This window comes from Rhodococcus aetherivorans (assembly GCF_025722975.1).
Classification (GTDB): Bacteria; Actinomycetota; Actinomycetes; order Mycobacteriales; family Mycobacteriaceae; genus Rhodococcus; species Rhodococcus aetherivorans.
Window position 1 is genome coordinate 5,495,285 of sequence record NZ_CP106982.1, and the last position, 56,392, is coordinate 5,551,676.

Genomic DNA, 56,392 nt, shown 5'->3' on the forward strand with positions numbered 1-56,392 from the left:
TCGGGCCCGCCTGCAACAGGCCCGGCTCCTGTCGTTGCTCGGTCCGGGCGGGGTCGGCAAGACTCGGCTGGCGGAGGAGATCGCCCTCCGCTCCGCCCGCGCCTTCCGCGACGCCTTCTGCTGGATCGACCTCGCCGTGGTCCGCGATCCCGAGGCGCTCCCGTCGGCTGCGGCCGCGGCGCTCGGCGTCACCGACCAGTCCACCCGTCCCGTGCGGGACAAGATCCTCGATCACCTGCGGGACCGCCACATGCTGATCGTGGTCGACAACTGTGAGCACCTGCTCGACGCGGCGGCCGCGTTCGTCACCACGGTCCTCACCGGCGCACCCGAGGTGCGCGTTCTGGCGACGAGCCGGGAGCCGCTCGGCGTCGGCGGCGAATTCACCTACGTGCTGCCGCCGCTGAGCACCCCGACGGAATCGACCGGCAACCGCGCCGCCGACCTGGCCCTGTTCGAATCGGTCACGCTTCTCGTCGAGCGCACCCAGAGTGTGGTCGCCGAATTCCGGATGACCGACGCCAACGCCGACGCCGTCGCCCAGCTGTGCATCCAGCTCGACGGCATCCCCCTGGCCATCGAACTCGCCGCAACCCGGTTGCGGACCCTGTCCCCCGCCCAGCTCGTCGAACGGCTCGACCGGCGCTTCGCCCTGCTCACCGGCGGCAACCGCGCGGCCGTGCCCCGGCAGCAGACGCTCCGGGCGCTGATCGACTGGAGCTACGAACTGTGCTCCGCGCCGGAGCGCACGCTGTGGGCGCGGCTGTCGGTCTTTCCCGGCAGCTTCGATCTCGAAGCCGCCGAGTCGATCTGCGGGGACGAAGACCTTCCCCCGGAACAGGTGATGGATCTGCTCGACGGTTTGGTGTCGAAATCGCTTGTCACGGTCGATCGTTCCGCAGAGGCCTTCCGCTACTCGCAGCTGATGACCGTGCGCGAGTACGGGCACGAGCTGCTCGACGCCGGTGGACGAATGAACGATCTGTACCGGCGGCACCGAGACCACTACCTCGAGCGGGCGCAACGTCACGCGGCGGACTGGTACGGGCCGAGACAATCGGAACTGTTGTCGCGGTGGCGGATCGACCATCCGAACTTCATGGCCGCGCTCGACTGGTCGCTACGGGACGACAGCGACCTGTCGGCCGCGGCCGCCCTCGCCGTGGCGCTGCGGTATCACTGGATCGCGGGAGGCAACCTCTCCCACGGCCGCACCCGGCTCGAGCGGCTTCTGCAACGGCTGCCCCGGTCCACTCGCGACCGGGGCCACGTCCTGTGGGTGACCGCGTGGACGGCCCTGATCCAGGGGGACCGGGAGGGAGCCGCACTTCATCTTGCCGAATGCGGATCCATCGCAGCCGAACTGGAAGATGCCGAGTTGCAGGCGCACCACGACCACTGGGCCGCCCTGCACGCCTTGTTCTGCGGACGAACCACCGACGCGATCGATCTCTACGACGCGGCGATCGCCGTTCATCGCACCCGAGGCGATCGCGCAGCAACCCTCACCGCCTTGTTCCAGCTGGCCATGGCCCAGACCTACGACGGCCGGCTCGACGACGCACTCGCCACGTGTGCACACGTGATCCACGTGGCGGACGAACACGGCGAGCAGTGGAACAAGGCGTACGCCCTGTGGGTTTCGAGCCTGGCCTACTTCCACCTCGGCCGGATCGACGACGCCGTCGACGCCGCGGAACAGGCCCTGCACATCCAGCGCGACTTCAAGGACAAGATCTGCACCGCCCTGTCGATCGAACTTCTCGCCTGGGCGGCGGAAGCCGTCGGTCACACCGAGCGGTCTGCCGCGCTCTTCGGCGCGGCCAAGGCCGTGTGGCAGCGACTCGGCACTTCCGTCGCCGCCTTCGGTCCCCATATCACGGGCGATTCGGCGCACTGGGAACAGCGGGTCCGACAGTCGCTCGGAACGAAGAAGTACGCGCGCCTGTCGACACCGCCGGCACACCTGACCATCGAGCAGGCTGTCGACACGGCTCTCGGGACGCCTGCGGGCGGATCGGCGACCGCGTCACCCACCGCTTCCCCGTTGACCCGCAGGGAAGAGGAGGTGGCCGAACTCGTCGCCCGGGGCCTCAGCAACCGGGAGATCGCGGATCAGCTCGTGATCTCGCACCGGACGGTCGACGGGCACGTCGAACACATCCTGGACAAACTGGGCGTCGGATCCCGCACCCAGGTGGTCGCCTGGGTGCACGCCCGCGCCGCGGGAACGGCACACGGGCCCGGCTGACAGCCGCCGCGGGATTCGGGGTGCGACGTCGTTCAGCCGCGCGCCGCGATCCGTGCCTGCACCTCCGGCCGGCGCAGCGGCGGCACCGTCGGCGGCGGCTGCCGGCGCGGCGGGAGCCGGTCGAGCAGTCGCATGGTGACGGCAGTGACCTCGGCGACGGCCTCCTCGAACGGTTCGCGGGTGGCGTCGGACAGTTTGTGGACGCCGCTGACCTTGCGCACGTACTGGCGGGCGGCGGCCTCGATCTCCTCGGCGGTCGCTGCCGGCTCGAGCCCGCGCAGCTCCGTGATGTTCCGGCACATGGACCGAGGGTAACCCGGGTCCTCAGCCGAGGCGACCGCCGAGCATGCCGCGCAGCGCATTCAGGCAGAGCTCCCGCAGCTGCGTCCCGGTGACCGTGGGGTGATCGTGCCAGTCGACGCACACGCTGCGCACGAGGGCGATCCATCCCTGCACGGCCACCGCGACGAGTTCGCGTTCGTCGTCGGGCGGGGCGAGCGCGTCGAGGATGCGTTCCTGCTGAACGCCGAGTTCGGCGTCGACGATCGCGCGGATACCGGCGTCGGCGGAGTCCGCGGCCCGGTTGACCGCCGCGACGCCCTGCCGGTGCGACGCGACGTAGTCGAGGTAGGCGTCGAGGCCCGCGATGATCCGCTCGGCGACGGTGAGCTGCGGATCCGGTTCGGTGACGGCGAGCAGCCGGTCGGACTCGCGCTGGACGACCGCCGCCATGAAGTCTCGTTTGGTCGGAAAGTAGTGGTACATCAGGCCGCGCGAGACCCCGGCGAGTTCGGCGACCTCCTCGATCCACACGTCCTCGTAGGCGCGCTCGGCGAACAGGCGCGCGCCGATGTCGAGCAGCTGCGCGCGGCGCTGCTCGGGATCGAGTCGTCGGCGGGATCGGGCCACGGACTCAATCTAGTTCTTGACACCCGTCCGTCCCGGCGTAGCGTGATTACTGTACACGGATTCAATAACTGGGGGTCGGAGCATGGCCATGGCCACGTCACGGGTGTTCGACACGGAAATTCCGCGCCCGCCGAAACGTCTCCCCCTCGTCGGCGACGTCCTGGGCATGTCGCTCGAGACCCCGGTGCAGAACTCGATGGCAATCCACAAGGCCCTCGGCCCGGTGTTCGAGCGCACGGCCTTCGGCCGCCGCTTCGTGTTCGTCTGCTCCGGCGAGCTCACGGCCGAGCTGTCCGACGAGAAACGCTTCGCCAAGCACCTCGCGCCGGGTGTGGAGGCCCTGCGCGCGATCGGCGGCGACGGGCTGTTCACCGCCTTCAACGAGGAACCGAACTGGCGCCGCGCGCACGAGCTGCTGATGCCCGCGTTCACCCAGCAGGCGATGCGCCGGTACCACGCCACGATGCTCGACGTCACCGCCCAGCTCGTCGCACACTGGGACCGTACGGCGCGCAGCGGCGGCGACGTGGACATCGCCGCGGACATGACGAAGCTGACGCTGGAGACCATCGGCCGCAGCGGCTTCAGCTACTCGTTCGAGCCGTTCGAGCGTGCGGCGCGGCACCCGTTCGTCGAGGCGATGGTCGGCGGACTCTCGTTCTCGCAGCGCAGCATGCTGCGCACGGTGCCGGTCGTCGGGCGCTTCCTCTTCCCCGCCGCCAAGCGGCAGTACGACCTCGACCGGGCGCACATGCGCGACGTCGTCGACGCGGTGATCCACAGCAGGCGCGACGCCCCCGGCCCCGCCCCCGACGACCTGCTCGAGCTGATGCTGCGGGCGGCACGGGAGGACGATCCCAACAAGCTCGACGAGATCAACATCCGCAACCAGGTGCTCACCTTCCTCGTCGCCGGTCACGAAACAACTTCGGGCGCATTGTCGTTCGCTCTCTACTACCTGATGCGCGACCCACAGGCCTACGCGCGGGCGCGGGCGGAGGTCGAGGAGATCTGGGGCGACGGCGAGCCCGCATTCGAGCAGATCGCCAAGCTGCGCTACGTCCGCCGGGTGCTCGACGAGGCGCTGCGCCTGTGGCCGACCGCGCCCGCGTACGCGCGGGAGGCGAGGGTGGACACCACCCTCGCCGGCCGATACCGGATGCGTGCCGGCGACTGGGTGCTCGTGCTGCTGCCCGCGGTGCACCGCGACCCGGCGGTCTGGGGCGACGACGCCGACGAGTTCGACCCCGACCGCTTCCTGCCCGAACGGGTCCGGGCCCGGCCCGCGCACGTGTACAAACCGTTCGGCACCGGCGAACGCGCTTGCATAGGAAGACAGTTCGCGCTGCACGAGGCCACGCTCGTGCTGGGAACCCTGTTGCGCCGCTACGACCTGGCGATGGACCCCGCCTATCGGCTGAAGGTGGCCGAACGGCTCACCCTCATGCCGGAGGGACTACACGCCCGGGTGTCCTTGCGGTCCTGAGCCGGCGCCCACCCGTGTCGTAGGCTGAGCCGGGCGGGTGGGAGAGGCCCGCACGGGAGGGAGAAACCATGAGATTCGGTTCCGCAGGCGTCACGGCGGCGGCGCTGTCCACGATCGTTGCGGCCCTGGCCGTCCCGGCGACGGCGCAGGCGGGGCCCACCGCCGACGTCGTCGCGGGCCGGGAGCGGGTGAAGGTGACGGTGCACGGTGTGCCCGTCCATCCGGAGAGCTGCCGTGTCGATCCCGATGCGGACGGCCACACCCGCAGCCTGCCCGTCGAACCGTCCGGTTCGATGGTCGCCCACGGCGTCGCACCCGGACCGCGGCGCGTGCTCGTCTGGTGCCCGGACGGGGGCATCGTCCACGAGCAGATCGTCCACGTCCTGCCCGCCGATCCGCTCGCCGACCTCGCCGACCACGCGTTCCGCACCGCCGGCAGCAGCGACCGGGTCACCGATCCGACCCTGCGCTGACGCGCCGGTGTGTCTCTTGGGCTGCCCTGACAGCCCAAGGGACACACCGGCGGCGCAGCCGCCTGTCTACACCCGCTCGATGATCGTCACGTTGGCGGTGCCGCCGCCCTCGCAGATCGTCAGCAGGCCGTAGCGACCCTCGCGGCGCTCGAGCTCGTTCAGCAGAGTCGCCATCAGCTTGGTGCCGGTGGCGCCGAGCGGGTGGCCCAGCGCGATGGCGCCGCCGTTGACGTTGACCTTGGCCGGGTCGGCGCCGATCTCCTTGATCCAGGCCAGCACGACGGGGGCGAAGGCCTCGTTGATCTCGATCAGGTCGATGTCGTCGATGCTCAGGCCGGTCTTCTCCAACGCATGCTGCGTCGCCGGGATGGGCGCGCTGAGCATGAAGATCGGGTCGTCGCCGCGGGCACTGAGGTGGTGGATCCGGGCGCGGGGCTTCAGGCCGTACTTGCGCACGGCCTCGTCGGAGGCGAGCAGCACCGCCGAGGCACCGTCGGAGATCTGGCTGGCGACGGCGGCGGTGAGCCGGCCGCCCTCGACGAGCGTCGCGAGTGACGCCATCTTCTCGAGGCTCGTCTCGCGGGGTCCCTCGTCGACGGTGGCGTCGCCGAGCGGGACGATCTCGCCCTCGAACCGGCCCTCGGCGATGGCCGCCTTGGCCCGCTCATGGCTCTGCAACGCCCAGCGCTCGAGGTCCTCGCGGCTGAGATCCCACTTGTCTGCGATCATCTCGGCGCCGCGGAACTGCGAGACCTCCTGGTCGCCGTAGCGCTCGGTCCAGCCGGTCGAACCGCCGAACGGGGTGTCGAAGCCGTACTGCTGCCCGACGATCATGGCCGCGGAGATCGGGATCTGCGACATGTTCTGCACGCCGCCGGCGACGATGAGGTCGGCGGTGCCGGACAGGATGGCCTGCGCACCGAAGTGCAGGGCCTGCTGGCTCGACCCGCACTGCCGGTCGACGGTGACGCCGGGAACGTGCTGCGGGTAGCCGGCGGCGAGCCACGCGGTGCGGGCGATGTTGCCGGCCTGGCCACCGATGGCGTCGACGCAGCCGAAGACGACGTCGTCGACGTCGCTCGGGTCGATGCCGGTGCGGTCGACGATCGCCTTGATCACGTGCGCGCCCAGGTCGGCCGGGTGGACGGCGGACAGGCCGCCGTTCTTCTTGCCGATCGGGGTGCGTACCGCGTCGACGATGTATGCCTCGGTCATGAGGGACTCCTAGTCGGTTCCGGGGAAGGTCGGTTCAGGGGTTGGCAAGTCCGTCGAGCACGATGGACAGGTACTGCTGCGCCACCTTGTCGGCGGTGAGGGTGCCGCCGGGCCGGTACCAGCGCACGGCCACCCACACGGTGTCGCGCAGGAACCGGAAGACGAGTTCGACGTCGACGTCCGGCCGGAACGTGCCGTCGGCGATGCCGCGCTCGATCACCCCCACCCACAGGTCGCGGAATTCGGTGTTGAGGTCGGAGATGTAGGAGAACCGCTCGTTCTCCACGAGCCGCTTGGCCTCGTCCTGGTAGATCGCGACCGCGGCGTGCGACTTGTCGATCGATTCGTACGACGCGGTGATGAGCGCCTCGAGGGTGGCGCGGGAGTCCGCCCCCGAGGCGACGATCTCGCGGTAGCGGCCGAACAGGTCGTCGAGGAATCCCCGCAGGATCTCGTCGACCATCGACTCCTTGGAGTCGAAGTGATGATAGAGACTGCCCGACAGGATGCCCGCAGCGTCGGCGATGTCGCGCACGGTGGTGGCACGCACCCCGCGCGAGGCGAACAGCTGAGCGGCGATATCGAGCAACTCGGCGCGACGCCCGGACTTGGCAGCATCGTCTCTGGGAGGAGTCATGGAGGCATCCTTTCAGGCTGCCGTGCGCGGTTCCGGTGGCGGCGGCTACCGGAACCGCGCACGGGTCAGGCCCTCTGCGAGGAGATCGAGACGACCTCGCCGGTCAGGTACGTGGTGTAGTCGCTGGCGAGCATGGCGATGGTCGCGGCGATCTCCCAGACCTCCGCGGCCCGCCCGTACGCCTCGTCGGCGGCGAGCCGGTCGAGCAGGTCCTCGCTGGTGACCTTCGCGAGGAAGGCGTGCCGCGCGATCGACGGGGCGACGGCGTTGATCCGGACCCCGTACTCGGCGGCCTCGATCGCCGAGCAGCGGGTCAGCGCCATCACGCCGGCCTTGGCGGCCGCGTAGTGCGCCTGCGAGTGCTGCGCGCGCCAGCCGAGCACCGAGGCGTTGTTGACGAGAACGCCGCCGTGGCCGGCCGACCGGAAGTAGCGCAGCGCGGCGCGGGTGGCGCGGAAGGTGCTGGTGAGGGTGATGTCGAGGACACGGTCCCACTGTTCGTCGGTCATGTCGACCACCGGGGTCTCACCGCCGAGGCCGGCGTTGTTGACCAGCACGTCGATGCGCCCGAGCCGGTCGGCGGCGCCGGTGATCAGCGCGTCGACCTGCTCGGTGGAGGAGACGTCGCACACGAGAGCGTCGACCTGCTGCGACGGGAACTCGGCGGCGAGCTTGTCGACCGTCTCCCCGAGCCGACGCTCGTGGAAGTCCGAGACGAGCACGTCGCCGCCCTCGAGCAGGGCGCGACGGGCGGTCGCGAAACCGATGCCGGTGCCGGCGGCGGCGGTGACGACGACCTTCTTGCCGGCGAGCAGGCCGTGGCCCGGGGTCTCGACGGGCGGCGTGGCGAGGGGGGAAGTGGTCACGGACGGGCCTCTCGGGGAAGGCCGAGCACGCGCTCGGCGATGATGTTGCGCTGGACCTCGTTGGATCCGCCGTAGATGGTGTCGGCGCGGGTGAACAGGAACAGCCGTTGCCACTCGGCGAGCTCGAGATGCTCGGGATCCGAGAGCACCGACGGGTTGCCGGCATGGTCGTGCTCCGGCCCGACGAGCGAGGCCGGGCCCTGCACGTCCATCGCGAGCTTGCCGAGGTCGCGGTGCCAGTTGGCCCACAGCAGCTTTGCCACCGACGCCTGGCCGGGGTCGGCCTCGCCGAGGGTGCGCACGGCGTGGGCGCGCATCACGCGCAGGCCGATGCGGGCGCGCGCGATCCGCTCGCGAATGTGCGGATCCTCGGCGGCACCGTTGGATGCGGCGAGGTCGGCGACGCCCTGCAGCTCACGGGCGAAGCCGATCTGCTGGCCCAGGGTGGAGACGCCGCGCTCGAAGGTGAGCAGTCCCATCGCGACCTTCCACCCGTCGCCGGGGGCGCCGACGACGAGGTCGGCGTCGGTGACGGCGTCGTCGAAGAAGACCTCGTTGAACTCGGAGGTGCCGGTGAGCTGCTGGATGGGCCGGACCGTGACGCCCGGTTGATCGAGCGGCACGAGCAGGAAACTCAGGCCATGGTGCCGGGAAGAGCCGGGTTCGGTGCGGCAGACCACGAACGCCCACTGTGCGACGTGCGCGAGGGACGTCCACACCTTCTGGCCGTTGATGATCCACTTGCCGTCCTCGAGCCGGGCGGTGGTGGCGACGTTGGCCAGGTCGGAACCGGCGCCGGGCTCGGAGTAGCCCTGGGCCCACAGTTCGGTGACGTTCCGGATGCCGGGCAGGAAGCGGCGCTTCTGGTCCTCGGTACCGAAGGCGACGAGGGTGGGCCCGAGCAGTTCCTCGCCGAGGTGATTCACGCGGGCCGGCGCGTTCGCCTTCGCGTACTCCTCGTGGAAGATCACCTGCTGTTCGAGGGTGGCGCCGCGTCCGCCGTACTCGGCCGGCCAGCCGATGCAGGTCCATCCGGCGGCGGCGAGATGCCGGTCCCAGGCCAGGCGCTGCTCGAAGTACTCGTGCTCGCTGCCCGGGCCACCCTTGCCCTTCAGCTCGGCGAATTCGCCGGTCAGATTGTCCTCCAGCCACTGCCGGACGGTGGCGGCGAACGCGGCGTTGTCGAAACCCGTGTCGTCCAGTCTCTCGCTCTGATGCACGTCTGTACGATAACCTACCAAGCACTTGCTAGGTAGGGAGCTCCGTGACCGCACAACCGAGAACCACACCGGCGGCCCTCGAACGCGCCGCATCGGCGCACGCCGACCGGACCGCGATCGTCGACGGCGACGTGCAACCGACGTTCGCACAACTGCGCGACCACGTCCGCGAATTCGCCGCCGCCCTCGTCGCCCACGGCGTCGGGCCCGGCGCACGCGTCGCGATCTGGTCGCCCAACACGCACCACTGGATCGTCGCCGCGCTCGGGATCCACTGGGCCGGCGGCATCGTCGTCCCCGTCAACACCCGATACACCGGCGACGAGGCGCACGACATCCTCGACCGGATCGACGCCGGCGCCCTCGTCGTTGCCGGGGACTTCCTCGGCACCGACCGGTACGCGGCCCTGCGCGCCGCGGCGCCGGAACTGCACCTTCCCACCGTCGTGCGGGTCCCGCTGGGTGGGACCGATGCCCCCGCCGACGGCGTGGTGGACTGGGACGAGTTCCTGGCCTCGGCGACGGAGGACGCGCGCGCCGAAGCCGACGCCCGCGCGCGGGCCGTCTCCCCCGACGACGTCTCCGACATCCTGTTCACCTCCGGCACCACCGGGCGCAGCAAGGGTGTGCTCAGCGCCCACCGGCAGCTGATCGGGGTCGCCCGGGCGTGGGCGGACTGCGCCGAACTCACGCCGGACGACAACTATCTCGTCATCAACCCGTTCTTCCACAGCTTCGGATACAAGGCCGGTTTCGTCGCGGCGCTGCTCGCGGGCAGCACCGTCGTGCCGATGGCGGTGTTCGACGTCGAGAAGGTGATGGCCACCGTCGCCGACCGGCGGATCAGCGTGCTGCCCGGGGCGCCGACGATCTACCAGAGCATCCTCGACCACCCCCGCCGCGACGAATTCGACATGTCGTCCCTGCGGATCGCGGTCACCGGGGCCGCACCCGTGCCCGTCGCGCTCGTCGAACGCATGCAGAACGAACTGAGCTTCGACGCGGTGCTCACCGCGTACGGGCAGACCGAGGCCGTGGTCGCGACGATGTGCCGCACCGACGACGATCCCGTCACCGTCTCCACCTCCTCCGGCCGCGCCACCGCCGGCTTCGAGGTCCGCATCGGCGACAAGGGCGAGATCCTGCTGCGGGGCCCCAACGTGATGCTCGGCTACCTCGACGACCCGGAGGCCACCGCCAAGACGATCGACGCCGACGGCTGGCTGCACACCGGCGACGTGGGCACCCTCGACGAACGCGGCTACCTCGACATCACCGACCGGCTCAAGGACATGTACATCAGCGGCGGGTTCAACGTCTATCCCGCCGAGATCGAGGCGGCGCTGATGCGCCTGCCCGGCGTGCACGAGGTCGCGGTCATCGGTGTGCCCGACGAGCGCATGGGCGAGGTCGGCCGCGCGTACGTCGTCGCCCTCGAGGGCAGCGGCCTGACCGAGGAGGCCGTGATCGCGTTCTGCAAGGAGAAGCTGGCCAACTTCAAGGTGCCCCGCTCGGTCCGCTTCACCGGGCACCTGCCCCGCAACCCGTCCGGCAAGGTTCTGAAAAACATTCTGCGTGAGGAGAAGTCATGACCGTCCCCTACGAACCCGACGTCGTCACCTACGAGGTGCGCGACGGCGTCGCGATCGTCACCCTCAACCGGCCGGACTACCGCAACGCGCAGAACTCGGTGATGACCTACGCCCTCGACGCCGCGTTCGAACGGGCCGTCGAGGACGACGAGGTGAAGGTGATCGTGCTCGCCGGCAACGGCAAGCACTTCTCCGCCGGCCACGACCTGGGGACCCCCGGGCGTGATCACCACGTGCACTACGACAACAAGGCCGTCATGTGGTGGGACCACGTCGACAAGCCCGGCGGCGACCAGCGCTACGCCCGCGAGATGGAGGTGTACCTGAGCATGTGCCGCCGCTGGCGGGAGATCCCCAAGCCGACGATCGCGATGGTGCAGGGCGCGTGCATCGCCGGCGGCCTCATGCTCGCCTGGGTGTGCGACCTGATCGTCGCGTCGGAGGATGCGTTCTTCTCCGATCCCGTGGTGCGCATGGGCATTCCCGGAGTGGAGTACTTCGCCCACCCGTGGGTCCTCGGCACCCGCTTCGCCAAGGAGATCCTCTACACCGGCGACCGCTTCGGCGCCCAGCGCGCATACGAGGTCGGCATGGTCAACCGCGTCGTGCCGCGCGAGAAGCTCGAGGAGGAGACCCTCGCCCTGGCCGCGCGTATCGCCGAAATGCCGCGGTTCGGCCTGGCCCTGACCAAGCGCGCCGTCAACCAGTGCGAGGACCAGATGGGCATGCGGAACGGCATGGACTCGGTGTTCGGCCTGCACCACTTCGCCCACGCCCACAACGCCGAGGTCGGCACCGACTCCCTCGGCGGCATGAACGCCAAGTCGATGGCGGCGAGCGCCCGCCCCTCCCCCGCGAGCAACGCGGGCCCCACGGCCCAGGACGGAGCGAAGTAGTGGATCTCGAGTTCGACGACGCAACCCTCGCCTTCCGCGACGAGGTCCGCGCGTTCCTCGCCGAGCACGTCCCGCAGACCCCACTGAAGTCGATGGACACCGCGGAGGGCTTCGAAGAGCACCGGCGGTGGGAACGCACCCTCGCCGACGCCCGGCTGTCCGTGGTGTCCTGGCCCGAGGAACTCGGCGGCCGCGACGCCTCGCTGCTGCAGTGGGTGGTGTTCGAGGAGGAGTACTACCGCGCCGGGGCACCCGGACGCGTCAGCCAGAACGGCATCTTCCTGCTCGCCCCCACCCTGTTCGAGCACGCCCACCCCGACCAGCTCGCCCGCATCATGCCCCGCATGGCGCGCGCCGACGACATCTGGGCACAGGCCTGGTCCGAACCCGAGTCCGGCAGCGACCTCGCGTCGCTGCGCTCGACGGCCACCCGCGTCGACGGCGGCTGGCTGCTCAACGGGCAGAAGACGTGGAGCTCCCGGGCGTCCTTCGCGGACATGGGCTTCGGCCTGTTCCGCTCCGACCCGGAAGCGCAGCGGCACAAGGGCATCACGTACTTCATGTTCGACCTGCGCGCGGAGGGCGTCACCGTCCGGCCCATCGACCAGCTCGACGGCGAGCCCGGCTTCGCCGAGATCTTCCTCGAGGACGTGTTCGTGCCCGACGACCCCGCCGACCCCGGCGCGTCCGGGGTCATCGGCGGCGTGAACGAGGGCTGGCGGGTCGCGATGAGCACCGCCTCCAACGAGCGCGGCCTGTCGCTGCGCTCCCCCGGGCGGTTCCTCGCCACCGCCGACCGGCTGCTGCAGCTGTACAAGTCGTCGGATCTGCACGGCGACGCGGCCCTGCGCAACCGCGTCGCCGACACCTGGATCGGCGCGCGCGCCTACGAGTTGTCCACCTGGGGCACGGTCACGCGATTGCAGGACAGCGGGCAGCTCGGCGCGGAGTCGTCCATCAACAAGGTGTTCTGGTCGGAGTGGGACATCGCCGCCCACGAGACGGCGCTCGATCTGCAGGGCGCCGCCGCCGAGCTGGTCGACGGCTGGACGGACGGCTACCTGTTCTCGCTGTCCGGCCCGATCTACGCCGGCACCAACGAAATCCAGAAGAACGTCATCGCCGAGCGCCTGCTCGGCCTCCCGAAGGGCGACCGATGAGATTCGCGCTCGACTCCTCCCACGAGGACTTCGCGTCCAGTATCGATGCGCTGCTCGCCAAGTCCGACATGCCGGCCGTGATCCGCGCGTGGAGCGCCGGCGACACCGGCCCCGGTCTGAAGGTGTGGCAGCGTCTCGCCGAGATCGGGCTCGGCGGCCTGCTCGTCGGCGAGGACCACGACGGCGTGGGTGCCGACGCGGTCGACCTCGTCGTCGCCGTCGAACAACTCGGCCGCCACGCCGTGCCGGGCCCGGTCGTCGACACCGTCGCCGTCGCCCCGGTGCTGCTCGCGGCCGCGGCGCCGGACCGGTTGCCGGCCCTGACCTCCGGCGCGCTCGCGACAGTCGCCGCCGCTCCGGACGTGCCGTTCGCGGTCGACGCCGACATCGCCGACCTGGTGCTGCACGTCGACGGCTCAGCCGTGTCCGTCGGCACCCCCGGGCAGCCGCGCGAGTCCGTCGACCCGGCCCGCCGGCTGTTCCCCGTCTCGGCGGGAGAGTCGTTGGGTGAAGCCGACTTCGGCGCCGCGTTCGACCTCGGCGCGCTCGCCACCGCGGCGCAGCTGCAGGGGCTCGGCCGGACGCTGCTCGAGCGCACCACCGAGTACGCGCAGCAGCGCCGGCAGTTCGGCCGGGCCATCGGCTCCTTCCAGGCCGTCAAGCACCACCTCGCCGAGGTGGCCGTCGCGCTGGAGATGGCCCGGCCGCTGCTGCACGGCGCGGCGCTGTCGGTGCGCGACGGGCTGCCGCAGGCGTCGCGGGACGTCTCTGCCGCCAAGGTCGCATGCGGCGACGCCGCCTACCGTGCGGCCCGGACCGCGCTGCAGGTGCACGGCGCCATCGGCTACACCCGGGAACACGATCTGTCGCTGTGGCTGACGAAGGTCCGCGCCCTCGTCACCGCATGGGGCACGCCCGACGTGCACCGGGCGCGGATCGTCGACGCGCTGGAGGCGTCGTGACGTTCGAAACCGAGGACCGCGCCGCGCTGCGCGAGTCGGTGCGCAACCTGCTCGCCAAGCACTCCGACTCGTCGGCGGTGCGCAAGGCGATCACCGCGCCCGAGGGCTACGACGCCGGCCTGTGGGAGCGGATGGTCGAGCAGATCGGGGTGGCGGCGCTCGCCGTGCCCGAGGACTACGACGGCGTGGGCGCCTCGCTCGCCGAGACCCACGTCGTGCTCGAGGAACTCGGCCGGACACTGACGCCGTCACCGATGCTCGGCTCGGCGGTGCTCGCGGCGCAGGCGCTGCTGCTGTCCGGCGACACCGAAGCATGCGCGCGGCTGCTGCCGGGCATCGCCGCCGGGGAGATCGCGGCCGTGTGCTGGGCCTCGGCGGCGGGCTGGTCGTCGCCGGGGGTGACCGCGACCGGCGACCGGCTCGACGGCACCGCGCACTACGTGCTCGGCGGAGACGTCGCGAGCACCCTGCTGGTGCTCGCGCGCGACGGGGACGCCGTCGCCCTGTTCGAGGTGGATCCGCACGCGACCGGCGTGACCCGGCGCCGGGTGCCGACGATGGACCCGACCCGCAGCCTCGCGCAGGTGCGGTTCGACGGGGTGACCGGACGGCCGCTCGCGAGCCCGGCGGATCTCGTGGACCGGTTGCGCACCGTCGCGCTGATCGCGCTGTCGGCCGAGCAGGTCGGTGCGGCACAGGCCGCGCTGGATCTGACCGTGGAGTACACAAAGAACCGCAAGCAGTTCGGCCGCGTCATCGGGTCCTTCCAGGCGCTCAAGCACCGCATGGCCGACATGTACGCGCTGGTGGAGACCGCGCGCTCGATGTCGTACGCGGCGGCGCTGTCGCAGGATACGCAGGACGCGTATGCGGCGAAGGTGTACTGCTCGGAGGCGTTCGAGCAGGTGGCCGCGGAGACGATCCAGTTGCACGGGGGCATCGCCATCACGTGGGAACACGACGCGCAGCTGTACTTCAAGCGCGCCCACGGCACCGCCCAGCTGTTCGGGCAGCCGCGCGAGTTCCTGGCCGCGATCGGAATGTGACGCCCGCGTGCCCGAGCGAATGAACCATCGCGTCGGCCTGATCGAGTGAGGGGTACATTCGCTCGGGCCGCGGGGCGATCCGGCAGTCGTTAGCCTGGGACGATGAGCACTCCCGTGATCACGCTGAATTCCGGAACCACCATCCCGCAGCTCGGCCTGGGAGTCTGGCAGGCCACCAACGAGCAGACCGAACACGCCGTGCGCTTCGCCCTCGACGAGGCCGGCTACCGGCACATCGACACCGCCGCCGCGTACGGGAACGAGGAGGGCGTCGGGCGCGGTATCGCGGCCTCCGCGGTCCCGCGGGAGGACGTCTTCCTCACCACGAAGCTGTGGAATGCCGACCAGGGCTACGACCGGGCACTGCAGGCGTTCGACGAGAGCCTCCGCCGCCTGGGCACGGACTACGTCGACCTGTACCTGATCCACTGGCCGTTGCAGGACAACGACCGGTTGCTGCGCACCTGGGACGCACTCGAGAAGATCGCCGGGTCCGGCCGGGCAAAGGCGATCGGCGTGTGCAACTTCGAGCCGCACCACCTGCAGCTGCTCGTCGATCGCGGCGGCATGCTGCCCGCCGTGGACCAGGTGGAGCTGCACCCGCACCTGCCCCAGCAGGAGATCCGCGCCTTCGCGGCCGACCACGGTATCGCCGTCGAATCGTGGAGCCCGCTGGGCGGTACCAGCAATTCCGGGTGGGGGCGCGATTCCAAGCCGAACACGCTGCTGATCGATCCGATCATCACGCGCATCGCGGACCGGCACAGCAAGTCCGCGGCCCAGGTGCTGATCCGCTGGCACCTGCAGAACGGCCTGATCGTGATTCCGAAGTCGGTCCACGACGCGCGGATCGCGCAGAACTTCGACGTGTTCGACTTCGAACTCGACGACCTCGACCTGAGCGAGATCGCGACCCTCGACGACGGCACGCGCGTCGGCATGCACCCGGACGAGATGAACATCGGCGCGCCGGACTGACGGACGATCCCCGCACGGGCAGCCGCGCCCCTCGGCACGCGGCTGCCCGTTTCCGGGCGTATTCGCCGATCACCTTGCGCTTCCAGGACGCAGCACGAATAGTAGAACACGTTCTCATTCAGGACCCGGCCGGTCGCGGGTTCGCGATCGGTTCGCGCAGAGGGGCAGGACGTGACGACACACATGATCTCGGGCACCCCGATCGAGATGCCGGTGCGGATTCGGACCGCGACGGCATTCATGGCGATGTACTCGGTGCCCGCCGCCCCGGCTCGGGCCCTGATCGATCACACGGGACTCGAACTGCTGCACCACCGCCCGGGGCGCGGTATCTGCATCCTGGTGTTCGTGGACTACGTCGACGGAGATCTCGGACCCTACAACGAGTTCGGCGTGTGCTTCCTCGTTCGTGACCATCGCCGGCGCGGCGGTACCATGCTGCAGGATCTGCGGGAACTCGCCCGCGGCGGCGCCGGTGCCCTGATCCATCAACTGCCCGTCGACGGCGAGTTCACCCTGGCGGCAGGACGGGGAATCTGGGGGTTCCCCAAGATCCTCGCCGACTTCGACGCCGACCACGCCGGCGCCGTCAAGCGCGCGTCGGTGAGCCGGGACGGGCAGCTGATCGCGGAACTGTCGGTGCGCCCGGGCCTCGCGGTTCCCGGGCGTGGTGCCGCCGCCTCCGTCACGGCCTACTCCCATCTGGACGGGATCACCCGGCGCACCGGATGGGCGATGAATCCCGCCGGCGTGCGCAGCCGCGTCGGCGGTGCCACCCTGCGCCTCGGAACCCACCCCATCGCCGGCGAACTGCGCGCGCTGGGGCTGCCCCGGCGCGCGCTGCTCACCTCGTCGATCCCCCGCCTGCAGATGACCTTCGGAGACGCCGAACCGATCTGATCCGGCCTTCGGGTTTCGGCGCCCGTCGCAGCGGGCACCCACCGACTCGAAGACACAATCGATCGGTGAGGTCACCATGATCAACAACAGCGACATCGATGCACTTGTCGGCGCCACCGTCTACGGACCCGGCGGCGACAAGCTCGGCAAGGTCGGCGAGGTCTACCTCGACAACCGCACCGGGAACCCTGCTTGGATCACCGTCGTCACCGGCCTGTTCGGCACCCGTCGGCATTTCGTGCCGATCGACGTCGCCGAGCTGGACGGCAAGGACGTCCGTCTGCCGTTCGACAAGGACACGGTGACCGGCGCCCCGAACATCGACGAGGACGGCCGTCTCACCCCCGAGGAGGAGACGCAGCTCTACCGCTACTACGACAGGGCGGATACCGACACCGACACCGGTCGTGCACCGGACGTCGACCGGACGCCCGACGCCGATCGGCTGCGCGACACCGACCGGACGCCGGACACCGACCGGACATCCGACGCCGATCGGCTGCGGGACACCGACCGGACGCCGGAGTCCCATCGGACGCCGCAGGGAGGCGCGCCGGGTGTGTCCACCTCGGCTCCGCCGTCGGCCACACCGTCGCATCCCGGTGGCACCGGTGACACAACGCAACACGGCGCCCCCTCGCCCGGCCCGCGACTCCACAAGCGGGTCGTGACCACCGAGTACTACGTCGACGAGGGCGCCCCCGGCCAGCACCCCGACCAGGAGGACCGACGATGATCGAACGTGAGCCCGCCGGTGCCAGTGCCGCCGGCCGAGACCCCGTTCCCGGCCGCGACCCCGTTCCCGGCCGCGAGCGCGTGGTCACGGACGACCGGGTGACGGACCGCACCACCACCGCCGCCGCTCCCTTCGAGGAGCGGGTGACGACGAAGCCGGCCAAGACGAGTGTGGCCGCCGCCCTCGCACTCGCTGTCGGCACCGCCGCCCTGGTGTGCGTGCTCTCGCTCGTCCTCTCCCCCGTGGGCCTGGTGCTGTCCCTCGTCGGGCTCGTGCTCGGCATCGTGGGCCTTCGCGCGGCACGTCGCCTCGGCGTGACCGGGCGCGGCGTCGCCATCGCGGGCATCGTGCTCAGCATCGTCTCGCTCGTGCTGTCGATCGCCTACGTGGCGGGTGTGGTGACGGTGCTCAACAACGACCGCATGGTGGAGCAGCTCGAACAGCAACTCGACCGGGTCCGCGACCAGCTGCCCGACAGCATCCAGGTGCCCCAGCCCGGCGAGTAACCGTCCGGCCGGCCGTGCCGGCCCCCTAGAGCCAGGTGTCCTCCGAGGTACTGGTGAGAAACGCCTCGAGGTCGTCGCGCCAGGGGGCCGGCACGGTCTTGTCCGGCTCGATGCCGGTGTACTGGCCGCGATAGAACAACAGCGGCCGCTCCTTCTCGTCGCGCACCTCGCTGAGCGAGGACACCCGTCCGAACACCACCCAGTGGTCGCCGCCGTCGTGCACGGTCTCGACGGTGCAGTCGATGTGCGCCAGGGATCCGGTCAGGACGGGCGAGCCGAGCGGTGACGGGCTCCACTCGACGCCGGCGAACTTGTCCGGCTCCCGGGACCCGAACCGGGCGCACGTGTCCTGCTGCTCCTCCGCGAGCACGTTGACGCAGAAGCGCCCGGATCGTTCGATCGCGGACCACGACCGCGACGTCCTCGTCGGGCAGAACAAAACCAGCGGCGGCTCCAGCGACAGCGCCGCGAACGACTGGCAGGCGAATCCCACCGGCTCGCCCGCGTCGACGGTGGTGATGATCGTGACCCCCGTGCAGAACTGGCCCAGCACGTTCCGGAAGACCCGGGGGTCGATCCCACCGTCGTCGGGGGTGGTCACGGCTGCATCCCCACGCTGAAGTCGTGACCCCACAGGCTGACCGCTGTGGACTCCCGGGCGATCCACTCCTCGTCCTTGACCTGCCTTCCCTCGCAGCCGAATTCGACGTCGAAGCCACCCGGGGTCTTCATGTAGAACGAGAGCATGAGGTCGTTGACGTGCCGGCCCAGCGTCGCCGACATCTTCACCTTCCGGCGCAGCGCCCGGTCCAGGCACAGCCCGACGTCGTCGGCGTTCTCCACCTCGATCATCAGGTGCACGATGCCACTCGGCGTGGGCATCGGCAGGAACGCCAGGCTGTGGTGCCGTGGGTTGCACCCGAAGAAGCGGAGCCAGGCCGGTTTCCCGTCGGCCGGGCGGCCCACCATCTGTGGCGGCATGCGCATCGAGTCCCGCAGCCGGAAGCCGAGGACGTCGCGGTAGAAGTGCAGGGCCTCCTCGTCGTCGCGGGTGGACAGGACGACGTGCCCGAGTCCCTGCTCGCCGGTGACGAACCGATGCCCGTACGGGCTGACCACGCGGCGGTGCTCGAGCGCCACCCCATGGAACGCCTCGAGGGTGTTGCCGGACGGGTCCTGGAACACGATCAGCTCGTCCACACGACGGTCGGCGAGCTGCTCGGCCGTGCCCTCCTTGAACGGGACCCCGGCGGCCGCGAGGTTGTCGCGCACCTCCTGCAGCTCAGCGGCGTTCGCCGTCTCCCAGCCCGCGACCAGCAGCCGGTCGCTCTCGTGCGGCTCGATGATCAGCCGGGCCGGGAAGTCGTCCATCCGCAGGTACAGGGCGTCCGGGTGGACACCCTTGCCCTCCACCATGCCGAGCACCTTCAGCCCGTACTCGCGCCAGGCGTCCATGTCGGTGGCGCCGATGCGCAGATACGCGAGGGATCGGATACCCATGTCAGACACTCCCGTCGCTTCGCTCGCCCCGACCGCTCCGGTCGGTCAGGAAATCGATTGTCAGGCGGTTGAACTCGTCGAACTTCTCGAGCTGGGCCCAGTGCCCGCAGCCGCCGAAGACGTGCAGCTGGGCGCGGGGGATGAGCTTGAGCGCGACGAGTGCCCCGTCGAGCGGATTGACCCGGTCCTCCCGGCCCCAGATCAACAGCACCCGCTGCCGCAGCTTGTACGCGTCGCGCCAGAGCATCCCCAGCTCGAAGTCCGTTCCGGAGAACGACTTTCCCATCGCGCGCGCAGCGGCGAGCGACTCCGGGGTGCTCGCGGCGGCGAAGCGTTCCTCGACCAGCTCCTCGGTGATCAGCGACTGGTCGTACACCATCACCCGGAGGAACGCCTCGAGCTTCTCCCTGGTCGGGCCCTCCGGCGGCGCCGCGAACCGGCCGAGGTGCTTCACGCCCTCGGTAGGGTCGGGCGCGAAGAGATTGACGCTCAATCCCCCCGGCCCCATCAACACGAGCCGTCCGGCCCGGTCCGGGAAGTCCAGTGCGAACCGCACCGCGGCACCGCCGCCGAGCGAGTTGCCGAGCAGGTGCACGCGCCCGTCGACGCCGAGGTGGTCGAGCAGGTCCTTCAGCGCGGTGGCGCTGTGCACGAAGTACTGCGGATGCTCGGTGGGCTTGTCGGACTTGCCGTAACCGGGCTGGTCGACACAGATGACGTGGAAGCGCTCGGCCAGCACGGGGATGTTGCGGGCGAAGTTGGACCAGCCGGAGGCGCCCGGACCGCCGCCGTGCAGCAACACGATCGTGGTGTCGTGTCCGACCCCCGCCTCGTGGTAGTGCAGCCGCAGGTCGTGGCGCACCTGAGCGAACCGGGACGTCGACTCGTAGGTGATCTCTTCCGTCGCAGTCAATTCGGTCTCCCTACACCATCGTGTCGGTGATCGGCAGACCGAACTCGCCGGCGCCGAACATCACATAGGCGCGCTCGGCGTCGTTGGCGGCATGGACACGCCCGGCGTGGGCGTCGCGCCAGAACCGTTGGATCGGCGTGCCGTTGGCGAGGGCGGTGGCACCGGAGTTCTCGAACAGCAGGTCGATGGACGCGATGGCGCGGCCGGTGGCGCGGACCTGGTCGCGACGGGCGCGCAGCCGCAGTTCCATCGGGACCTCCTCGCCGGCGACGAGGTGCGCGTACTCGTCGGCGACGTTTCCGGACAGCTGGCGCCACGCGGCGTCGATGTCGCTCGAGGCCTCGGCGATCCGCACCTTCGAGAACGGATCGTCCTTGGACTTCTCCCCCGCGTAGGCGGCGCGCACGCGCTTGCCCTGATGCTCGACGTGGGCCCGGTAGGCGCCGTAGGCCATGCCGACGATCGGCGTGGAGATCGTGGTGGGATGGATGGTGCCCCAAGGCATCTTGTAGACCGGCGCGGTGTTGCGCTCGAGGCCGGGGGCGGTGAGGTTGCTCATCGCCTTGAAGCTGAGGAAGCGGTGCCGGGGCACGAACACGTCCTCGACCACGATCGTGTTCGACCCGGTGCCGCGCAGGCCGACCACGTTCCAGACGTCGTCGATCCCGTAGTCCGCGCGCGGGATCAGGAAGCTGCCGAAATCGACGGGGCGGCCGTCCTTGAGGACCGGGCCACCGACGACGACCCACGTGGCATGGTCGCACCCGGAGGACCAGGCCCACGCGCCGTTGACCCGGTAGCCGCCGTCCACGACCTCGCCGGCGCCCATCGGGGCGTAGGAGGAGGAGATGCGCACGTCGGTGTCCTCGGCCCATACGTCCTCCTGGGCCTGCTGCGAGAACAGGGCCAGGTGCCAGTTGTGGACACCGATGATCCCGGACACCCATCCGGTGGAGCCGCACGCGCTCGCGATGTTGCGGACAGCCGTGTAGAACAGCACCGGGTCGGCCTCGTAGCCGCCCCACTGCTTCGGCTGGAGCAGCCGGAAGAACCCCGTCTCCTGCAGCGCCTTGATCGAGTCGTCGGGGATGCGGCGAAGATCCTCGGTCTCCTGTGCACGTTCCCGCAGGGCGGGCAGCAGCGCGTCGATCCGCTGCAGTACCTCGTGGCTCTCGTGGTCGCCCACTGGACGCTCCCGTCTGTTCCGGAAATGATCGCTTGCTTCGAGACTAGAACACGTTCCCATTCATGTCGAGACCGCGGAATCACCGCACGTCGGCGTGTTTTCTGTGGGACGAAAGTCCCGGATCGCTTCCGGATCGCCGCAATATTCTATAACGTGTTCTACTAGATGAACCGAAGGGAAGTGAGGGGACAATGGCACAGATTCGCGAGATCGACGTCGGAGAGGTCCGCACGCGTTTCGCGCGGGGTTGGCACTGCCTCGGGCTCGCCAGGACGTTCAAGGACGGCAAGCCGCACGCCGTCGAGGCCTTCGGCACGAAGCTCGTGGTCTGGGCCGACAGCCAGGGCGACCCGAAGGTCCTCGACGCCTACTGCCGGCACATGGGCGGCGACCTGTCGCAGGGCGAGATCAAGGGCGACTCCGTCGCCTGCCCCTTCCACGACTGGCGGTGGGGCGGCAACGGCAAGTGCACCGGCATTCCCTACGCCCGTCGCGTGCCGCCGCTCGCCCGCACCCGCTCCTGGCTGACGATGGAGAAGAACGGGCAGCTGTTCGTATGGAACGACCCCGAGGGCAACCCCCCGCCGCCGGAGGTCACGATCCCCGACATCGAGCAGTACGGGTCGGGCGAGTGGACCGACTGGACGTGGAACTCGATCCTCATCGAGGGCGCCAACTGCCGGGAGATCATCGACAACGTCGTGGATATGGCGCACTTCTACTACATCCACTACGCGTTCCCGACCTACTTCAAGAACGTCTTCGAAGGGCACGTCGCCGCGCAGTACCTCAACACCCGCGGCCGGCCCGACAAGGGCATGTCCACCCAGTACGGCATGGAGTCGCTGCTGAAGTCGTTCGCGGCGTACTACGGTCCCTCCTACATGATCAATCCGATGACCAACAGCTACGGCGGCTACGAGGTCGAGTCGGTGCTGATCAACTGCCACTACCCCGTGACCCACGACTCGTTCGTGCTGCAATACGGCATCATCGTCAAGAAGCCGACCGGGATGTCCGACGAGATGTCGGCCAAGCTCGCCGCGAAGTTCACCGAGGGCATCGGCGAGGGCTTCCTGCAGGACGTCGAGATCTGGAAGAACAAGACCAAGATCGACAACCCGCTGCTGTGCGAGGAGGACGGCCCGGTCTATCAGCTGCGACGCTGGTACGAGCAGTTCTACGTCGACGTCGCCGACGTCACCGAGAAGATGACGCAGCGCTTCGAATACGAGGTGGACACCACCAAGGCCAACGAGGCGTGGCAGGCGGAGGTCGCCGAGAACCTCGCGCGGCAGAAGGCCGAGCAGGAACAGGGCAAGCAGGAAGCGGAGGTCTGACGATGGATCCCTCGACCCGGGCGCGCCGGTGGGCGAAGGCCCCGGACTTCGCCGGCCAGCCCGCGCGGGTCGAGGCGGTCCGCGCGCAGACCGCCATCGACAAGATCAACTACCTGGATTCGGGCCTGCACGAGGTGCGGTGCCGCGAGTGCGGCACCTGCGTGCTGGTGCGCAAGAACAGCTTCGACCACACGAGCGTGCAGTGGTGCGAGAACCCCGCGTCGGTGTGCCCGAACTTCCGGGACGACGCGACCCCGGGCGCCCTGCGAGACGGCTGCCCGCAACTGCGCGCAAGCATCGAGCAGGCGGTGCTCGACGGCCGGATCACCGTGCCGGACTGACGTCGCCGCGCCGCGGAGCGGCGAGTTGTTCGAGCGAATCGAGCACCGGCGCCGTCGCCGACACCCGATAGACGTGCCGCACCCGGTGCTCCTCGAGCTGACCCACCGTCAGGGATCGTCAGTCCATCCATCCTTGCCGAGCGCGTTGCATGTCAACCCGCTTCCCGGCCACGGGGGTGCCCTCTTCGAGCAGGAGTGCCGGTGCACGACCGCCGTGACACGAGGCGGTTGTTCCGTCGGCGTAGACGACTCGCCACCAGGGAACGTTGTCGTCCAGCAGGCTCATCGCTCGGCCCACCTGCCGTGGACCCGCCCCGATTCTCGTGCCGATATCGCCATAGGAGGCAACCGAGCCCGGAGGGATGGCAGCGACTGCCTCCCGGACCGCGTCGATGATGCTCGTCTCGTCTCGAGTGACCATCGGGATTCCGGCCCCCTAAAGCTTCTTCAGCGCATCGCCTTTGTGCATCGCGATGTGCTCGGTCTTGTCGCTCTTGATCTCGTATTGAGGGTCACTCTCACTGCAACGCCGTGTGCGCCCCTTGAACTCCACGTCCTTCGTGTGCTTCCTGATGATGACGCCCTCGACGTATCCGGCTTCGGAGTTCCACCGGACATGGTCGCCGACGGAGAAGTCAGTCGTCATAGCCCTTCCTCCACTCGATGTTCGTCCTCGTGAGGCTACCCGGCTCACGGCTTCTGTATGCCGGCGGAAGAGGCGACAGCAGATCGCCGGCAGGCGGGGTTGGCTGGCGAGTCGGTCTTCGGGCAACTGGTGCCGATCGATATCGTCGGCTGTGGTCATCGCGTGGTCTCCCTCGAGACCGTTGCCACCTGACGACCGTCTACTCAGCATCGCTCTATGCTGGCGTGGTGTTCCTTCTATTCGGATACGGCACCAAGCGGCAACACCTCGGCTCCGGGCAGACCCGAACGTGCCCGCGCTGCCACAACACCACACAGTGGGCACGGATCCGGGAATTCAGCCAGTTCACGTTGTTCTTCGTTCCGGTCGCGCGATGGAAGCGCCGGCAGCTGGAGGAATGTGGCATCTGCGGCACCGCCGTCGAAGTCTGAGCGCCTTCATCGTCGACGCGCCACCGACGGAGCGTGCGTCGGCGCACTCAGCCGACACAGGGATCGACGAATGGACTCGAGCACCGGAGTTGTTCCAACAGCTACAGCACCATGCGCTGTCACACGAAAATCGTTGCGCAACAGAGCCTTTTACAATCCGGTCGAAACACTTCGTCACGGGCACTGCCTCCCGGGCGCGCGACCGTTTCCACGACCCCACCCCCATCGACCACCAGACCGGCTACCAGGCCCGAGATGATAGAACCGATTCTCTTGGGGCACAGGGTGATCCTGTCGACTGCCATCCATCGGGTGGCGAGCAGCGCAGCGGCACGTTCGCCGAGGCACCGCAGAAGGCGGCCTCTGGTGGGCCGGCCAAGTCCAAGCCTGATCCACGGCATCGGCAGCTGCGAGACAGCGGTCGGGTCGATCCTCACCGAAGCTCACCACATCATCACTCGCACACTGCTCGGTCACGTCAAGAGCTGAAACTGTCCAGCGCCCTTCTCCGACACCACCCGGTCGGGAAACCATACCCCTGGGGCACTGCCCCCAACGGTGCCCGCGCGACGCCGCCGACCGCACCGGCGGCCGTTCTCCGGCACGACCTGCGCGACCCCACCCCGATCGAGGCGAGTGAGGAGATGTGCACCGCCCGCCGAGCCCGGACTGCCGGGTAACGCACGGACGCCCACCGCAGAACCGGTGGCGACCGATGCACCGCGAGGCCGGTCGAGGAGGACGAAGTTCGATGCCGTCACAGCGATGAGTCCGCCGACGCCCGCAGGTCTACCTTTGCAACCGAGACACATCACTTCACCGGGAGCCGAGCCATGGGCCTGATCGACATCGAACTGTTCACCACCCTCGACCTCGTCGGACAGGCACCCGGCGGCCCCGACGAAGACCCGGAAGGGTTCCCGTTCGGCGGCTGGCAGGCACCCCTGCTCGACGAGGTCACCGGCGCGCAGATCGGGGCCGCCTACGAAGGCACCGACGCCCTGCTGCTCGGCCGCCGGACCTACGACATCTTCGCCGCCTACTGGCCGTACCAGGACGGCGGCGAGGACCACGAGATCGCCACGCTCTTCAACAGCGTCCCCAAGTACGTGGCCTCCCGCGGCCGGCCCGACCTCTCCTGGGCCGGATCCACGCAACTCGGCCCGGATCTGGCCGGCGCGGTGCGCGAAATCCGGGACCGGCACGAGCACGTCAAGGTCGTCGGGAGCCTGAACCTGGTCCAGACCCTGCTGCGCGAGAAACTCTTCGACCGGCTCGACCTCTGGGTGCACCCGATCGTGCTCGGCGTCGGGAAGAAGGTGTTCGACGCCGGCGCGGTGCCCACCAACCTCACCCTCCTCGCACCGCCGGTCGCCGGCCCGACGGGCACCGTGTACCTGCGCTACGGGCTCACCCAAGGCATACCCGGCACCGGGGACATGAGCGCCCCCGACCGCGGCGCCGGGCGGGACGGCTGAACCCGCCCCGCACCAGCTGGGTCCGTGTCCTCGGGGGTGCCTCCGCCAGGTCTGCCGACGTCGTTCCCGGCGGCGCAGCACCGGCGAGGGAGTCCCCGACACGAACACAGCAGTGCCCAGCGGCGGGTATTCGGGCGTTATGTGCCGCAGAAGGTTCGGAAGGTTGCACTGAACGACGATGGGGCGGGTGTGGTGTAGTCGGACCACTCGTCACGGCGGTCGAACGGATGCGTGACGACCTCGAGCAGCTTCTCGAAAGCAGCGAGCTCACCGTCGGCCGCGGCACGCAGAGCCGCATCGAGCTGATGATTGCGCGGGATGTACAGCGGGTTCACGCCGTCCATCGCGTCCGCGGTCTGCGCTGTCCCACGCCCCTGTGTGCTCAGGGCGCCGCGCCAGCGATCCACCCACGGCCCGATGTGCTCGCGCGGGACGAGGGCGTGCAGCGGCGCCGAATGCCCACGGAGTTCGTCCGCGAGTGCCCGGAAGCTGCCCGTCCAGTCGGCGCCGTGTTCGGCCATCAACCTCAGCAGGTCGTCGACCAGCGCTCGATCGAGGAGCGGGCCGGCCACCCCGAGCTTGGCCGCCATCCCGGCGGCGTAGTGGCCCTCGTAACGCGCGTCGAAGGTATCGAGGACTGCCGACACCGCGGCAATCGCGTCATCCGGCGTCGAATCGAGCAGCGGCAGCAGCGTTTCCGCCAAGCGCGCCAGATTCCACTTCAGGACAGCGGGCTGATTGCCGAACGCATAACGGCCGCCGTGATCGATCGAACTGAACACCGCCGCCGGATCGAACGCATCGAGGAAGGCGCACGGACCGAAGTCGATGGTCTCCCCCGAAATGGTCGTGTTGTCGGTGTTCATCACCCCGTGCACGAACCCGGTGAGCATCCACTGCGCCACCAGTGCTGCCTGCGCCTCGACCACCGCCTCGAAGAATGCCAGGTAGCGACTGCCCTCACCCGTCGCCGGCAGCTCGGTCAACTCCGGGTAGTGGCGGGTGATCGCGTAGTCGGCGAGCCGCTGCAGGACTCCCTCCTGTCGGGCCGCGAATTCGAAGGTGCCCACCCGCAGGTGACTGGCCGCGACCCGGGCGAGCACGGCACCGGGCTCGGCGCCGCCTCGGCGAACGCGGCGGCCCGTCGCGACCACCGCCAGCGCACGCGTCGTGGGAATACCGAGGGCATACATGGCCTCGCTGACCAGGTATTCGCGCAGCATCGGGCCGAGGACCGCGAAGCCGTCACCGCCCCGAGAAAACGGCGTGGGCCCCGAGCCCTTCAGGTGCAGATCCACTCGCCGACCGTCACTGCCCACCACTTCGCCGAGCAGCAACGCCCGGCCGTCCCCGAGCAGGGGTGCGTACCCGCCGAACTGATGTCCCGCATACGCCATCGCGACCGGCGTGGCCCCAGCCGGCGCCGTCGATCCGGACAGCACCCCGATCCCGACCTCGCTCCGCAGCACCTCCACGTCCCATCGCAGCGACACCGCGAGCTGCTCGTTGAGCACCAGCAACGTCGGGTCGGGGGCATGAGCGCCCTGCCACGGCACCGCCAGGGCGGCCAACTCGTCGGCAAAGGTGCTCTCGAGGCGCGCCACCGCCGAGTTCGTGCCTACCGTGGACTCCGGGAATGCCGCCATCAGTCGAGGGTAACCATCGCACCACCTGGCCCGCCGCTCACGACCGAGAACGCACCCGGCCACCAGCTCACGGTGCTCGACGTCACCGCACCGCGAGCCCATACTCCCCGTCACCGGCAGGGCTCGTCCTGCTCGTCACCGCAGCCACCCCGACGCGGGCCGCGCCGGCTCGACAAGGCCCACCGCGTCGGCAGCGGGCGCCCAGGTGGGCGCAGGCTCAGGCGCGCTCGATTCGTCACGTGCCACCGTCTGCGACCAGGGGAACGCCGGGCCCGGCGGCGGCCGTGGCGGCGGACAGCTGCGCCGGGCCGAGCCGGCGCCAGGCCCCGCGCAGCACTCGGTGGCGGTGTACGGAGCGGGCGGGGGTCACGACGCGGGCACCGGCCTGGAATCGTGACCGGATCGGCTGGTGCGACGAGAGCGGGCCAGAGCCAGCCCACCGAGGACCGTGCCGATCAGCCCGAGCGCCACGGCGAGGACGGCGCCGGCGAGCCCGTTGCCGGTGCCGAGTCCACCGGCGGAGTTGACCCCGTGCACCCCGCCGGCGATGACGCTGATCGGTCCCAGCACCAGGGCCACGATCGTCCGAGCTCGTCCGGTGCCGGTGCGGCGGGATCGGGCCAGGGCCAGCCCACCGGCGACGGCGCTGATCAGCCCCAGCACGGCTGCCGCGGTGGGCACGGTTCGCCCGACGCCGAGCTCGTAACCGGCAGCGACAACGGAGACGTGCGTGATCGACGGTGCGGCAAGCAAATCGAGGACAGGCATTGCGGATCCTTTCGGTCGAACGACGGGTTCCGGCCGCGCTCATGGAGGCCTCCGTCGTTGAGCGGACGCATACGATCGTCGCGTCTCGGCAACGGGGTGTCCTCGGACAGCGGGCGGCAGCGGATACGAAGTTCGACGTAGGTGGCTCGCGCGCAACCACGCTTCTCGACGTAGGCGGCCGCGCAGTTCGCGGGAGTTGTTTTCCCCACCCGGAACCATATGATCGCGCCATGCCGGATCGCGTCACGTTGTTCCGCCCGCCCGCCTGGGCGCAGGATGTGCTGCTGGCGGTATTCATCACTGTCATGCAGGTCCAGGGCACCGTCGTCCGCAACAGCGGGGAGCCCGAAGCAGTGCTGCGCCCCCTGTCCGACCTCGGGAACCTCGGCTACCTGCTGTTGATCGCCGGTGGCGCGGTCCTGGTCCTGCGCCGCCGCTGGCCAGTCGCAGTGTTCGCCGTGACCGCGCTCGCCAGCATGGTGTACTACACCCTCGACTTCCCGGACGGCCCCGGATGGCTGGGCCTGTTCGTGGCCCTCTACACCCTCACCGCCCGCGGCGACGGACGTCGCTCGCTGGTGATGGCCGTTGTGGGCATCGCAGCACTGGCCGCGGTCTGGCTGATCGCCGCGACCGACATCGAACCCCCAGCCGCCGTCGGCTGGGTGTACTTCCGGATAGGCGCCGCGGGCATGAGTGCCGCCCTCGGGGAGAGCGTCCGCTCGAGGAGAGTCATCGCGGAAGAAGCACTCGAGCGCGCCGAATTGGCCGAACGCTCTCGTGAGGACGAAGCACGCGCCCGGGTCGACGAGGAACGGCTCCGGATCGCGCGCGAGGTCCACGACACCGTCGCGCACGCCATCGCCATCATCAACGTCCAAGCCGGCGTCACCGCACACGTGCTGGACAAGCGACCGGAACAAGCACGCCAGACGCTCGAGGCCATCGAGCAGACCAGTTCCCGGGCCCTGCAGGAGATGCGGGCCATCCTCGGGGTCCTTCGCGACGACCACGACGGCCGCCTCCCACCCCCAGGGCTCGGGCAGGTCGACGAACTCACCGCCAGGGCACGCGAAGCCGGGCTCGACGTCGAGTTGGAGACGACATCACCCCCACCGCCCGTACCCAGCGCGGTAGGCAGCGCCGTGTACCGGATCCTGCAGGAGTCGATCACCAATGTGATTCGCCATGTCGGACCGACCAGGGTCGCGGTCGCCCTGAACTACGGCCCCGACGTCGTGGAAGTCCGCGTGACGAACGACGGCCCGCGTGCGGATGGGGACACCGACAAAGCAGCCAGAGGCGCCGACCGTGCGGACGCCGGGTTCGCCGGCACGGACACACGCGGCCACGGGATCGTGGGGATGCGCGAGCGTTGTCAGCTCTTGGGCGGCGACTTCGACGCCGGCCCGCTCCCGGGCGGCGGCTTTGCCGTCACCGCCCGGCTGCCCTTGGCCCCGGCCGCATCGGTGACGGTATGAACCCGGTGACAGGCGCATCCGGCCGCGACACTCCGATCAAGGTCCTACTCGTGGACGACGAGCATCTGGTGCGGTCCGGCTTCAAGATCCTCCTCGAGGTCGAGGACGGCATCACGGTGGTCGGGGAAGCCGCAACCGGCGCCGAAGCCGTGGAGCAAGCCCGGGCCCTGCGCCCGGATGTCGTGCTCATGGATATCCGTATGCCGAAGATGGACGGCATCGAGGCCACCCGGCAGATCGCCACCACCAACGGGCTCCAATACGTACGCATCCTCATCCTGACGACCTACGACACCGACGCCTACGTCTTCGAAGGCCTCCAGGCCGGTGCCAGCGGCTTCCTGCTCAAAGACGCGGGTCCGGCCGAGCTCCTGCACGGCATCCGCGTGGTCGCCGCCGGAGAAGCTCTGCTCGCACCGCGCATCACGCGCCGCCTCATCGCCCAGTTCACCACCCAGCGCACAGCCGACAAGGCCGCCGATCGTCGGCTCGAGGTCCTCACCGACCGGGAACGCGAGGTCCTGACGCTGGTAGGTATGGGCATGAGCAACAACGAGATCGGCGCCGAACTCTGCCTCAGCCCGGCCACCGCCCGCACCCACGTCAGCCATGCCATGGTGAAACTCGGTGCTCGCGACCGCGCGCAACTGGTCGTCATCGCCTACCGAACGGGACTTGTGAAGCCGTAGGCGATCGGCCTGTCGACCCCGCGATCCGAATCTTCTCTGCTCGACGATCTCTCAGACGAGAGGGGTGTCTGTGCCGGCGACCGCCCGAGCACTCCGTAGCCTGACGAGGCATGAGTGATGCGGATATCCACTTCTACTTCGACCCGGTGTGCCCGTTCGCCTGGATGACCAGCAAGTGGGTGCGCCTGGTGGCGGCCCAGCGCGAATTCCGAGTCGACTGGCGGTTCATTTCGCTGCGCCTGATCAACGCGCACGTCGACTACGACGTTCACTTCCCGCCCGAGTACGAAGCCGGTCACACGAGTGGGCTGCGGCTGCTCCGGGTCGCGGCGCGAGTGCGGGCGGAGCACGGGCGCGAGGCGGTGGATCCGCTGTACCGGGCGCTCGGTGCGTGGATATTCGAGACCACGCCGGACGCCGACAACACCGCCGGACCGGAACAGCAAGGAACGCGGGCTTTCCTCGAGCCGATCCTGGCCCGGGCGGGCCTACCCGTGCAGGTGGCGGACGCGCTGGACGACCCCTCGCTCGATGCGCTCATCCAGGCGGAGACCGACGAGGCACTGCGCCTGACCGGCAGAGACGTCGGCACGCCGATCATCCACTTCCAGCCGCCGAACGGCGTGGCCTTCTTCGGGCCGGTGATCAGCCGGCTACCCGGCGAAGAGGACGCCCTCCGCCTGTGGGACCACGTCGTCGGGCTGGCGAGCTTCCCCGGCTTCGCCGAACTCAAACGTAGCCTGCGCGAACTGCCGCAGCTGCCCGGCCTCGGCGTCGCTCCCGACGAGGTGGGAGTGGAGCAGGACTGGCACGGTGGCAGTCGACGAACCAAGAGATGAGCAACCGGTGCCGGCCACCCCGGCACCGTTCGGCCCGGCACTGTTCGGCCCGACAGCCAGGTCGAGACGGCTGCCGTTGTGTATGTCCGATGCGGACCGGTAACGGATAGCCTCGAGCCATGATGCTGGCGAACGTCTGCGAGCTCTATCGAGACGCAGGCTTTCTCGGGCAGCCAGCGGCTGCCGCCACCAGCCTGGCCTTCGTGATCGCCGGCCTGGCCGTGCTCGCACGTCGTCGGCAGGGCACGCCGACGGTGACCTACGGTCTCCTCGTCATCGCGGTCGGCGCCGGATCCCTCATAGCGCACGGACCGAACCCGCCGTGGCAGGCCTACGCACACGACATACCGATCGCGACATTGCTCGCTTACATAGCCGTCGACGCCGCTTCCGACCGGTTCGACCGACGGTTGTCGCCGCGGTGGTGGCTCGTCGTTCCGTTCGTGATGGTTCCCGTCGTCGCAGCCGGCTCGAGCGCCTCCACGATCGTGCAGGCACTGCTCGCCGCGGTCACTGTGGGACTCGCGCTGGAACGCGCCCGCGTCCGTCCGCACCTGCGCCGCACGACGATCGTCGCAGCACTGCTTCTCGCGTCCGGCGCCGTGCTCGGCACCATCGGCGACCGGACCTCGCTCTGCCGGCCGAGTAGTGTCCTGCAAGGCCACGCGCTGTGGCACATTCTCGCCGCCACCGGACTGTGGCGGCTCTCGCCCACGATCGGTTCACAGTCCCCCCGGATATCGGTCAGGACATCGCGGCATCTGTCGGGTCGGGCCGGCCCGGCCCGGAGACGGCCCGGTCAGGCTTGACCGCGTCGGTGGCACATGCACCGTCCTTCATCCACCCGGCTACGGGCAGAGCACCCCCGGACGGGCTCCGCAGTGCGAGCACCGGCGAAGTCCCTCGATACCCGCCCCTGCGCTCCGGAAATCGTTGCCGCGTTCCACGGCTCGATACCCTGGAACGATGGGCGCGCTGTTCGCGATGACGATTCCGGGACTGGCCTGCCTGCTGGTGGGCGCGGCCGCGGTCGAGGTGTTGTGGAGCCGTCTGACGGGTCATCGCCTGCTCCGGCGCAGCGGGGACGGTCGCACACGGCCGGTGGCGGCAACGGGGTTCGAGGAGGTCGGTGCGGTGTTCGAAGGGTCGCGGCGATTCGAATTCGAACAGCGACAGACCTCGCTGATGGACCGTGAGGACGCCACCGGTGGCGAACCCGGATGGCTGAGCGTCGAAACCCGTTGGGGCCGAATGTCACATTGCGTCGATCGAATTGACGCGATGTGACATTCGGTCGGTCGGTCAGGCGGTCTGCTGTTCGCGCTGGAGTTCGAGGGCGATGTCGATCAGCTGGTCCTCCTGGCCGCCGATGAGCTTGCGCTTGCCCGCCCGCACCAGCAGCTCCGCGGCGGAGACCCCGTACCGCTCGGCCTGGCGCTCGGCGTGGCGCAGGAAGCTCGAGTACACCCCGGCGTAGCCCATCATCAGGGCCTGACGGTCGAGCAGGCACTCGGCGGGCATCACGGGGCGCACGACGTCCTCCGCGGCGTCCGCGACGGCGAAGAAGTCGATGCCGGTCTTGATCCCCACCTTGTCGCACACGCCGACGAACGCCTCGACCGGGGTGTTGCCGGCACCCGCGCCGAACCGGCGGGCCGACCCGTCGATCTGCTTGGCACCCGCGCGGACCGCCGCGATCGAATTCGCCACGCCCAGGCCGAGATTCTCGTGCCCGTGGAAGCCGACCTGCGCGTCGGAACCCAGCTCCGCGACGAGCGCCTCGACGCGTTCGGCGACCTGCTCGAGAACGAGCGCGCCGGCCGAGTCGACGACGTACACGCACTGGCAGCCCGCGTCGGCCATGATGCGGGCCTGCTCGGCCAGCTTCTCCGGGGTGACGGTGTGCGCCATCATCAGAAAGCCCACGGTCTCGAGCCCGCGCTCGCGGGCGAGCCCGAAGTGCTGGACGGACACGTCCGCCTCGGTGCAGTGGGTGGCGATGCGGCAGATCGAGGCGCCGTTGTCCTGCGCCTCGATGATGTCCTCCTTGATGCCGACACCGGGCAGCATGAGGAAGGCGATCTTCGCGTGCTGCGCGGTGTCGACGGCGATCTTGATCAGTTCCTGCTCCGGCACTTTCGAGAACCCGTAGTTGAACGAGGACCCGCCGAGGCCGTCGCCGTGCGTGACCTCGATGACGGGGACGCCCGAGAGGTCGAGGGCGGCGACGACGGCGCGCACCTCCTCCCGGTCGAACTGGTGACGCTTGTGGTGCGAGCCGTCGCGCAGCGACGTGTCGGTCACGCGGATGTCCCACGACGGCTCGAAGAAGATGTCGTCGCGACGGAGGTCGGAGTTCGAAGAGGTCATCGGAGTCAGGCCTTCACGGTGGAGTTCGAGGGGAGGGAGTCCGCCGAGAGGAGCGCGCGGGCGATCTCCTCGCCCACCTTGGTGGCGGCCGCGGTCATGATGTCGAGGTTGCCGGCGTACGGCGGCAGGAAGTCGCCGGCGCCCTCCACCTCGACGAAGGTGGTGACGGTGGCGTGCCCGCCGGACACGACGGTCGGCTCGTCGAACTGTGGTTCGTTGAGCAGGCGGTAGCCGGGCACGTACTCCTGCACGTCGGCGACGACGCGGTGGATGGACTCGGCGATCGCGTCCCGGTCGGCGTCCTCGGGGATGGCACAGAAGATGGTGTCGCGCATGATCATCGGCGGGTCCGCCGGATTGAGGATGATGATCGCCTTGCCCTTGCGGGCACCGCCGATGGTCTCGATGCCCCGGCTGGTGGTCTTGGTGAACTCGTCGATGTTGGCGCGGGTGCCCGGCCCGGCGGACACCGACGCCACCGACGCCACGATCTCGGCGTAGGGCACGTCCACCACCCGGGAGACGGCGTGCACGATCGGGATGGTGGCCTGACCGCCGCAGGTGATCATGTTGACGTTGGGCACGTCGAGATGCGCCCCGAGGTTCGCCGGTGGCACGACGGCCGGTCCGACGGCGGCAGGGGTGAGGTCGATCGCCCGGATGCCGGCCGCCTCGTACCTCGGCGCCGCCGCCCGGTGCACGTACGCGGACGTCGCCTCGAACACCACGTCCGGCTTCTCCGGCTGCGCGAGCAACCAGTCGATGCCCTCGGCCGACGTCTTCAGGCCGAGCGTGCGGGCGCGGGCGAGGCCCTCGCTCGCCGGGTCGATGCCGATCATCCACCGCGGCTCGAGCAGGTCCGAACGCTGCAGTTTGTAGAGCAGGTCGGTGCTGATGTTGCCCGACCCGACGATCGCGACACTTGCCTTGGCCATTGTTTCTCCTTGCAGTCGGGACCGGGTGGTCACGAGAACGTGAGCGAGACGGAGCCCAGTCCCGCGAACTCGGCGTGGAACTCGTCGCCCGGGCGCGCGTCGACGGCCCGGGTGCACGAGCCGGGCAGGACGATGTCGCCCGCCTTCAGCCGCACCCCGAAACTCTCGACCTTGCGGGCGAGCCAGGCGACGGCGGTGACGGGATCGCCGAGCACCGCGTCGCTGCGCCCCTCGGCGATCCGTTCGCCGTTGCGGGTGAGCACGGCGTCGATGCCCTTGATGTCGACGCCGGACGGCGCCACCCGCTGCGCGCCGAGCACCCATCCGGCGGAGGAGGCGTTGTCGGCGATGGTGTCCGCGAGGCCGATCTTCCAGTCCTTGATCCGGCTGTCGATCAGTTCGATGGACGGCGCGAACGCGACGGTGGCGTCGAGGACGTCGCTCTCGGTGCAGTCCGCGCCGGGCAGGTCCTTGCCGAGCACGAAGGCCACCTCGACTTCCACCCGCGGGAAGCAGTACCGCGAGGTGTCGACGGGCCGGTCCTCGAAGACCTGCATGTCGTCGAGCAGATGGCCGTAGTCGGGTTCGTCCACGCCCATCATCTGCTGCATGGCCAGCGAGGACAGCCCGACCTTGTGGCCGACCACGCGGGCACCGGCCGCGAGCCGGCGACGGATGTTGATCAGCTGGATCTCGTAGGCGTCGACGACGTCGATGTCGGGGTGCCGGGCCACGAGCGGGTCGACGGGGGTGCGGTCGCGTTCGGCGGCCTCGAGCTCGTCCGCCAGCCGGGTGCGCAGTTGCGTCGGCAGCATTGCGGTTCCTTCCTGTTCACCGGCGACCGGCATGTTCTGCAACCTGTTTCCGTTCGGCCCGTGGTGTGCGGGTGATTCTTCCTGGCAGAAGGGATGGACTCACCGCGCCATCATTCTATAACGTGTTCTACATGATCAAGCAGGAATACGACATCGTCGTAGTCGGCAGCGGTGCCGGCGGAATGACCGCCGCGCTGACCGCCGCGCACCAGGGCGCGAGCGTCGTCCTGATCGAGAAGGCACCCCACTACGGCGGCTCGAGCGCGCGCTCGGGCGGCGGGGTGTGGATCCCGAACAACGAGGCCCTGAGGGCCGCCGGGGTCACCGACACCCCGGACTCGGCCCGCACCTACCTGCACAGCATCATCGGCGACGTGGTGCCCGCCGACAAGATCGACACCTACATCGACCGCGGGCCCGAGATGCTGTCCTTCGTGCTGAAGCACAGCGCCCTGGAACTGCAGTGGGTGCCGGGCTACTCCGACTACTACCCCGAGGCCCCCGGCGGCCGGCTCGGCGGGCGGTCCGTCGAGCCGAAGCCGTTCGACGGCAAGCGCCTCGGCGACGACCTCGCCCTGCTCGAGCCCGACTACGTCAAGGGCCCGCCGAACTTCGTCATCACCCAGGCCGACTACAAGTGGCTCAACCTCCTCATGCGCAACCCGCGCGGACCGGTCCGCGCCGCGAAGGTCGGCATGCGATACCTGTGGGCCCGCGCGACGAGGAAGCACCTGCTGGTCCGCGGCCAGGCGCTCATGGCCGGACTCCGCGTCGGCCTGCGCGACGCCGGGGTTCCGCTGCTGCTCAACACCGCCCTGACGGACCTCGTCGTCGAGGACGGGGTGGTGCGCGGTGTGCGCGTCGAGTCGGACGGACAGCTGCACACCATCCGGGCCCGCCGCGGCGTCGTGATCGCCTCCGGCGGCTTCGAGCACAACGAGCAGATGCGCACGCAGTATCAGCGCGCCCCGATCGGCACCGAGTGGACCGTCGGCGCGAAGGCCAACACCGGGGACGGCATCCGCGCGGGCCAGGCTCTCGGTGCCGCCGTCGATTTCATGGACGACGCCTGGTGGGGCCCGTCCTTCCCGCTCACCGGCGGCCCGTGGTTCGCCCTGTCCGAGCGCAGCCTGCCGGGCTCGATGATGGTCAACGCGGCCGGCCGGCGCTTCGTCAACGAATCCGCTCCGTACGTCGAGGCGGTGCACGCCATGTACGGCGGCCGCCACGGCCGGGGCGACGGACCCGGCGAGAACATCCCGTGCTGGATGATCCTCGACCAGCGCTACCGCAATCGCTACACCTTCGCCGGCATCACGCCCCGCAGTCCCTTCCCCAAGCGGTGGCTGAAGGCGGGTGTGGTGGTCCAGGCCGGCTCGATCAACGAGCTCGCCGAGAAGATCGGCGTGCCGGCGCAGACCCTCACCGCGACCGTCGAACGATTCAACGGCTTCGCCCGCGCGGGCCGGGACGAGGACTTCGGACGCGGCGAATCCGGCTACGACCACTACTACGGCGACCCGCGCAACAAGCCCAATCCGAGCCTCGGCGCCATCGACAAGGCCCCCTTCTACGCGATCAAGGTGGTGCCCGGCGATCTCGGCACCAAGGGCGGCCTGCGCACCGACGCCGACGCCCGGGTCCTGCGCGAGGACGGGACCGTGATCGAGGGTCTCTACGCGGCCGGCAACGCCAGCGGTCCCGTCATGGGCCACACCTACGCCGGCCCCGGCGCCACGATCGGCCCGGCCATGACCTTCGCCTATCTCGCGGTCCTCGACGCCCTCGGCCGACCGGAGCAGCCCGCCGCGCAGCCGATCTCCGAGGCCGCCGAACTGCACTGAGCCGCACTCGATCCGGCCGAACCCCGTCCGCCGAACAGAAAGGGTCCCGCGTGCCCATCGATCCCGCCGTCGCACTCGGCGCCGAACTGCCCGCCCAGGAATTCGCCTGGAGCAGCAGCGACGTTCAGCTCTATCACCTCGGTCTCGGCGCCGGCGCGCGTCCCACCGACCTCGGTGAGCTGCGCTACCTGCGCGACGGCGATCCGCAGGTCCTGCCCACCTTCGCCACCGTCGCCGCGACGTTCCACGCCACCGAGCCGCCGAAGGTCTCGTTCCCGGGCATCGAGATCGACCTGGCGAAGGTGGTGCACGGCAGCCAGGAGGTGACGGTGCACGCTCCCCTGCCACCGGAAGGCAAGGGCCTCACCGTGACCCGAATCGCCGAGGTGTGGGACAAGGGCAAGGCCGCGGTGATCGTGCAGGAGTCGACGACCACGGATCCGGCCGGCAACCCGCTGTGGACGGCCCGCTCGTCCATCTTCGCCCGCGGCGAGGGCGGCTTCGGCGGCGAACGCGGACCGTCCGAGTCCGTCGAATTGCCGGACCGGGCACCCGATTTCGAGGTGGATGTCGCGACGCTGCCGCAACAGGCCCTGCTGTACCGGCTGTGCGGCGACCGCAACCCGCTGCACTCGGACCCGCAGTTCGCGCAGGCCGCCGGGTTCCCCGCTCCGATCCTGCACGGGCTGTGCACGTACGGGATCGTCTGCAAGACGCTCACCGACGCGGCGCTCGACGGTGATGCCGCGTCCGTGCGCGGATTCACGGCCCGGTTCGCCGGCGTCGTCTTTCCCGGCGAGACCCTGCGGGTGCGCGCGTGGCGCACCGGCGACCGGCTGCTCGCGACCGCCGCGGTGGTCGAGCGCGACCTCGCGCCCGCCCTCACCGACGTGGTCCTCACCATCGCCTGACACCCCGTCCTCCCCCAGCACCGGTCCGCCACGGTCCGGTGAGAAAGCAGTGTGTTCATGACGATTCGCACCGAACCCCTGCGCCTGTCGCGCCGGGGTTTCCTCGCCGCCGGCGCGGGCGCGCTCGCCGCCACCGCGCTCGGCGGCTGGACCCCCGTCCACGCCGTACCGGCCGGCTCGTCCGGTGCCACCCTGACCACCCCGGCCGCGTTCCCCGACGGCATCGCCCTCTACCAGCAGGCCTACCAGAACTGGTCCAAGGAGATCATGCTCGACGCGATCTGGACGTGCGCCCCGCGCAGTCCCGAGGACGTCGTCCGGCTCGCGAACTGGGCCCACGCTCACGGCTACACCGTCCGGCCGCGTGGCGCGATGCACGGCTGGACTCCGCTGACCATCGTCAACGGCGCACCGGTGGACAGGGTGATCCTGGCGGACACGATGGCGCATCTGAACGGGGTGTCGGTGCACTCCGGTTCGGACCCCGCCACCGTCACCGCCGGAGCCGGAGCGACACTCGACGCGATCACCACGGCGCTGCAGGGGCACGGCCTCGGCTGGGCCAACCTCCCCGCACCCGGGGTGCTGTCCATCGCCGGTGCACTGGCCGTCAACGCGCACGGTGCGGCGCTGCCCGCCGACGGCGAAAAGAACGTCCCGGGACACACCTTCGGCTCGCTGAGCAATCTCGTCACGGAACTGACCACGGTGGCGTGGAACGGCAGCGAGTACGCGCTGCGCACCTACACGCGCGCCGACGCGGACATCACTGCGCTGCTCGCCCACCTCGGCCGGACGTTCGTCACCTCGGTCACCCTGCAGGCCGGCCCGGACACCCGGATGCGGTGCCAGAGCTACACCGACATCGACTGGCGCGAGCTGTTCGCGCCTGCCGGAGCACCGGGACGCACCTTCGAGAGCTTCGTGCGGGCCTGCGGGCGCGCGGAGGCGATCTGGTATCCGTTCACCGACAAGCCGTGGATGAAGGTGTGGTCCCTCGCTCCGCAGAAGCCGGTGACGTCCCGAGAGGTGTTCGGCCCGTACAACTATCCGTTCTCGGACAACGTCCCCGAGCCCGTCACCGACCTGCTCGGGCAGATGACGGCCGGGAACCCCGCCATCGCGCCGGCTTTCGGGCAGGTCTACTACAACACCACCGTCGCCGGCCTCGCCGCCACGAACTCGAGCGACATCTGGGGCTGGTCCAAGGACCTGCAGTTCTACATCAAGGCCACCACCCTGCGGCTCACGGAGGGCGGCGGCGCGGTCCTCACCAACCGCGCCAACATCGCGAACGTGATCCACGACTTCACGCAGTGGTTCCACGAACGCATCGAGCACTACCGGGCGCTCGGGCAGTACCCGCTCAACGGCCCGGTCGAGATCCGGTGCTGCGGGCTCGATCAGCCCGACGACGTGCGGGTCCCGTCCGCCGGGCCGCCGACCATCTCCGCGACCCGGCCGCGACCCGACCACCCCGAGTGGGACACCGCGATCTGGCTCAACGTGCTCGGGGTGCCGGGCACCCCCGGCATGTTCGCGTTCTACCGCGAGATGGAGCAGTGGATGCGCGGTCACTACAACAACGCCGACTCCACCTTCCGGCCCGAATGGTCCAAGGGCTGGGCGTTCGGCCCCGAACTGCCGTACACGGACCAGCGGGTCATCGAGCAGGTCCTGCCCGACACCTACCGGGAAGGCGTGCCCGCGGACGAGAACTGGGACTCCGCGCGGGCGGTGTACAACCGGCTCGACCCGCATCGGGTATTCAGCAACAGCTTCATCGACCGGCTGCTGCCCTGACGAGAAGGCGCCGGACATCCGCGCCCGTCGGTGCTACCCGCGCGCGTTCTCACGCGCGCGGGTAGCACCACGCCGCGCAAGCATGGTGAGGACGGATACCCGGCCGAAGTGGCCCCACAGCCGGCCGAGCCGCACCCACAGCTGCCAGTACGCCACACCCACCACGAGCGACGCCGCGAACGCGAGCCACGGGTCGATGTCCCGCAGCAGCGGATAGACCGTGAAGTGGGTCAGGTAGATGTAGAGCGACGAGGCGGCGAGCACCTCGGCCGGCCGCACCAGCAGCGCCGGCCACCAGGTCCGCGGCACCCAGATCAGCAGGAGCAGGCCGCCGATCACGAGAGCGGTGCGGTCGGTTTCGGCATGGAAGAACCCCGGCACCGTCGCCACCGCCAGGACGGACACCACCAGCCGCTGCCACACCGCGGTCGCCCGGGCGGCCGCCCAGCCGAGCGGGAAGAGCCAGAACACCACGTACGACGCCAGGATCTGACTGGTCGGCATGTCCGGCCCGAGCACCTCGTACCGGGTCAGCAGGCCCACGCCCACCAGCGCGAGCGGGAACGCGAACGGGAACCGTCGCTCGTGCCGGTCGAACCACGGCACGGCGAGCAACAGAGCCACCGCGACGAGCGCGTACACCAGCGCCTCGATGAACCAGTACCGCCATTCCTTCGTCCACGCGGGCGGTCCGAGCACCCCGTTGAGCAGGAACACGCTCGACCAGCGGTACTCGCCGGTGAGCGCGTGCACCGCGCCGATCCACACGACGGCCGGTGCGGCGATCCGGGCGACGCTGAGCAGGGTGGTGCGCAGCCGCTCGGCGCGGGGCTTGGGCAGTTGGAATCGCGCGTAGTTGTAGCCCGCGGCCGCGAGCAGCACGTGTGCCCCGCCCACGAGGGCGAACAGGTGCAGATGCGAGCCGACGATGAGCACGATCGCCACGGCGCGGATGAGCACGTTGGTCTCGACGATCCGCCAGCCCCACGGCGCCCGGCGCGACGACGGGCTCAGCTCGCGCAGCGGCGTCGTCGGCCAGTCCGCGGGCAGATGCCCGAGCAGCCGCTCGAGCCGCACCGACATGCGCACGTACGACAGCGAGTCGCCACCGAGGTCGACGAACGTGCTGTCGTCGGTGACGTCGTCGCGGCGGAGAACGTCCGCGTACAGCGCCCGCAGCCGCCGGGGGTCCACGGCCCGCGCCTCGGGCGCCGGCTGCGGCGGTTCCGGGGCGGCGCCGAGCGCGGCGACGGCGCGGTAGTCCGGTTTGCCATTGGGGGTGCGGGGCAGCTCGGCCACCACGCACACCCGCACCGCGGACTCGGGCAGCCCGCTCGCGCGGGCCGCGACCGCCCGCACGGGCGCGGCGTCGGCTCCCTGGACGGCGACGATCAGTTCGTCGTCGCCGCCGGCGCAGCACGCGACGAGCTCGTGGCGCGCGAGGACGGATTCGATGCGCTGCAGGTCGATGCGCAGGCCGAACAGCTTCGCGAAGCGGGAGCGACGGCCCACGATCCGGTACAGCCCGGCGTCGGTGCGGACGGCGAGGTCACCGGTGCGCAGTTCGTCGACGACACGCCCGAGGGCCAGCTCGGACGGGTCGGTGGCATAGCCGAGCATGACGTTGGGCCCGGTGTAGACGAGTTCGCCGGCACCGTCGCCGGCCTCGGGCACGGGGTCGATGCGGAAGGCGCCGCCGGGAACGGGGACGCCGATCGTGCCGGGGTGCTCCGCGGCGAGGTGCGGGGGCAGGTAGGCCATGCGGGCGGTGGCCTCGGTCTGGCCGTACATGACGAAGAACTGCCACCCGTCGCGCCGGCCGAGGTCGACATAGCGGCGGACGCGGTCGGGGTCGAGACGGCCGCCGGCCTGGGTGACGTAGCGCAGGTTCGGCAGGTCCATGTCGGCGAAGCCGACGCGGTCGAGCAGGTCGAAGGTGTACGGCACGCCCGCGAGGGCGCTGACCCGGTGCCGGTGCACGAGGTCCCAGAATCCGGGGTCGGTGACGGACCGGTCGGTGAGCACGGTCCCGGCGCCCCGCAGCAGGTGGCTGTGCAGGACCGACAGGCCGTAGCAGTAGTGCATCGGCAGGGTGGTGATCGCGCGGTCGGTGTCGCGGATGTCGAGGTAGTCGGCGATGGCCTCGGCGTTCGCCTGCACATTGCGGTGCGAGAGGCGCACGAGCTTGGGCGAGCCGGTCGAGCCGGACGTACTGAGCAGCAGCGCGAGGTCGGAATGCAGGTCGTGGGTGCCGTCGGCGAGTTCTTCGATCCGGCCGCCGTCGACGACGACGTCGGGCCGGTAGGCCTCGATCGTCGCGGCCAGGGCGTCGGGCCGGTCGCCGGGCACGAGCAGCACGGGATGGCCGGCGGACAGCGCCGCCAGGTAGGCCACGATCGGGTCGACGGCGTTGGCCCCGGCGACCAGGACGAGACGCCGGGTGGTGCCGAGGCGGTCGGCGACGGCGGCGACCCGCTCGGCCAGGTCGCGATAGGTGATCTCGGTGCCGTCGCAGACGAGTGCGGTCCGTTCGCCGTGTTCGGCGAGATGTCGGACGAACGGAACCGTCGGACAGTCGACGAGCTCGGAAGAACGTGGTACCACCGCGGCAGTCTATAAGGTTTGGCTGTCCTGAATCCAGGCTCGGGCGGGTTCGCGGAGCAGTGCGAGGCGGCTGAGCAGCCGGTCGACGTCGGGTTCGGCGGGGACGGACGTCGCGAAGTCGGCGCGCGCGACGGTGGCCGACACCGTGAGCCGGACGTCGGCGTCGCACAGCACGTCGACGACGTTGCCGAAGCGGCGCAGGGCGTCCGCGTCGAGCTCGCGCAGCGGCGGGACACCGGTGACGACCCACTCGCCGTGCTCGCGGAGGACGGCGAGGTAGTCGGCGGGCGCGGTGGGGGCGCGGCACAGGTCGGCGAAGTCGAACCACACGACGTCGCCGCGCACGGCGAGGACGGGTAGTGCGCGGCCCGACGGTCGCAGGGTTCGCCGCTCCCCCGGCTCCGGAACGTCGAGAGCGCCGGGCGGGAGGAACTCACCCGAGGCGAACCCGTCGCCCGGGGTGGCCGTACCGGTGCGGCGACGGTCGATCGGCCCGCCGACCTCGACCACCTCGAGCCGGCGTTCGAGCAGGGCGATGGTGGGCTCGAACAGGTGGTGGAACAGCGGGTTGGGCAACAGGCCCGAGGGCGGGTAGTTGGAGGTGGCGACGAGCGCGACGCCCCGCTCGTGAAGGATGCGTACGGCGCGCGCGACGAGCATGCCGTCGCCGACGTCGTGGACGTGGAACTCGTCGAAGCACAGCACACGGGCGTCGCCGAGCGCGGCGTCGACGGCGTCGTCGATCGAGCCGAGGCGATGCGCCTGCGCATGCAGGCCGGCGAAGAAGCCGTGGAAGTGGTGCCGTCGCGCGGGACCGGGCACGGCCTCGAGGAACCGCTCCATCAGCCACGTCTTGCCGCGACCGACCGGCCCCCACAGGTAGACGCCGCGCGGGGTGGTGCGCTGCGCGGCGAGGTCGCGGTGCAGCCGCCCCAGGGCGGCGGCGCCGGCCCGCTGGTACGGATCCTCGGCCATCCCACCTCCTCTACATTGGTAGAGGACTCTACATATGTAGAGTTCGATCATGGCCAGCAGCCCCGACCGTCGCACCCTGATCGCCGAGACCACCCTCGACCTGATCGCCCGCGACGGACTGCGCGCGCTGACCCACCGGGCCGTCGACCGCGCCCTCGCCCTGCCCGACGGCTCGTGCTCGTACTACTTCCGCACCCGCGGAGCCCTGCTCGACGCCGCCGTGCACCGGCTCGCTGAGCGATCACGCGACGCGTTCGAGCACTCCGGCCTCACCCGCCCGCCGACCCCGGTCGACGTCGACGCCGCCGCGCGAGCGGTCGCGACGACACTCGACCGCGACCTGGCCCACCGCCGCCGGGACCTGCTCGTGCGGTATGCCCTGGCCACCGACCCGGCCATCGGCGCCGAGCAACGCGCCGGCCTTGCAGCCGCCCTGTTCTCCCGCGCCGCCGCGCGCGACCTCGTGGCCGCCTGCGGCGCCGACGACGCCGACTCCGCGGCTGCCGATCTCGTGAGCCTGGCCGAGGGGCTGACCGTGGACCGGCTGCTCGGCGCCCGGTCGCTGGAGGGACTCGCCGCCGGCACCGCCGCGAGCGTCGCGCAATTGGCCCGGCCGATCGCGGTGTACCTCCGCGGCCTCGCCGGGGGCGACGGTACCGGCCGGGCACGAACCATGCGATCGTGATCCGGCACCGGCCTGCCTCCCGGGAGGACCAGCCGTGGGCAGGCGAAGACACGTCGCGTGCCTAGGATTGGCTCATGCGATCGGCCGCCGGTGAACGGTACTTCCTCGAGTCTCTGGACCGTGGGCTCGCGGTGCTCGAGTGCTTCGACGAACAGCACCGGGAGCGCACTCTCAGCGAGGTGGCCCAGGTGGTGGGGATCACCCGATCGACAACGCGAAGAATCCTGCTGACCCTCGTCGATCGCGGGTTCCTGCGGCAGGAGGGTCGTCGCTTCATGTTGACCCCGCGCGTTCTCCGTTTCGGCTTCTCCTACCTGTCCGGGCTGGCGCTCCCGCAGCTGGCCGAACCGCACCTGGCGAAACTCGCCGCCGAACTCGAGGAAACCGTCTCGGTCACCGTGCTCGACGGATCGGACGCACTCTACGTCGCGCGAGTCCGTTCGCCGCGGATCGTGCGTATCGCGATCTCGGTCGGCATGCGCTTCCCGGCGTACGCGACCTCGCACGGCCGGGTCCTGCTGTCCGGCCTTACCGCCGACGAACTCGACCGCTACCTGGAGACGACGGAACTGCGGGCGTTCACCGAGCAGACCCTCGTAGACCCGGACCGGCTGCGCGCCGAGATCCTGACCACGGCCGAGCGGGGTTGGGCGCTGTCGGAGGACGAACTGGAACTGGGGGTTCGCGGCGTCGCCGTGCCCATCCGGGACCGAACCGGCCGGATCGTCGCCGCGCTTAACTCTTCCCTGCAGAACATCGCGCATTCCGGCGCGGACGTCGAGGCACGAGTGGTCTCCCGATTGCAGGAAGCAGCCCAGCGGATCGGGGCCGATCTCGCGATCAGCGGACCATGAGCCGTGCGCGGTGCCGGCGGCTCCCCTTCCATGCTCGGCCGCACCCGGCCCGGCGAGGCGGATCAACCGATCCGTGCAGCATTTCGTGATCGAGAAGCCATTACGCGTAGGAGATTTCGAGCGCCCACGCCCCTGGCCCCGTCCGTCGCCGCCTCCGGTCGATCCGCGTCTCAGGGCGCGGTCGCGACAGTCGATGTCCGCGACGCCCGGGCGGCCCGGCCGGCGTCACCGTGGTCGTGTCCGAGCCGCCAGGCGATGATCCCGGAGATCACGCATCCGCCGGCGAGATAGACCGCCACCAGGTGCCACGACCCGCCGGAGACGGTGACCAGGGCCGCCGCGATGAAGGGGGTAAACCCACCCCCGACCGCGCTGGCCACCTGGTAGCCCACCCCGGCGCCGCTGTAGCGGTACTCGGCGCCGAACATCTCGGTGAACAGCGGCTGCTGCACGCTGACCACCATGTCGTGGGCGATGTTGACCAACAGCACCGCGAAGATGACGGTTCCGATCATCGAGCCGCCCTCGAGCATCGCGAAGAACGGGAACGCACAGACGGCGCCGAGTGCGGAACCGAGCATGTACACCCGGCGACGCCCGTACCGGTCGGACAGCCACGCGAACAACGGGATGGTCACCATTCCGAGGGCACCGACGAGCAGGCCGACGTTGAGCATGAAACTGCGTTCCATGCCGAGTTCGTTGGTGGAATAGCTGAGCGCGAACGTCGTGACGATGTACATCGAGAACAGCTCGACGAAGCGCAGACCGATGATCTGCAGAAAAGCCTTGGGATGCTTGGTCAGTGCTTCCACGAGGGGGATGCGCTTGCGGCTCTGCTCGCCGAGCTCCGCTTCGAGCCTCTCGACCTTCTCGGTGAACTCCTGACTCTCCTCCACGCTGGAGCGTACCCACAGGCCGAAGGCGACGAGCACGATACTGGCGACGAACGGAACACGCCACCCCCATTGGGTGAAAGCCTCGTCGGTCGTGACGCTGCTCATCAGCATGACGAATCCGGTGGCGAGGATCAGGCCGACGGAGTAGCCGACCTGTACGCCGCTGCTGTAGAGAGCCTTCTTCTTCGGTGGCGCGCTCTCCACCGCCATCAACGCGGCACCACCCCATTCACCGCCGACGGCGAATCCTTGCACAGCCCGCAGCGTGACGAGCAGGACCGGCGCCCACCACCCGATCGACGCGAAGCTCGGCAGCAGGCCGATCAGGGCAGTGGCGCTTCCCATGATCACGATGGTGAGCACCAGCATCCGCTTGCGACCGAGGCGGTCACCGAAGTGACCGAAGACCACCCCACCGAGCGGCCGGAAGAGGAATCCGACGCCGAAAGTCGCGAACGCGGCGAGCGTGCCGATGGCCGGGCTGACGTTGGGGAAGAACTCCTTGTTGAAGACGAGCGCGGCCACCAGGCCGTAGAGGATGAAGTCGTACCAGTCGATGACGGCGCCGACGAAGCTGCCGAAGGCTGCGCGCCGAGCCTGAGACTCGTCTGGGCCGGCGAGGTGCCGCTCGTTCATACCCGATCCTCGATCCGTGTGTTCGTAATGCGAACGCATGTCCGTTGAGTGGATATATGTGACGGTAGACACTCCGCAGGAGTTTCGTCAAGACGAGCGACAGGTGTCGCCACCGGCACGAAAACTGCGGCAATGCACCGGCGCCACCGGACGGCAGCGGAATACACGCGTGAAATTCATTCCGGTACAGGGTGATTCGAACAGTTGCCCTGCAGCCGGGCACGGCACACCGGATAATTCGACCCATGCCCGCCTCCCGCTCCGCGGTGCCCGCCCCGATGCTGGCCACGCCCGGCCGGCCGCCGATCGGCACCGGCTGGGCGGTGGAGATGAAGTGGGACGGCGCCCGCACGGTGGCGGTGTGCGACGGCGAGCGATGCCGGCTCTACAGCCGCAACAGCAAGGACGTCTCGGGGGTCTACCCGGAATTGACGCTCGCGCTGTCGGCGGTGTCCCGGGGCCGGCCGATGGTCGTCGACGGGGAGATCGTCGCTCCCGATCCGCGGTCCGGGGCGCCGGTGTTCTCCCGGCTGCAGAGCCGCATCCACGTGGCGAAACCGACGGCGGCCCTGATCCGGACCATCCCCGTGGAGTTCTACGCATTCGACCTGCTCGCGCTCGACGGCGCGCCGACGACCCGGCTGCCGTACCTCGAACGTCGCCGTCGGCTGGTCGACCTGTCGATGTCCGGCCCCCTGGTCCGCACGCCGCCGCACTGGGTCGGCACCGACACGAAGATCCTCCTCGACCTTGCCCGCGATCACGGTCTCGAAGGCATCGTCTGCAAGCGGACCGATTCCGTCTACCAACCGGGACGCCGCTCGCCGGCATGGATCAAGACCGCCCTGCGCAAGAGCACCGAAGCCGTGATCGCGGGATGGTTGCCGGGCACCGGCGTGCACCGCGCGACGTTCGGCTCCCTCGTCCTCGGCGCCCACGACGACGACGGCCGTCTCGTCCACATCGGCAACCTCGGCACCGGCTTCACCACCGCCGGCCGGCGCGCCCTGTGGGAGCGGCTCGACGAACTCGAGCGGCCCAGCGATCCGTTCGACGTGATACCTCCGGCGCCCGTCGTCCGGGCCGCCCGATGGGCCGAGCCGGTGCTGGTCGGGGACGTCGAGTATCGCGAGTTCACCGGCGACAGTCTGCGCCACCCGAGTTGGAAGGGACTGCGGCCGGACAAGGAGCCGGAGGAGATACTGGTTCCTCCACTGCCGTAGCACTGCCCCATCTTCCGGCGTTCGTCGTCCGCCCTGTCATGCTGCCCGGCAACAACTCGGCGGGAGTTCGAGACGGCAAAGGTCCGAGATGTGCACGCGATGGTGGCGGATGGGCTTGTGCCGGAACGTCCGTAGCCACGACGGTCGTAAACAACGACGCGGTGGTTGCGGGCGAGATCGTCGACGATCCCGTCCAGGCAGTTACGTCGGTGGCCGAGCCATCGCCGATACCAACGAGGACCCTCGCCGACAGTGCGGTAGCGCAGTCACACTCCGGCGCGTCGAGGGTGGGCACTTCAGGCTCCTAGGTCCGGTCGAGGTCCGAGGGAAGGTCCAGCCGTGAGTTGTGCCGACGGAGAGGATCCGGAACCAGGTCACAGACCCGGAGCGCCTTCACCCTGACGTCCCGCTCGGCCTGCTCGATCGGGGTGAGCCGGCGCGTGACCCGGCCCGGAACGTCTCGGGCAGATTGCCCACGGTGACTTCACCAGCGCCACGCGCCTCGCCAATGGTCTCGACGACGGGATGCAATTCACGCTCGCCATCGCCGAAGACATTATGCGCCGTGCTCTCAACCAACCTCAGAACAAGGCGGCTACCGGCACACCCGATGTGGATCAGGTCGACTTGTGGATCACCAAAGCTGTTGAAGTTGCCGACGCCGCTGGACTGTGAGCGCTCAGTCGCCACGCCTCCAGCGATCGGCAATAGGAGCAGCGCACACGACGCCCCCATCGCTGCACCGCAACTGCGCCTTCACCGGCCACGGACCCTTGCCTGCGGGTTTGTGATGCTCCCGATCCGGCTCGGCAGTAACAGCATCTTTGGCTCATCAGTTGATGTCGTCGGCTGCATGTACGCCGCGCACTTCGTGTTCCAAGTTCCTCCTCACCGTCGGCGCGGTGCTGATCACGTCGGGCTCGCCGACGATGGCCCTGCTCACGACCGAACCGTGGATGCCGATCCTGGACTACGGCTTGATCGGCTTCGGCGCGATGGTCCACGCGTGGGCGCCGGGCTGATGGTGCAGCTTGCCCTACCGAGTCCCGCGGGTGCAGCCCGCCACCACCGGAGCGGCGGTGTCCGTTCCGGCCGAGAACCGGCAACGACGATTGCCGGACACCGATCCCGGTGTCCGGCAATCGGACGTTCGTGCCGTTACGATCCCGAACCGACCACCCGGGATGCGGGCTCGACGGTGAGGGAGCGATGGGCCGCGGCCTCGGCGTCCGCCGCCCGCAGGAAGTCAGAGGAATCCGACGCGCAGGCCAGGCAGATGGCCTGATGTCCCGCGGACGGATCACGGTCCATCTCATAGGCGATGTACGAGTCACTGCAGCGGTGGCACTGTACCCGCGACTCCCAGGGGTCAGCGACCTCCTCCCGCGGATCGAACGGACGGTCGAGTGTGAACCAGGAGGGTTTCGAGATCCGCAGTGCGATCGCATAACAGACGGCCGCGAGCACACAGCTGACGGCAGGAGCCCACACCGTCCCCGCGGCGCCGCCGAACGCGACCATCACGATTCCTGTCACGGACGAGACGCTCCAGGCGAACACGCCCGCCGGGTTCACCGAAGGTACCCGTCCCGGCCGGAACTCGGCCGCCGCGAACCGTGACCCGTCACGCACGGAGGCGACGAGGATGTGGGTCAGCGCGATCGCGACCCAGCTGACGATGATGACGCCCTGATAGCTCAGCGCCTGCAGGATCCAGGTCAGCACATTCGTCAGCATCATCACGTACACGACGACAGCCACCACGGCCAGCCAGAACACCCGCGGCAGCGTCAGCCGGAATGCTCTCGCGAAGAAGTTCTGCAGGTTCGTCGAGGCGAGGTAGAAGTTCCCCGTGTTGACGCGGGTTTGGCTGACCACCACCCACAGCAGTCCCCAGAATCCCATCATCGCGACGATCCCTAGGATCGCGGACTCCTCGCTCAGCGGCCCCTCGATGTCGATGGTGTGCGCGAGGAACATACCCACGACTGCGTTCACCAGCAGCGTCATGACGTAAAACGGGGTACCGAAGATCACGCGGCCGTTGAACCGTGCGTCCTCGGGCCGGCCGAACCGGGCGAAGTCCCATGCCATCATCGTCACCACCCAGACACCCATGTACACGGTGAACGCGAACCACCAGCCCGGGACACCGAGATCGACCGCGTCGTCCGGTTCGTAGGTGAGCCAGTCGTTGCTGTAGCCGTAGCGGGCGATGGTCCATATCACCGAGCCGACGAGGCCGACGAGGTACAGCGGGAGCAGCACCCCGTTGATCTTGTCCAGCCATGTGGTCACGCCGCGCATGGCGAGGGGCGCCTGGTACAGGACGACGATGAGTGCGCATACCGCGATCGGGACGGCGGGGAGGTAGGCGTGGAGCGCGCTGGCCACGATGGCCCCCTCCGCGACGACGTAGTACGTGATCGTGACACCGAACAGGGCAGCCGCGAAGGCGGAACCCGCCCGGCCGAAGAGTGCGCGGGAGAACAGGGCCACGCTCGTCCCGGTCTTGGCGGCGTACCGCGCGGCGATCGAGTTGATCAGGCCGTAGCTGATGGTGGACAGCCCGATGCCGATGATCGTGTCGACCGTGCCCACGGACAGGGTGACGGTGCTTCCGACCACTACCCAGAACATGGCGCTCATCAGCCCGAACCATGCCATCGACACCGACAGAGGTCCGCTCCGCCAGGAGAGTGGGACGATGTGGAGGGAATAGTCTTCCGCGGCAGCGCGTTCGAGGACCTTAGGGTCGTCGTGGGAGGAGACGATCAGTGTGGGCACTTCACTCGTACCCAAGTGCGGCGAAAGTGACATGAATACTCCTTGGATGCAGAGGTCTTTGGCGCCGTTGCCATTTGGATACAGATGTCGACCTGGAGCCCGGGTGCCCGGCGGAAACTCGGGCACCCGGGCGTGATCGGTGCTGGTGCGGCGGGTCAGACCGCGGCGGGTTCTGTGATCGCGAGCGTTCCCTTGACGTACTCCACCGACGGATCGTCGGTCCAATGGACGATCGTGCGACGCCGCAGCATCGCCCGGAACTGGTCGGTGGTGTTGACGAGCACTTCACCGCTGCCCCAGTCGAGGATCACCCCGTACTGCCGGACGCAGTCCATCTCGTTGACGAGGCCGGACCGGTACTCTTCCGACACCTCCTGCGGATCGCGCTCCATCCAGGCGTGTCGATGGGTGCGGATGTACTCGCGCGCGTTTTCCGTTGCCGTGCTGTCGATCTCGTACTCGAGGACCTCGGCGTCGATCTCTTTCACGACGACCCCGTAGTCCTTCTCCGCGCGTTCGATGGTGACGTAGCCGTCGATTACGTCCTCGAGGACGGCGTTCACGTCCCGCTGGAGCGGGTCACCAAGCCCCCCGCCGCCGGCCGAGGGCCGCCTGAACTCGTCACCGGACTTGATCGGGACGGCGGCGAAGATCGAACCCAGGTACTGCTCCGCGTCAGTGCCCTTGTTCAGCCAGACACCGTGCGGGATGGAGGGAAGACCGCCCCACAGTCCCCACGTGACCGAACGCTCACGGTCGCAGCAGTAGGACATCACGGTGTTGCTGCTGGCCCACAGCTTTCCACCTTTCTCCGCACCGAGCCCGCCCCGGTACTTGCCCGGTCCGCCGGAGTCGGGAACCAGATCGTGGCACGACGTGAGAACGGGCGCGAGACGCTCCTGGCCTTCGAACGGCTGGGTGCCGTACTGGACACCGAACACGGCGGCGGACGCGTTGTAGCCGTCCGCACCGTTGCGGGCGCCCCAGCCACCCATCATCCAGTCGTACCACATGAAATTCGGGTTGCCGTTCTCGCGCCCGTCGCGACCGCCCACCAGCAGGTACTCGAGGTTGAACGTGCAGGCCATCGCGCGGTGCGGCAGGATGTCCGACCAGATCTCGAAGACCGAACTCATGATCTTCTCGAACGGCCCCGAGCAGAAGCCAGCGCAGGGCGACGGCCAGTCCGCATTGACCACCGACCCGAGCGGCCCGAGGTCCGCGGTGACGACACGGTAGAACCCGGAGTTGAGCGGGATGTCCGGAAACTGCATCTTCGTCCCGGCAACGATCCCGGCGAAGGAACCACCGAAGCCGGCGTTGAGCATCGACGAGATGGACGCGTGTGAGTCGCTCAGGTCGTAGTGCACCGAGTCGCCCGAGATCGTCATCCGCATGGTCACGGGAATCAGTCCCTCGCCGAGCGCCGGATCCTGGTCGATGTAGTCCTCGGTGTACCACACGCCGTCGGGTAGTTCGGCGATCTTGGCGCGGGTCAGATCTTCGACGTAGTCCTGCACCTCCGCCATCGCGGTCTTGATCGTCTCGACGCCGTATTTGTCACATAGGCGCTGGATCTCGCGCTCGGCGACCCGGGTGGCCTCCGCCTGGGCCTGCATGTCGCCGATGATGTCACGCGGGTTGCGGGTGTTCTTGGCGATGAGTTGCGCGACGTCGACCAGGAACTCGTCCTTGCTCCACAGGCGGGTCGGTGGGATGCGCAACCCCTCCCCCATGTGGTCGAGTGCCTTGACGTTGAACGAACCTGGGGTCGCGCCACCGACGTCCGCCCAGTGCCCGTTCGCCTGCGCATAGCCGAGCAGTTCGCCCTCGTAGTAGATCGGCCGGATGATCCGGGTGTCGTTGAAGTGGCTTCCGCCCTCGTACACGTCGTTGATGACGAACACGTCGCCCGGGTGGATGTCGCCCTCGAACTGCCGGATCACGGACTTGGCAGTGTAGTGGAGGGTGCCGACGTGCGCGGCGATGTCGCCCGTCCCTTGCATGACGGTGTTGCCCTCCGTGTCACAGATCGCGGAGGAGAAGTCGCGCGAGTAGATCACGAACGAGTAGCACGTCCGCAGAATCTGTTCCGCCATCTGGTCGACGGTGTTGATAAAGGCGTTCTTGAGAACTTCGAAGGTCACCGGATCCAGTGAAGTGGCCATGATGGACAATCCCCTTTCGCGAATTCGATTGCAGCCGGATATGGGCTATGCGGAGTACTCGAGGATGAGATTTCCCCACTCGTCGACTCGGGCGGTCGTGCCCGGCGGGACGACGGTGGTCGAGTCCAATTGGTCGACGATGCAGGGCCCCGACAGCACCGCCCCAGGCAGCAGGTCGGCGCGGTCGTACACCGGCGTGTCGAGGCGACCTACCTCGTCCGGGAACAGGACCTGCCGGATTTCGGTGTGCGCGGGGACGAATCCGGCGGGATCGATCAGTTCCGCCGGTTGCACGTCCCTGCGCGGCGTGAGGCCGACGGCGCGCACGAGGATCCGGTAGATCTCCACGCCCGCGTCCTCCGATGAGAAGTTGTGCTCCCGCAGATGTGTGGCGTGGAAGGTGGCCACGACGCCGTCCAGCGTCGTCAACGGCACTGTGACGGGCACTGCGATGGCTCGCCACTGTCCGAGATACCTCATGTCGAGGTAGTACTCGAAGATCATGTCCGATTCGGCGACGTGCTCCGCGGAGAGTCGCTCGCGCCCCTGCTGCTCGAGTTCGCGGAACGACTCCGCGAGGTGGTCCAGGTCGGCGTCCGCGGCGTCCGCCAGGTACATCTTGGTGAGGTCGTGCTGGATGTCGACGAGCATGCAGCCCATGGCGGACGTCACGCCCGGGTGAGGAGGGATGATGACCGTCGGGATGCCCAGATCTTTGGCGAGGTACGCGGCGTGCAGCGGTCCCGCTCCGCCGAAGCCAACGAGGGCGAAGTCCCGCGGATCGTGCCCCTTGCGGATGGAGATCAGGCGGACGGCGTCCGCCATGTTGGCGTTGGCCACCTTGATGATCGACTGCGCGGCTGTTTCGACATCGAGCCCGAGCGGCTCGGCGACCCGCGCGACCGCGGCACGCGCAAGCGACTCGTCGAGTTCCTTCACACCGCCCGCTAATTTCTTGCCCACGGTGCCGAGGATCAGGTTGGCGTCGGTGTTCGTGGCCAGTACGCCGCTGCCGCCGTAGCAGGCGGGCCCCGGGTCCGAGCCGGCCGACTGCGGCCCGTTGCGCAGCGATCCCGCATCATCGAGCCAGGCGATCGAACCGCCGCCCGCGCCGATTGTGAGGACTTCGATGCTCGGGAAGCAGATCGGGTAGCCGAACTCCACGCTCCACATGTTCGTGGTGCCGAGCACGCCGTTGTCGGTGAGGGAGACGTCCGTCGACGTGCCACCCATGTCGAACCCGATCGAGTTCTCGTAGCCACACATTCGCGCGATGTGGCGACTGGCGATTGCGCCGGCGGCGATCCCGGAGGCCGCCAGTCGCGCGCCGTACTTCTCGGCCATCTTCGGTGTCATCACCCCGCCACCGGAGTGCAGCAGCAAGACGTCGTTCGCGTAGCCGTTCTCGGCGAGGCGGTCCTCCAGCGTGCGTGCGTAGGGACCGATGATCGGAACCAAGGCGGCGTTCGCCACGGTGGTCGAGAATCGTTCGTACTCGAAGATCTCGGGATGGACGTCGCTCGATGTCGTGATCGCCACACCCGGAAGTTCCTCGGCGAGGATCTCCGCCATACGATTCTCGTGAGCGGGATTGGTGAACGAGTTGACGAAGCACACGGCCACCGTCTCCACCTCACGCCGCAGCAGGATGCGTGCGACGTCCCTGGCCTGTTCCTCATCGAGCGGTTCGAGAACGGTTCCGTCATAACCGATGCGCTCGCGCACTGTGAGTCGGTGGCGGCGCGGCACGAAGGGCTTCGCGACCTCCTGGTAGGGATCCCAGGACTCGCGGTCTCCCCGGCGAATCTCGATGACATCGCGGAATCCCTCGGTGGTCACCAGCGCCACCTTGGGGAAGTTGCGGGTGATGAGGGCGTTGGTCGCGATCGTCGTTCCGTGCGAGAAGAATTCGACGTCCTCCCAGTCGATGCCGGCTTGCCGCATACCGGCCAGGACACCCTCGATCGGATCGGCCTGTGTCGGATACTTCGCGGTAACGATGCGCCCGTCCTCCCGTTGGACGAACACGTCGGTGAAGGTTCCGCCGATGTCGACCGCGGTGCGGATCTTCCCCGGCCTGCTGATGGCTTCGGTCATGTCGGCCTCCTCTGCTGTGTCACTGACCTGAGGTAACGAAACTCGTCCGAGCCGCCCGCAACAATTGGCCCATCCGACGACCGCTCCGGCGCGGATACTGGAGATTCACACACCCCGGCACCGGCCGCGCCGCGCTCAGCTGCGGAAACACCGGCACCGGTTGCGTAACGGGCAGGTGACCGACATGCAGACGCAATCGATGGTCACCTAATCGAAACACCCCGGAAGCGGCTCCGCCCACCCCGCAGCCGCGCGCTGTGTGGGGCGTCGGCCGGGCACGTAGAGTGACAACGACTGCCATGAGGTCGACACCTCCGCCCGAGAGGAGCGAACGAGTGAAGCTCGGCATGCTGTATTCACTCAGCGGTGCACAAGCCGAGATGGAGCGATCCATCCTCGACGGCGCCCTGGTCGCGGTGCACGAGATCAACGCCGGAGGGGGAATCCTCGGCGAGGAGATGACTTTCGCGATCTATGACGATCGTTCCGAGGTCGCGCTGACCGTACGCGGGATCGACCATCTCTGCAGGGACGAATCGGTCGACGTGGTGGTGGGCGGGTACACGTCGGCGAGCCGGGTGGCGATGCGCCCCGCGATCCACGCCAACCGGTCCCTGCTGATGTACCCCACGTACTTCGAGGGCGAGGAGACCGATCCGCGCGTCTTCTATTGCGGTGCAGCGCCCAACCAGTACATCACCGACTACCTCGGGTGGATCGCCTCGACCCTGGGCCGGCGGATCTACATCGTCGGCTCCGACTACATCTACCCTCGGGTGCTCGGCGATGCGATCCGCAAGCTGGGCGCGTACCACGACGTCGACACCGTGGGCGACTGGTATGCGCCCCTGGGCGAAACCGACTTCGCGGCCGTGCTCGACGACATCGGGCGCAAGCGCCCGTCGGTGATCGTGTGCAACCTCGTCGGGCGCGACTCGACCGCGAGCTTCTACACCCAGTTCCACCGAGCCGGGTACACGTCGGACGCCCTGCCCATCGCCGCGACGGTCACCACGGCGATCGACCTGGGGCACATGCCGCCCGAGGTGTCCGACGGCCATTACATGGTGGGCACCTACTTCTCCCGGCTCGACACACAGGTCAACGCGGCATACCGGCAGTCCCTCGTCGACATCCGCGGACAGACCCGCACCCACGCGGCACAGGTCGGTGCGTACAACGCTGTACATGCGCTCCGGCTCGCCGCGGAACAGGCCGCGTCGCTGAACCCGTCGGACCTGTCCGAGGCGCTGCTCTGCGTTCGATTCGACGGCAATCCCGAAGGGCTGCCGTTCTTCTTCCGGAGCAACCACTACAGTGCGCACCCGTCCTACGTGGGCCGGGTGACAGGGGGCGACTATGACGTGGTCGCGGAGTTTCCGTCCCGGCTTCCCGAGCCGTGGTGGCCGGGAAGCGTGCCGCTAATCGCCACCACCTGACTCCCGCAGCACAAGAGCCAGATAGAAGTCGGTGCGGTCGGCGGTGGTGTGAAGCCCTCGCCCCGTCAGCCGCTCGATGCGCGCGAGCCGGTACCGGAGAGTGTTGATGTGGATCCCGAGTTCCGCGGCGGTAGCGCCCCAATGCGCGTCCAGGGCAAGGAATGTCCGCAGCGTTTCGAGATACCGTGACCCCTTCTGGTCGTCGTAGTCGACGACAGGTTTCAGCAGCGCGCGATCGAGCACCGCGGCCAGCCGC

At 69.2% G+C, this 56,392-nt stretch carries 55 protein-coding genes (2 of these 55 cut by a window edge); 30 read left to right on the forward strand and 25 right to left on the reverse strand.

What is annotated here, in order from left to right:
• On the forward strand, positions 1-2,251 hold the 3' portion of the coding sequence (locus tag OCS65_RS25150; protein ID WP_231772016.1) for an ATP-binding protein. The gene continues 83 nt to the left of window position 1, outside the view; only the last 2,251 of its 2,334 coding nucleotides appear in the window; its start codon lies off the left edge, out of view; its stop codon occupies positions 2,249-2,251.
• 32 nt (positions 2,252-2,283) lie between these two features.
• On the opposite strand, the gene OCS65_RS25155 is transcribed toward OCS65_RS25150, so the two are convergent.
• The gene (locus tag OCS65_RS25155; protein ID WP_006937792.1) at positions 2,284-2,553 is read right to left on the reverse strand and encodes a DUF2277 family protein; all 270 of its coding nucleotides are present in this window, start codon (positions 2,551-2,553) and stop codon (positions 2,284-2,286) included.
• Between the two features lie 22 nt (positions 2,554-2,575).
• On the reverse strand, positions 2,576-3,160 hold the full coding sequence (locus OCS65_RS25160) for a TetR/AcrR family transcriptional regulator (RefSeq protein WP_029540975.1): 585 nt from the start codon (positions 3,158-3,160) through the stop codon (positions 2,576-2,578).
• Between the two features lie 88 nt (positions 3,161-3,248).
• Here OCS65_RS25160 and OCS65_RS25165 point away from each other — a divergent pair, with 88 nt between their 5' ends.
• Entirely contained in the window at positions 3,249-4,646 is a 1,398-nt protein-coding gene (locus OCS65_RS25165; RefSeq protein WP_006937788.1) for a cytochrome P450, read from the forward strand.
• 68 nt (positions 4,647-4,714) lie between these two features.
• Positions 4,715-5,119, forward strand: a complete 405-nt coding sequence (locus OCS65_RS25170) for a hypothetical protein (RefSeq protein ID WP_065923055.1) — start codon at positions 4,715-4,717, stop codon at positions 5,117-5,119.
• A gap of 66 nt (positions 5,120-5,185) precedes the next feature.
• Here the strand turns inward: OCS65_RS25170 and OCS65_RS25175 are convergent, their stop codons facing one another.
• The 4 genes from OCS65_RS25175 to OCS65_RS25190 all read right to left on the reverse strand — a co-directional run bounded on the left by OCS65_RS25175 (position 5,186) and on the right by OCS65_RS25190 (position 9,057).
• On the reverse strand, positions 5,186-6,334 hold the full coding sequence (locus tag OCS65_RS25175) for an acetyl-CoA C-acetyltransferase (RefSeq protein WP_006937784.1): 1,149 nt from the start codon (positions 6,332-6,334) through the stop codon (positions 5,186-5,188).
• 34 nt (positions 6,335-6,368) lie between these two features.
• Positions 6,369-6,971: a TetR/AcrR family transcriptional regulator gene (locus OCS65_RS25180; RefSeq protein ID WP_043797511.1), complete on the reverse strand. Its 603-nt coding sequence runs from the start codon at positions 6,969-6,971 to the stop codon at positions 6,369-6,371.
• Positions 6,972-7,036: 65 nt separating this feature from the next.
• Positions 7,037-7,837, reverse strand: coding sequence for an SDR family oxidoreductase (locus OCS65_RS25185; RefSeq protein WP_006937781.1), 801 nt, complete (start codon positions 7,835-7,837; stop codon positions 7,037-7,039).
• Positions 7,834-9,057 (reverse strand): acyl-CoA dehydrogenase family protein, encoded by a 1,224-nt coding sequence (locus tag OCS65_RS25190; protein ID WP_006937778.1) that lies wholly within the window; start codon positions 9,055-9,057, stop codon positions 7,834-7,836. The genes OCS65_RS25185 and OCS65_RS25190 overlap by 4 nt, the downstream gene beginning before the upstream one ends.
• A 44-nt stretch (positions 9,058-9,101) precedes the next feature.
• Between OCS65_RS25190 and fadD3 the strand changes: the two genes are divergently transcribed.
• The 9 genes from fadD3 to OCS65_RS25235 all read left to right on the forward strand — a co-directional run bounded on the left by fadD3 (position 9,102) and on the right by OCS65_RS25235 (position 17,833).
• Positions 9,102-10,649 (forward strand): 3-[(3aS,4S,7aS)-7a-methyl-1,5-dioxo-octahydro-1H-inden-4-yl]propanoyl:CoA ligase, encoded by a 1,548-nt coding sequence (fadD3, locus tag OCS65_RS25195; protein ID WP_029540963.1) that lies wholly within the window; start codon positions 9,102-9,104, stop codon positions 10,647-10,649.
• The gene (locus OCS65_RS25200) at positions 10,646-11,545 is read left to right on the forward strand and encodes an enoyl-CoA hydratase (protein WP_006937776.1); all 900 of its coding nucleotides are present in this window, start codon (positions 10,646-10,648) and stop codon (positions 11,543-11,545) included. Before fadD3 ends, OCS65_RS25200 begins: the two co-directional genes overlap by 4 nt.
• Positions 11,545-12,705: an acyl-CoA dehydrogenase family protein gene (locus OCS65_RS25205; protein ID WP_263507985.1), complete on the forward strand. Its 1,161-nt coding sequence runs from the start codon at positions 11,545-11,547 to the stop codon at positions 12,703-12,705. Before OCS65_RS25200 ends, OCS65_RS25205 begins: the two co-directional genes overlap by 1 nt.
• Positions 12,702-13,667 (forward strand): acyl-CoA dehydrogenase family protein, encoded by a 966-nt coding sequence (locus OCS65_RS25210; RefSeq protein WP_006937774.1) that lies wholly within the window; start codon positions 12,702-12,704, stop codon positions 13,665-13,667. The genes OCS65_RS25205 and OCS65_RS25210 overlap by 4 nt, the downstream gene beginning before the upstream one ends.
• Positions 13,664-14,713: an acyl-CoA dehydrogenase family protein gene (locus OCS65_RS25215; RefSeq protein WP_263507987.1), complete on the forward strand. Its 1,050-nt coding sequence runs from the start codon at positions 13,664-13,666 to the stop codon at positions 14,711-14,713. Before OCS65_RS25210 ends, OCS65_RS25215 begins: the two co-directional genes overlap by 4 nt.
• 102 nt (positions 14,714-14,815) lie before the next feature.
• Positions 14,816-15,691 carry an aldo/keto reductase gene (locus OCS65_RS25220; protein WP_029540948.1) on the forward strand — a complete coding sequence of 292 codons (876 nt, stop codon included), beginning with the start codon at positions 14,816-14,818 and terminating at the stop codon, positions 15,689-15,691.
• 183 nt (positions 15,692-15,874) lie between these two features.
• Positions 15,875-16,591, forward strand: a complete 717-nt coding sequence (locus tag OCS65_RS25225) for an acetoacetate decarboxylase family protein (protein ID WP_037200473.1) — start codon at positions 15,875-15,877, stop codon at positions 16,589-16,591.
• Between the two features lie 76 nt (positions 16,592-16,667).
• Positions 16,668-17,327, forward strand: coding sequence for a PRC-barrel domain-containing protein (locus tag OCS65_RS25230; protein WP_029540942.1), 660 nt, complete (start codon positions 16,668-16,670; stop codon positions 17,325-17,327).
• Positions 17,324-17,833, forward strand: a complete 510-nt coding sequence (locus OCS65_RS25235) for a DUF4190 domain-containing protein (RefSeq protein WP_029540940.1) — start codon at positions 17,324-17,326, stop codon at positions 17,831-17,833. Before OCS65_RS25230 ends, OCS65_RS25235 begins: the two co-directional genes overlap by 4 nt.
• Positions 17,834-17,858: 25 nt before the next feature.
• On the opposite strand, the gene hsaB is transcribed toward OCS65_RS25235, so the two are convergent.
• The 4 genes from hsaB to hsaA are packed head-to-tail and all read right to left on the reverse strand — an operon-like array spanning position 17,859 to position 21,432.
• On the reverse strand, positions 17,859-18,434 hold the full coding sequence (gene hsaB / locus OCS65_RS25240; RefSeq protein WP_029540935.1) for a 3-hydroxy-9,10-secoandrosta-1,3,5(10)-triene-9,17-dione monooxygenase reductase subunit: 576 nt from the start codon (positions 18,432-18,434) through the stop codon (positions 17,859-17,861).
• Complete coding sequence (hsaC, locus tag OCS65_RS25245) at positions 18,431-19,333, reverse strand: iron-dependent extradiol dioxygenase HsaC (protein WP_006937760.1); 903 nt, start codon at positions 19,331-19,333, stop codon at positions 18,431-18,433. The genes hsaB and hsaC overlap by 4 nt, the downstream gene beginning before the upstream one ends.
• A gap of 1 nt (position 19,334) precedes the next feature.
• Positions 19,335-20,246, reverse strand: coding sequence for a 4,5:9,10-diseco-3-hydroxy-5,9,17-trioxoandrosta-1(10),2-diene-4-oate hydrolase (gene hsaD, locus OCS65_RS25250; protein ID WP_050034566.1), 912 nt, complete (start codon positions 20,244-20,246; stop codon positions 19,335-19,337).
• Between the two features lie 10 nt (positions 20,247-20,256).
• On the reverse strand, positions 20,257-21,432 hold the full coding sequence (gene hsaA / locus OCS65_RS25255; protein WP_006937755.1) for a 3-hydroxy-9,10-secoandrosta-1,3,5(10)-triene-9,17-dione monooxygenase oxygenase subunit: 1,176 nt from the start codon (positions 21,430-21,432) through the stop codon (positions 20,257-20,259).
• Between the two features lie 191 nt (positions 21,433-21,623).
• Here hsaA and OCS65_RS25260 point away from each other — a divergent pair, with 191 nt between their 5' ends.
• Together OCS65_RS25260 and OCS65_RS25265 are read left to right on the forward strand one after the other, a co-directional pair.
• A complete protein-coding gene (locus OCS65_RS25260; RefSeq protein ID WP_029540927.1) occupies positions 21,624-22,772 on the forward strand; it encodes a 3-ketosteroid-9-alpha-monooxygenase, oxygenase component in 1,149 nt (382 codons plus the stop codon).
• 2 nt (positions 22,773-22,774) lie between these two features.
• Entirely contained in the window at positions 22,775-23,113 is a 339-nt protein-coding gene (locus tag OCS65_RS25265) for a hypothetical protein (RefSeq protein ID WP_006937751.1), read from the forward strand.
• Here OCS65_RS25265 and OCS65_RS25270 read toward each other — a convergent pair.
• The 3 genes from OCS65_RS25270 to OCS65_RS25280 are packed head-to-tail and all read right to left on the reverse strand — an operon-like array spanning position 23,097 to position 23,759.
• Complete coding sequence (locus OCS65_RS25270) at positions 23,097-23,219, reverse strand: hypothetical protein (RefSeq protein WP_006937749.1); 123 nt, start codon at positions 23,217-23,219, stop codon at positions 23,097-23,099. The two genes, OCS65_RS25265 and OCS65_RS25270, sit on opposite strands and share 17 nt — an antisense overlap.
• Positions 23,220-23,231: 12 nt before the next feature.
• Positions 23,232-23,534, reverse strand: coding sequence for an MGMT family protein (locus OCS65_RS25275; RefSeq protein WP_263507992.1), 303 nt, complete (start codon positions 23,532-23,534; stop codon positions 23,232-23,234).
• A 15-nt stretch (positions 23,535-23,549) separates the two neighbouring features.
• Positions 23,550-23,759, reverse strand: coding sequence for a hypervirulence associated TUDOR domain-containing protein (locus OCS65_RS25280; RefSeq protein WP_006937741.1), 210 nt, complete (start codon positions 23,757-23,759; stop codon positions 23,550-23,552).
• A 57-nt stretch (positions 23,760-23,816) separates the two neighbouring features.
• On the opposite strand from OCS65_RS25280, the gene OCS65_RS25285 reads away from it, so the two are divergent.
• The 3 genes from OCS65_RS25285 (at position 23,817) to OCS65_RS25300 (ending at position 25,668) form a co-directional block, all read left to right on the forward strand.
• Complete coding sequence (locus tag OCS65_RS25285) at positions 23,817-23,951, forward strand: hypothetical protein (RefSeq protein WP_006937738.1); 135 nt, start codon at positions 23,817-23,819, stop codon at positions 23,949-23,951.
• Between the two features lie 32 nt (positions 23,952-23,983).
• Positions 23,984-24,190, forward strand: coding sequence for a zinc-ribbon domain-containing protein (locus tag OCS65_RS25290; protein ID WP_037200466.1), 207 nt, complete (start codon positions 23,984-23,986; stop codon positions 24,188-24,190).
• Positions 24,191-25,023: 833 nt separating this feature from the next.
• Positions 25,024-25,668, forward strand: a complete 645-nt coding sequence (locus tag OCS65_RS25300; RefSeq protein WP_263507997.1) for a dihydrofolate reductase family protein — start codon at positions 25,024-25,026, stop codon at positions 25,666-25,668.
• Between the two features lie 137 nt (positions 25,669-25,805).
• Here the strand turns inward: OCS65_RS25300 and OCS65_RS25305 are convergent, their stop codons facing one another.
• Both OCS65_RS25305 and OCS65_RS25310 read right to left on the reverse strand, forming a co-directional pair.
• Complete coding sequence (locus OCS65_RS25305) at positions 25,806-27,314, reverse strand: protein adenylyltransferase SelO (protein ID WP_168579057.1); 1,509 nt, start codon at positions 27,312-27,314, stop codon at positions 25,806-25,808.
• Between the two features lie 366 nt (positions 27,315-27,680).
• Positions 27,681-28,082 (reverse strand): DUF6223 family protein, encoded by a 402-nt coding sequence (locus OCS65_RS25310; protein WP_050034562.1) that lies wholly within the window; start codon positions 28,080-28,082, stop codon positions 27,681-27,683.
• A 230-nt stretch (positions 28,083-28,312) separates the two neighbouring features.
• Here OCS65_RS25310 and OCS65_RS25315 point away from each other — a divergent pair, with 230 nt between their 5' ends.
• The 5 genes from OCS65_RS25315 to OCS65_RS25335 all read left to right on the forward strand — a co-directional run bounded on the left by OCS65_RS25315 (position 28,313) and on the right by OCS65_RS25335 (position 32,378).
• Positions 28,313-29,563, forward strand: coding sequence for a sensor histidine kinase (locus tag OCS65_RS25315; RefSeq protein ID WP_231772023.1), 1,251 nt, complete (start codon positions 28,313-28,315; stop codon positions 29,561-29,563).
• Positions 29,560-30,252: a response regulator gene (locus OCS65_RS25320; RefSeq protein ID WP_185713888.1), complete on the forward strand. Its 693-nt coding sequence runs from the start codon at positions 29,560-29,562 to the stop codon at positions 30,250-30,252. Before OCS65_RS25315 ends, OCS65_RS25320 begins: the two co-directional genes overlap by 4 nt.
• 110 nt (positions 30,253-30,362) lie before the next feature.
• The gene (locus OCS65_RS25325) at positions 30,363-31,091 is read left to right on the forward strand and encodes a mycothiol-dependent nitroreductase Rv2466c family protein (protein ID WP_043797534.1); all 729 of its coding nucleotides are present in this window, start codon (positions 30,363-30,365) and stop codon (positions 31,089-31,091) included.
• A gap of 119 nt (positions 31,092-31,210) precedes the next feature.
• On the forward strand, positions 31,211-31,900 hold the full coding sequence (locus OCS65_RS25330) for a hypothetical protein (protein ID WP_161996828.1): 690 nt from the start codon (positions 31,211-31,213) through the stop codon (positions 31,898-31,900).
• Between the two features lie 157 nt (positions 31,901-32,057).
• Complete coding sequence (locus OCS65_RS25335; RefSeq protein WP_006943319.1) at positions 32,058-32,378, forward strand: DUF6191 domain-containing protein; 321 nt, start codon at positions 32,058-32,060, stop codon at positions 32,376-32,378.
• 15 nt (positions 32,379-32,393) lie between these two features.
• Here OCS65_RS25335 and dmpG read toward each other — a convergent pair whose 3' ends face one another.
• From dmpG to OCS65_RS25350, 3 genes are read right to left on the reverse strand one after another with little or no spacing between them, the layout of a single operon-like run.
• Positions 32,394-33,461, reverse strand: a complete 1,068-nt coding sequence (gene dmpG, locus OCS65_RS25340; protein WP_006943321.1) for a 4-hydroxy-2-oxovalerate aldolase — start codon at positions 33,459-33,461, stop codon at positions 32,394-32,396.
• Between the two features lie 5 nt (positions 33,462-33,466).
• A complete protein-coding gene (locus OCS65_RS25345) occupies positions 33,467-34,396 on the reverse strand; it encodes an acetaldehyde dehydrogenase (acetylating) (RefSeq protein WP_231772024.1) in 930 nt (309 codons plus the stop codon).
• A gap of 29 nt (positions 34,397-34,425) precedes the next feature.
• A complete protein-coding gene (locus OCS65_RS25350; protein WP_231772025.1) occupies positions 34,426-35,211 on the reverse strand; it encodes a 2-keto-4-pentenoate hydratase in 786 nt (261 codons plus the stop codon).
• A 131-nt stretch (positions 35,212-35,342) separates the two neighbouring features.
• On the opposite strand from OCS65_RS25350, the gene kstD reads away from it, so the two are divergent.
• Genes kstD through OCS65_RS25365 form a run of 3 tightly spaced genes read left to right on the forward strand, consistent with a single transcriptional unit; the run spans position 35,343 to position 39,769 of the window.
• Positions 35,343-37,055 (forward strand): 3-oxosteroid 1-dehydrogenase, encoded by a 1,713-nt coding sequence (gene kstD, locus OCS65_RS25355; protein WP_263508005.1) that lies wholly within the window; start codon positions 35,343-35,345, stop codon positions 37,053-37,055.
• A gap of 50 nt (positions 37,056-37,105) precedes the next feature.
• On the forward strand, positions 37,106-37,966 hold the full coding sequence (locus OCS65_RS25360; protein WP_263508007.1) for a MaoC/PaaZ C-terminal domain-containing protein: 861 nt from the start codon (positions 37,106-37,108) through the stop codon (positions 37,964-37,966).
• Positions 37,967-38,023: 57 nt separating this feature from the next.
• On the forward strand, positions 38,024-39,769 hold the full coding sequence (locus tag OCS65_RS25365) for a cholesterol oxidase substrate-binding domain-containing protein (RefSeq protein ID WP_043797652.1): 1,746 nt from the start codon (positions 38,024-38,026) through the stop codon (positions 39,767-39,769).
• Positions 39,770-39,802: 33 nt separating this feature from the next.
• Here OCS65_RS25365 and OCS65_RS25370 read toward each other — a convergent pair whose 3' ends face one another.
• Positions 39,803-42,373: an AMP-binding protein gene (locus OCS65_RS25370; protein ID WP_006943331.1), complete on the reverse strand. Its 2,571-nt coding sequence runs from the start codon at positions 42,371-42,373 to the stop codon at positions 39,803-39,805.
• A gap of 9 nt (positions 42,374-42,382) precedes the next feature.
• On the reverse strand, positions 42,383-43,348 hold the full coding sequence (gene zapE / locus OCS65_RS25375; protein ID WP_006943332.1) for a cell division protein ZapE: 966 nt from the start codon (positions 43,346-43,348) through the stop codon (positions 42,383-42,385).
• Between the two features lie 49 nt (positions 43,349-43,397).
• On the opposite strand from zapE, the gene OCS65_RS25380 reads away from it, so the two are divergent.
• Positions 43,398-44,033, forward strand: a complete 636-nt coding sequence (locus tag OCS65_RS25380; protein WP_006943333.1) for a TetR/AcrR family transcriptional regulator — start codon at positions 43,398-43,400, stop codon at positions 44,031-44,033.
• Between the two features lie 74 nt (positions 44,034-44,107).
• Positions 44,108-44,887, forward strand: a complete 780-nt coding sequence (locus OCS65_RS25385) for an IclR family transcriptional regulator domain-containing protein (RefSeq protein ID WP_043797546.1) — start codon at positions 44,108-44,110, stop codon at positions 44,885-44,887.
• A 170-nt stretch (positions 44,888-45,057) separates the two neighbouring features.
• On the opposite strand, the gene shiA is transcribed toward OCS65_RS25385, so the two are convergent.
• Positions 45,058-46,422 carry a shikimate transporter gene (gene shiA, locus OCS65_RS25390; RefSeq protein WP_006943336.1) on the reverse strand — a complete coding sequence of 455 codons (1,365 nt, stop codon included), beginning with the start codon at positions 46,420-46,422 and terminating at the stop codon, positions 45,058-45,060.
• Positions 46,423-46,667: 245 nt separating this feature from the next.
• Here shiA and ligD point away from each other — a divergent pair, with 245 nt between their 5' ends.
• Both ligD and OCS65_RS25400 read left to right on the forward strand, forming a co-directional pair.
• Complete coding sequence (gene ligD, locus OCS65_RS25395; protein WP_231772028.1) at positions 46,668-47,645, forward strand: non-homologous end-joining DNA ligase; 978 nt, start codon at positions 46,668-46,670, stop codon at positions 47,643-47,645.
• 525 nt (positions 47,646-48,170) lie between these two features.
• Entirely contained in the window at positions 48,171-48,320 is a 150-nt protein-coding gene (locus tag OCS65_RS25400; protein ID WP_158507551.1) for a hypothetical protein, read from the forward strand.
• Positions 48,321-48,803: 483 nt separating this feature from the next.
• Here OCS65_RS25400 and OCS65_RS25405 read toward each other — a convergent pair whose 3' ends face one another.
• From OCS65_RS25405 to OCS65_RS25415, 3 genes are all read right to left on the reverse strand, one after another.
• Positions 48,804-50,294, reverse strand: a complete 1,491-nt coding sequence (locus tag OCS65_RS25405) for a purine-cytosine permease family protein (RefSeq protein WP_144414998.1) — start codon at positions 50,292-50,294, stop codon at positions 48,804-48,806.
• A gap of 293 nt (positions 50,295-50,587) precedes the next feature.
• The gene (locus OCS65_RS25410; RefSeq protein ID WP_231772029.1) at positions 50,588-52,600 is read right to left on the reverse strand and encodes a hydantoinase B/oxoprolinase family protein; all 2,013 of its coding nucleotides are present in this window, start codon (positions 52,598-52,600) and stop codon (positions 50,588-50,590) included.
• A 45-nt stretch (positions 52,601-52,645) separates the two neighbouring features.
• Entirely contained in the window at positions 52,646-54,697 is a 2,052-nt protein-coding gene (locus OCS65_RS25415; RefSeq protein ID WP_050034549.1) for a hydantoinase/oxoprolinase family protein, read from the reverse strand.
• A gap of 335 nt (positions 54,698-55,032) precedes the next feature.
• Between OCS65_RS25415 and OCS65_RS25420 the strand changes: the two genes are divergently transcribed.
• Positions 55,033-56,136: a transporter substrate-binding protein gene (locus OCS65_RS25420; RefSeq protein WP_231772030.1), complete on the forward strand. Its 1,104-nt coding sequence runs from the start codon at positions 55,033-55,035 to the stop codon at positions 56,134-56,136.
• Here the strand turns inward: OCS65_RS25420 and OCS65_RS25425 are convergent.
• Positions 56,119-56,392 carry the 3' end of a PucR family transcriptional regulator gene (locus OCS65_RS25425; RefSeq protein WP_231772031.1) on the reverse strand. The gene runs 1,232 nt beyond the window's last position, so the window shows 274 of its 1,506 coding nt (coding positions 1,233-1,506); the start codon falls outside the window, past its right edge; the stop codon is at positions 56,119-56,121. The genes OCS65_RS25420 and OCS65_RS25425 overlap by 18 nt on opposite strands.

Excerpts from the sequence above, each read along its gene's own strand:
- OCS65_RS25155 (WP_006937792.1), bottom strand. The coding sequence starts at position 2,553 with ATGTGCCGGAACATCACGGAGCTGCGCGGGCTCGAGCCGGCAGCGACC.
- OCS65_RS25165 (WP_006937788.1), top strand. The coding sequence starts at position 3,249 with ATGGCCACGTCACGGGTGTTCGACACGGAAATTCCGCGCCCGCCGAAA.
- OCS65_RS25170 (WP_065923055.1), top strand. The coding sequence starts at position 4,715 with ATGAGATTCGGTTCCGCAGGCGTCACGGCGGCGGCGCTGTCCACGATC.
- OCS65_RS25175 (WP_006937784.1), bottom strand. The coding sequence starts at position 6,334 with ATGACCGAGGCATACATCGTCGACGCGGTACGCACCCCGATCGGCAAG.
- OCS65_RS25180 (WP_043797511.1), bottom strand. The coding sequence starts at position 6,971 with ATGACTCCTCCCAGAGACGATGCTGCCAAGTCCGGGCGTCGCGCCGAG.
- OCS65_RS25200 (WP_006937776.1), top strand. The coding sequence starts at position 10,646 with ATGACCGTCCCCTACGAACCCGACGTCGTCACCTACGAGGTGCGCGAC.
- OCS65_RS25210 (WP_006937774.1), top strand. The coding sequence starts at position 12,702 with ATGAGATTCGCGCTCGACTCCTCCCACGAGGACTTCGCGTCCAGTATC.
- OCS65_RS25220 (WP_029540948.1), top strand. The coding sequence starts at position 14,816 with ATGAGCACTCCCGTGATCACGCTGAATTCCGGAACCACCATCCCGCAG.
- OCS65_RS25225 (WP_037200473.1), top strand. The coding sequence starts at position 15,875 with ATGATCTCGGGCACCCCGATCGAGATGCCGGTGCGGATTCGGACCGCG.
- OCS65_RS25230 (WP_029540942.1), top strand. The coding sequence starts at position 16,668 with ATGATCAACAACAGCGACATCGATGCACTTGTCGGCGCCACCGTCTAC.
- OCS65_RS25235 (WP_029540940.1), top strand. The coding sequence starts at position 17,324 with ATGATCGAACGTGAGCCCGCCGGTGCCAGTGCCGCCGGCCGAGACCCC.
- hsaC (WP_006937760.1), bottom strand. The coding sequence starts at position 19,333 with ATGGGTATCCGATCCCTCGCGTATCTGCGCATCGGCGCCACCGACATG.
- OCS65_RS25260 (WP_029540927.1), top strand. The coding sequence starts at position 21,624 with ATGGCACAGATTCGCGAGATCGACGTCGGAGAGGTCCGCACGCGTTTC.
- OCS65_RS25265 (WP_006937751.1), top strand. The coding sequence starts at position 22,775 with ATGGATCCCTCGACCCGGGCGCGCCGGTGGGCGAAGGCCCCGGACTTC.
- OCS65_RS25275 (WP_263507992.1), bottom strand. The coding sequence starts at position 23,534 with ATGGTCACTCGAGACGAGACGAGCATCATCGACGCGGTCCGGGAGGCA.
- OCS65_RS25280 (WP_006937741.1), bottom strand. The coding sequence starts at position 23,759 with ATGACGACTGACTTCTCCGTCGGCGACCATGTCCGGTGGAACTCCGAA.
- OCS65_RS25285 (WP_006937738.1), top strand. The coding sequence starts at position 23,817 with ATGCCGGCGGAAGAGGCGACAGCAGATCGCCGGCAGGCGGGGTTGGCT.
- OCS65_RS25300 (WP_263507997.1), top strand. The coding sequence starts at position 25,024 with ATGGGCCTGATCGACATCGAACTGTTCACCACCCTCGACCTCGTCGGA.
- OCS65_RS25305 (WP_168579057.1), bottom strand. The coding sequence starts at position 27,314 with ATGGCGGCATTCCCGGAGTCCACGGTAGGCACGAACTCGGCGGTGGCG.
- OCS65_RS25310 (WP_050034562.1), bottom strand. The coding sequence starts at position 28,082 with ATGCCTGTCCTCGATTTGCTTGCCGCACCGTCGATCACGCACGTCTCC.
- OCS65_RS25315 (WP_231772023.1), top strand. The coding sequence starts at position 28,313 with ATGCCGGATCGCGTCACGTTGTTCCGCCCGCCCGCCTGGGCGCAGGAT.
- OCS65_RS25320 (WP_185713888.1), top strand. The coding sequence starts at position 29,560 with ATGAACCCGGTGACAGGCGCATCCGGCCGCGACACTCCGATCAAGGTC.
- OCS65_RS25325 (WP_043797534.1), top strand. The coding sequence starts at position 30,363 with ATGAGTGATGCGGATATCCACTTCTACTTCGACCCGGTGTGCCCGTTC.
- OCS65_RS25330 (WP_161996828.1), top strand. The coding sequence starts at position 31,211 with ATGATGCTGGCGAACGTCTGCGAGCTCTATCGAGACGCAGGCTTTCTC.
- OCS65_RS25335 (WP_006943319.1), top strand. The coding sequence starts at position 32,058 with ATGGGCGCGCTGTTCGCGATGACGATTCCGGGACTGGCCTGCCTGCTG.
- dmpG (WP_006943321.1), bottom strand. The coding sequence starts at position 33,461 with ATGACCTCTTCGAACTCCGACCTCCGTCGCGACGACATCTTCTTCGAG.
- OCS65_RS25345 (WP_231772024.1), bottom strand. The coding sequence starts at position 34,396 with ATGGCCAAGGCAAGTGTCGCGATCGTCGGGTCGGGCAACATCAGCACC.
- OCS65_RS25350 (WP_231772025.1), bottom strand. The coding sequence starts at position 35,211 with ATGCTGCCGACGCAACTGCGCACCCGGCTGGCGGACGAGCTCGAGGCC.
- kstD (WP_263508005.1), top strand. The coding sequence starts at position 35,343 with ATGATCAAGCAGGAATACGACATCGTCGTAGTCGGCAGCGGTGCCGGC.
- OCS65_RS25365 (WP_043797652.1), top strand. The coding sequence starts at position 38,024 with ATGACGATTCGCACCGAACCCCTGCGCCTGTCGCGCCGGGGTTTCCTC.
- zapE (WP_006943332.1), bottom strand. The coding sequence starts at position 43,348 with ATGGCCGAGGATCCGTACCAGCGGGCCGGCGCCGCCGCCCTGGGGCGG.
- OCS65_RS25380 (WP_006943333.1), top strand. The coding sequence starts at position 43,398 with ATGGCCAGCAGCCCCGACCGTCGCACCCTGATCGCCGAGACCACCCTC.
- OCS65_RS25385 (WP_043797546.1), top strand. The coding sequence starts at position 44,108 with ATGCGATCGGCCGCCGGTGAACGGTACTTCCTCGAGTCTCTGGACCGT.
- shiA (WP_006943336.1), bottom strand. The coding sequence starts at position 46,422 with ATGAACGAGCGGCACCTCGCCGGCCCAGACGAGTCTCAGGCTCGGCGC.
- ligD (WP_231772028.1), top strand. The coding sequence starts at position 46,668 with ATGCCCGCCTCCCGCTCCGCGGTGCCCGCCCCGATGCTGGCCACGCCC.
- OCS65_RS25400 (WP_158507551.1), top strand. The coding sequence starts at position 48,171 with ATGCAATTCACGCTCGCCATCGCCGAAGACATTATGCGCCGTGCTCTC.
- OCS65_RS25405 (WP_144414998.1), bottom strand. The coding sequence starts at position 50,294 with ATGAGCGCCATGTTCTGGGTAGTGGTCGGAAGCACCGTCACCCTGTCC.
- OCS65_RS25410 (WP_231772029.1), bottom strand. The coding sequence starts at position 52,600 with ATGGCCACTTCACTGGATCCGGTGACCTTCGAAGTTCTCAAGAACGCC.
- OCS65_RS25415 (WP_050034549.1), bottom strand. The coding sequence starts at position 54,697 with ATGACCGAAGCCATCAGCAGGCCGGGGAAGATCCGCACCGCGGTCGAC.